Here is a 42,058-nt window from a genome sequence, read left to right as displayed (position 1 = left end):
AGGGTGGGCTTTAGCCCACCATAGATTGATGACAAACCTCAATTTGTTGTATTCAATAAACGGACGCCAGCGTGGCGTCCCTACACAACAAAAATAAAATATGTTATTTTTCAATTGGTTATAACTTTCCTTGTAGGGACGCCACGCTGGCGTCCGAATGAAAAAAGACTTTGTCAATAATCTGAGACGCTAAATGCGTCTTTTTATAAATTTATAAAGATTTTGCTAATTTTTTTAGATAATCTTTAAATGCTTGTCCAAATTTATCGTGATTTAAACTATATTCTACGAAAGCTTCCATATAGCCCAGTTTATCACCACAATCAAATGTTTTACCTGTCATATGGAATGCTTCCACATCTTGTTGTTCAATTAACATATCAATTGCATCTGTTAATTGAATTTCATCACCCACACCAATCGGGGTTTTAGCAAGAAGATCCCAAATTTCTGCAGAAAATACATAACGTCCTACAACAGCGAAATTAGACGGAGCATCTTCTACCGCAGGCTTTTCGATAATATTGACAATTTTAGCCGTACCCGCTGGCTGTAGTTCTGCACCTTGACAATCCACTACACCATAGCTACTAACATCTTCTTTCGCCACTGGAGCAACCATAATTTGGCTATTTCCAGTCTCTTTAAATCGAGCAATCATTGCAGATAAGTTTTCAGATTTCTGATCTGCTGTAAAATCTGCTAATAACACATCAGGTAAAACAACTGCAAATGGCTCATTTCCTACTAATGCTCGTCCACATAACACTGCGTGTCCTAAGCCTTTTGCTTGCCCTTGGCGAACGTGCATAATAGTAACATCTTTAGGTACAATAGAACGAACTTCATCTAATAACTGACGTTTAACACGTTTCTCAAGCATTGTTTCTAATTCAAAAGAGGTATCAAAATGGTTTTCGATAGCATTTTTAGATGAATGAGTAACAAGGACAATCTCTTTAATTCCTGCAGCAACACATTCATTAACGATATATTGAATCAATGGTTTATCTGCAATTGTCAGCATCTCTTTTGGAATTGCTTTAGTTGCCGGAAGCATTCGAGTACCTAACCCTGCAACAGGAATAATTACTTTCATTGGAAACCCTTATAATAAAAAAATAATCAACCGCCTACCAACGTAAGCGGTTTCTTGGTTAAAAAATTTTGCAACTATTGACGAAGTAATGCTAATACTTCATCTGTTTTTTGTTGCATCAATGCTTTATCACCTTTTGTTTCAAGGTTTAGGCGAACAACTGGCTCAGTATTTGAGCTTCTTAAATTAAAACGCCAGTTTTCAAATTCTACACTAATTCCATCTAGTGTTTCGACAGATTTTGCATTTTCTTTATAAGCATTTAATACACGTTCAATTGCGACTTTAGCATCAGCTAATTTACTGTTGATTTCACCTGGTGATGGGTATTTATCTAAGCGTTCGCCGACTAATTCACTTAAAGTTTTTCCTGTGGTACAAAGTAATTCTAAGGTTAATAACCAAGGAATCATACCACTATCGCAATAGAAGAAATCGCGGAAATAGTGATGAGCACTCATCTCTCCACCGTAAATAGCATCAACTTCACGCATTTTCTCTTTAATGAATGAGTGGCCTGATTTAGACATTACTGCTTCACCACCACTTTCTTTTACAAGCTCTTCTGTATTCCAAATTAGGCGAGGATCATAAATAATCTTAGCCCCTGGATTTTTTTGTAAGAACGCTTGAGAAAGTAACCCTACCACATAATAACCTTCAATAAAGCCTGCTTTTTCATCAAATAAGAAACAGCGGTCAAAATCACCATCAAAAGCAACACCCATATCTGCTTTATTCTCTAAGACTGCATCAATAGAGTCTTGTCGATTTTCGTGTAAAATCGGATTAGGAATTCCATTTGGGAAGTTACCATCTGGATTATTGTGTACTTTGATAAATTTAACAGGAACATTATTTGCCTTGAATTGTGATTCAATTGCATCAATAACCTTACCTGCAGCACCATTACCTGAATTGATAACTAATGTTTTCGGTGTAAGTTTTTTAATATCAATATAAGAGAGCAAATGTTCTACATATTCACCTAAAACGCTTTTTTGTGTATAAGTACCACGTTGAGTCACTGGTGGAAAATTATTTTCTTCAGCAAGACGTTGGATATCCGCTAAGCCACTTTCGGCACTAATAGGGCGAGAACCAGCACGAACCAATTTCATTCCATTATAATCCATTGGGTTGTGACTTGCGGTGACTTCAATCCCACCATCTGCTTTTAAAAATGATGTAGCAAAATAAACTTCTTCTGTACCTGTTTGTCCTAAATCAATGACATCAACACCTGAGTCTAATAGACCATTCGTTACGGCACTTTTGAGCTCATTACTGGTTAAACGAACATCGCCACCTACAACAATATTCTTTGGTTTTAAAAATTGACCAAATGCACGACCAATACGATAAGCAATATCAACATTGAGTTCACTACCTAATTGTCCTCGAATGTCATAGGCTTTAAAGCAAGTTAATTTTTCCATAATGATTTCCTTATATGAAAATATGAGTTTTATATAATACGTTATTTCGTATCTTCGGCAGTTTCTTCTGCTAATGCTTTGATCCGCTGATAGATTTCTTCACGGTGAACAGAAATTTCTTTAGGTGCTTTAACTCCTAATTTAACTTGACTACCGCGAACACTTAATACAGTGATTTCAACATCATCACCAATTAATAAACTTTCTCCTATTTTACGCGTTAAGATCAGCATAACTATCTCCTTTTAATTTGTATCAGCAAGGTAATTTCATTTACCTTGCATTTTTATTATTAAAGTTTTGCTTGAATCCAGTTTGTAGCAAGAGTTAAGGCATTATTGATATGTTCAGGTTGGCTACCACCAGCCATAGCCATATCGGCTCTACCGCCCCCTTTACCACCAACTTCTTTTGCCATTAAACCAACCAATTCCCCAGCATTAATTTTTGAGGTTAAATTGTTAGTTACTCCGACAATTAAATTCACCTTGCCTTCAGAATGTGTTACAAACGCAATGACAGCTGAACCTAATTGATTTTTTAAATCATCAACCATTGTTCTTAATGCTTTTGCATCTACATTGTCGAGTTGTTGAACTAAAACATTTACGCCATTGATTTGTTGAGCTTGTTTGGCTAATTCACCACCTGCTTGAGACGCAAGTTTTTCTTTCAGTTGTTGTAGTTCTTTTTCAACTTTCTTACTCTTCTCTTGTAATTGCTGGATTTTTTCTACTAAAGTATGGCTATCTGCTTTTAACAATTCGCTACTTTGGTTCAAAATCTGTTGCTGTTGGTGTAATAAATCGATCGCATTTTCACCTGTAACCGCTTCCACACGGCGAACCCCTGCCGCCACAGCACCTTCAGAGATAAATTTGAATAAACCTATATCGCCTGTTTGTTTAACGTGTGTACCACCACAGAGTTCAATAGAAAATTCGCCCATATCAACAACACGAACTTGATCACCATATTTCTCGCCAAATAATGCCATTGCACCTTTTTGTTTAGCTGCTTCCAAGTCCATTACTTGAGTAGTTACAGTATTATTTTCACGAATTTTGCGGTTAATGATACGTTCAATCTCTTCTAAATCTGTTTTAGCAATTGCTTCTGGCTGAGAAAAGTCAAAACGTAAAGTATTTTCTGACACCAAAGAGCCTTTTTGAGCAACATGGTCACCCAAGACTTGACGTAATGCTGAATGAAGTAAGTGAGTTGCACTATGGTTGAGTGTAATTGCGTGACGACGTGTCGTCTCTACTTGAGCAGAAACCTTATCACCAATTGATAATGAACCTGACGTTAATTGACCAATATGTCCAAATACCTGTCCATATTTCTGCGTATCTTTAACATCAAAATTGCAAGTTTCTGATGAAATCTGACCGCTATCGCCAACTTGCCCACCCGATTCACCATAAAATGCGGTTTGATCTAAAATAATCACTGCATTTTCGCCAGAATCAATACGCTCTACGGCTTTACCATTACTGAATAAGCCAACAACTGTTGCATCTGTTTCTGTGACGTCATAACCTTTAAAAATAGTCGAGCCATCAACCTTAATTACATTATTATAGTCTGTACCAAAATTACTACTTGCTTGTGCCCTTGCACGCTGAGCCTGCATTTCTTTTTCAAATCCAGCTTCATCAATAGTAATATCACGTTCACGACAAACATCAGCGGTTAAATCCAATGGGAAACCGTAGGTATCATAAAGTTTGAAAGCAACCTCGCCTGACAGTTGGTTATTTTGTACTTTCGCTAAAGCATCTTCTAGCAACGTTAAACCACGTTCTAAAGTACGAGCAAACTGTTCTTCTTCTGCTTTTAAGGCTTTCTCAATATGTGCTTGTTTTTGCGTAATGATTTCACCTGCTTGCCCCATCGCTTTTGCTAAAGTAGGTACTAGTTTATAAAAGAAAGCGGATTTTGCACCTAGAATATTACCGTGTCGCACTGCTCGACGAATAATACGGCGAAGCACATAGCCACGACCTTCATTTGATGGAACAACACCATCAGCGATTAAATAAGCACAAGAACGGATATGATCTGCGATAACACGTAATGATTTATTATCAAGATCTTGAACATTTAATAAAGTTGCAATCTCTTTAATCAGCGTTTGGAAAATATCAATTTCGTAGTTAGAGTTTACGTGTTGTAACACAGCACTAATACGCTCTAACCCCATTCCTGTATCAACCGATGGTTTTGGTAATTTTTCCATTGTGCCGTCAGCCTGACGGTTAAATTGCATAAATACTACGTTCCAAATTTCGATATAGCGATCGCCATCTTCTTCAGCTGAACCTGGTGGACCTCCCCAAATATGATCGCCGTGGTCATAGAAAATTTCAGTACAAGGTCCACAAGGACCAGTATCACCCATTTGCCAGAAATTATCCGATGCATAAGGTGCACCCTTGTTATCGCCAATACGAACAATACGTTCTGCTGGCACACCGATTTCTTTGTTCCAAATATCGTAGGCTTCATCATCGGTTTCATATACGGTTACCCATAACTTTTCTTTTGGTAAGCCAAGCCATTGTGGTGATGTTAAATATTCCCAAGCAAATGCAATCGCATCCTGTTTAAAATAATCACCAAAGCTAAAGTTACCTAGCATTTCAAAAAAAGTATGATGACGAGCGGTATAGCCTACGTTCTCTAAATCATTATGTTTACCACCTGCACGCACACAACGTTGCGAGCTAGTCGCTCGACTATAACTACGTTTATCTAAACCTAGGAATACATCTTTGAACTGGTTCATTCCAGCATTAGTAAATAATAATGTTGGATCGTTTTCGGGAACAAGCGAACTGCTTGGTACAATAGTATGTCCTTTACTTTGGAAAAATTCTAAGAAGGATTGTCTAATCTCTGAAGTCGTTTTCATTTCAATACTCTAATATATAAAAAATTGTATAAAATTCTGTTTCTAACAGTAACCTGCCTATTCTACACATTTTTTTAGATACTGTGCTAGGTTATCGACACAGAAGTAAAAAATTTATCAAAACTAACCGCTTGTCTTTATCACAAGCGGTTAAATTTTATTACTCACTTGCCAATGGCACAACTAACATATCTACGGATACATTATTCATCACCTGACGAGTTGAAGACATAAATTTACTCCAAAAGTCTTGATGGTGTCCCGTAACAAGGAGATCAACATTATATTTTTCTACGGCATCTTCCAATACCTGACTGAAATCTCCGCTACCATTTAAACGCTCTGTTACAGGATATTCGACTTTGTGTGCTAATTCTTCTAAGGCTTTGAGTGTTTCTTCTGATACAGAGTCTTGCACTGATGACATATTGATATCAATTAAGCCTGTGTAAAGGTCTGAGAAATTCACGTCCACGTGAATTAACGACAGTTTAGCACCACATTTTTCTGCGAGTTTTGCACCTTTACGAAGTAATACAAGACTTTCTTCAGAAAGATCAACGGCAACCAAAATATGTTTGTACATAATAAGCTCCTTGCTGTATGACATTTAACTGTGTTGAATACTATCATACTCTTACAGTTTAAAATTTGAAGCAGATCGCAAATTTGAAAAATCATTTAGAAAAAATTGAGAAGTCAAAATTATTAAGTGGGCTTAAAACCCACCTAATATTCTAAAATAAGAGAAAAGCAGAACTATGCAATAACGCTGACTTTCTCAAATTCCTCAAAGAAAGTAGGGAAAGTTTTAGCGGTACATTTCGGATCTAAAATAGTAACTGGTGTATTGGATAATGCAATCAATGCAAAGCACATTGCCATTCTATGATCATTATAAGTTTCAATTTCTGCGTGTTTAAAATCCGCTAATGCAAGAGGTTGAATGCGAATAAAATCTTCGCCTTCTTCCACTTCTGCACCCACTTTGCGTAGTTCTGTTGCCATTGCGGTTAGTCTATCTGTTTCTTTAACACGCCAGTTATAAATATTACGAATAACCGTTTCGCCTTGAGCAAATAATGCTGTAGTTGCGATTGTCATTGCCGCATCGGGAATATGGTTCATATCCATATCAATGCCTTTTAGATCACCTTGTTCAGCTTGGATAAAATCATCACCCCAAGTAATTTTCGCCCCCATTTTTTCAAGCACATCAGCAAACAAGCGGTCACCTTGAATAGAATTTTTACCAATTCCTGTTACTTTTACCTTACCCTTAATCGCTCCAGTAGCTAAAAAATAAGATGCCGAAGACGCATCGCCCTCCACTAAATATTGCTGTGGGGAATGATATTTTTGCTGACCTTTGACTGAAAATAATTGATAGTTTTGATGAGACACTGTCACGCCAAAATCACGCATCATCGCTAAAGTAATATCAATATAAGGTTTTGAAACCAGATCACCAATAATCTCAATCGTCATATCATTTTCGGCTAAAGGTGCTGCCATTAGCAATGCAGTTAAAAATTGTGATGAAATTGAACCATCTATTTTAACGTAATTGCCTTTTAATCCTGTATTACGAATAGCGATTGGCGGATATCCTTCATTTTCTAAATAAGTGATATTCGCCCCAAGCTGACGTAACGCATCAACTAGGTGCAAAATTGGACGTTCTTTCATTCTTGGTTCGCCCGTTAAAATCACTTCACTTTCATTTTTGCCTTTTAAACAAAGTGCTGCGGTTAATGGACGCATTGCAGTGCCTGCATTGCCTAAAAATAAAGCTAACCCATTTTGCCACTCAAATGCACCACCAACACCTGTCACTTCACAAATAGTTTTATCATCTGAAAGTTGGTAATTTACACCAAGTTGTTTTAACGCATTGAGCATATGACGAATATCATCACTATCTAATAAATTAGTGACTTTTGTTGTGCCTTCAGCAAGAGCTGCTAATAATAAGGCTCGATTAGATAAACTTTTTGAACCAGGCAAATTGATTTCGCCTTCCACCCGACTGATTGGGTTTAATGTTAATGTTTGCATAGAAATTCCGAGTGATAAATTGATTTGGTAAGCGGTAAGATTCGTACAAAAATTTGCAAAAAAGAGTGGCAATCTTACCGCTTGTTAATTAGTTTAATACCTTGAGAAGTGCATCAAAGAAACGATCATTCTCTTCAGGTAAACCAATGCTAATACGTAAATGATTTGGCATTCCGTACCCAGCAATAGGGCGTACGATGACACCTTGATGAAGTAATTTCTCATAAATAGGGGCTGCTGGTTGTTTCAGATCAACCGTAATAAAATTACCTTTAGAACGAATATATTCCAAACCATTTTGTTGGAAAAATTGTTCATAGCGAGCCATTTCAATACGGTTATTTTCCGCTACTTGTGCCACAAACGCATCATCTTGCATTACCGCAATCGCTGCTGCCAACGCTAAACTATTACAGTTAAACGGTTGGCGAACACGATTAAATAAGTCTGCAATTTCATTATTTGAGACTGCATAACCAATGCGTAACCCAGCTAAACCATAAGCCTTGGATAAAGTACGACAAATTACTAAATTTGAATGTTGTTGTAAAAGTTTGAATGAATCTACCCGCTCATCTGGGTGTGTAAATTCTGTGTAGGCTTCATCAAGGACAACAATCACATTTTCGGGTACTTTTGCTAAAAATTCTGCAATTTGTTGATGTGTTAAAAATGTCCCCGTAGGATTATTAGGATTTGCCACATAAATCAATTTTGTTTTAGGCGTAATAGCCGCAACAAAGGCATCTAAATCGTGTCCATAATCTTTAGCAGGGATCACAACTGATCTTGCGTTGATCGCTTGAGCAACTAACGGATAAACAATAAACGCATATTGTGAAAAGATAATTTCATCTTGCTCTGTCGCAAAAGTATGTGCGATTAACTCTAACAAGTCATTTGAGCCATTCCCTAAGGTAATTTGATTTAGTTCAACACCAAATTTTTTTGCAATGACGTCTTTAAGGTAATAGCCATTTGCATCAGGATAGCGAGTTAAATCTGCTAATTGTGCTTGAATTGCCTGCTTGGCACTTTCTGGGAAGCCGAATGGGTTTTCGTTTGACGCTAATTTAATAATATTAGAAATACCAAGCTCACGTTCTAGTTCTTCAATCGGTTTTCCAGCTTGGTACGGAGATAAATTTTTAACGCCTTCATTGGCGATGTTGATAAATTGCATATAGGTCCTTATTATAAGAATTATTGATTTAACTATTATATAACAAAATATTGCTATATTAAGCAATGAATCTTAGATATATTATTACACGAACATTCTAAAGTCTTATCAACCCATTAAAATTTATGCAAAAATTCATAAAAAACTCACCGCTTGTAAATTTACAAATTACGCTAACCTCTGTATAATCCGCCCGCAATTTTTCCAGTTTAATTTTAAAATCTCTATTTAAGGAACTATTGCAATGCTACGAATCAAACAAGAAGCACTAACATTTGATGATGTTTTACTTGTCCCAGCACACTCTACTGTGTTACCTAATACCGCAAACCTTTCAACTCAACTTACCAAAGAAATTCGTTTAAATATTCCGATGCTTTCTGCGGCAATGGATACTGTAACTGAAACTAAATTAGCTATCTCTCTTGCTCAAGAAGGGGGTATTGGTTTTATTCATAAGAATATGACGATTGAACGCCAAGCAGATCGCGTACGCAAAGTGAAAAAATTTGAAAGTGGAATTGTATCTGAGCCTGTTACTGTTTCTCCTGATGTTACCCTTGCAGAATTAGCTGAAATTGTGAAGAAAAATGGCTTTGCAGGCTATCCAGTGGTTGATGCTAATGGCAATTTAGTGGGTATTATTACAGGACGTGATACTCGTTTTGTTTCTGACTTAAATAAAACCGTTGCTGATTTTATGACGCCTAAAGATCGTTTAGTTACCGTTAAAGAAAATGCAACGCGTGAAGAAATTTTCCATTTAATGCACGAGCATCGTGTTGAGAAAGTACTCGTTGTTGATGATAATTTTAAACTAAAAGGAATGATCACCTTAAAAGATTATCAAAAAGCGGAAAGCAAACCGAATGCGTGTAAAGATGAATTTGGTCGCTTGCGTGTTGGGGCGGCTGTTGGTGCAGGCCCAGGCAATGAAGAACGTATTGAAGCCCTTGTTAAAGCTGGCGTAGATGTGCTGTTAATCGACTCTTCTCACGGTCATTCAGAAGGTGTGCTACAACGTGTGCGTGAAACTCGTGCGAAATATCCAAACCTACCCATCGTAGCAGGTAACGTAGCAACAGCCGAAGGTGCTATTGCACTTGCTGACGCTGGTGCAAGTGCGGTGAAAGTGGGTATTGGGCCTGGCTCAATCTGTACAACGCGTATTGTTACAGGGGTCGGTGTTCCACAAATTACCGCTATTGCAGATGCGGCAGCTGCATTAAAAGATCGTGGTATTCCTGTGATTGCTGATGGTGGTATTCGTTACTCTGGCGATATTGCGAAAGCGATTGCAGCAGGTGCAAGTTGTGTAATGGTAGGTTCAATGTTTGCAGGCACAGAAGAAGCACCGGGTGAAATCGAACTTTATCAAGGTCGTGCATTCAAATCTTATCGTGGAATGGGGTCACTCGGTGCAATGTCAAAAGGCTCATCAGACCGTTATTTCCAATCTGATAACGCAGCAGATAAATTAGTACCTGAAGGTATTGAAGGTCGTATTCCATACAAAGGTTTCTTAAAAGAAATTATTCATCAACAAATGGGTGGTTTACGCTCTTGTATGGGTTTAACAGGCTGTCCAACGATTGATGATTTACGCACAAAAGCACAATTTGTCCGCATTAGTGGTGCTGGTATTAAAGAAAGTCACGTTCACGATGTGACTATTACCAAAGAAGCACCAAACTACCGAATGAGCTAATTACTCTTAACAAATACTTCCCCTATTTTATGTAGGGGAAGTTTTTTTATATCTATACAAGAGATAGAAATGTTCTCAGGCTTTTAATATATGCAAAAAAATTAGCAAATCTTACCGCTTATATTGGAAATAAAATGCGACAAATAAAACGAGTTACAGATAAATTAAATAGTTATATCAGAAAGATTGTGAATTATCGCAACCAAAAACGCCTATTAAACCGCGACTTTACTGTCATATCCAGTAATTGCACAGGAGCGTTTATATTGCACGATCTAAACCTGCGTTTTAATTCGCCTTTTGTGAATTTATTTCTTACCCCAACGGACTTTATTCGCTATCTCAAAAATATTGAATATTATCAACAGCAATCTTTAATCTTTATTGAAACAGAAAAGCGTTACCCTGTTGCGAAATTAGATGATCTCACTATCCATTTTATGCATTATAGTTCTGCTGATGAAGCAAAAAATAAATGGCAACAACGCACGCAACGAATGAATTTAGCACAATTATTCATTATAATGACCGAGCGTGATGGTTGTACTTATCAAGACTTAGTCGAATTTGATAATTTACCTTTTAAACACAAAATCGTTTTTACTCACAAACCTTACCCAGAGTTACAAAGTGCCTTTTATATCAAAGGCTTTGAGCAACAAACACAGGTGGGAGATTTATTTGAATACACAGGTTTAAACGGCAAACGTTATTACGATCAGTTTGATTATGTTGAATGGTTTAACAAGCGGTAGGATAACTAAAATTTTTTGCAGTTCTCTTTATATGTATTATAGGAGTACACATCAATGAAAAACCATAACCAATCAGCCGTCTTATTGATTATTGGTTGTATATTATTTGGGCTTGGAAGCCTTATTGTTAAATTTGTGCCTGTTGGTGCTTATGCCATTGCCTTTTGGCGATTACTTATTGCAACGGGGATTTTCTGGGTACTGATGAAGATTTATCGTAAGCATTTACCTAAAAACCCCAAAGCAATTATGTGGGCTGTATTTTCGGGTATATTGCTTGCGTTTGATTTAGCATTTTGGCACGAAAGCATTTATGCTGTTGGCCCTGGTATTTCAACATTATTAAATAGCTTGCAGGTATTTTTCCTAGCAGGAATTGCTTGGATTTTCTTCAATGAAAAACAAACAAAATTACAATTATTGAGCTTATTTATTGCAGTTGTTGGCGTAATACTTATAGCAAGCCCTGAATTAACCCATAATATTGATGGTGCTTACGGTATTTTTATTGGCTTATTATCAGGGGCTTGCCTAGCAGGCTCAATGGCAACCATTAGACAAGCTCATAAAGAAGAAACTATCTCGATTTTCCCAATGATGTGGTTAATCAGTTTAAGTGGTGCATTTGTGCTAATACTTCCATCACTCTATTTTAATAGTGATACCTTATATCCCAAAACCGTATCTGACATTGGGCTGGTCTTAATATACGGAGTAGTAATGCAATGTATTGCTTGGGGGCTAATTGCCTACTCAATCCCTAAACTTAGCTTAAGTTTAACAGGTTTATTATTACTCAGCGAACCTGTTGCAGCGTTAGTGATTGATAGTACGCTGTTAGAAAAACAAATTAGTTCATTGCAATGGTGTGGGGCTATACTCACCCTTTTTGCAATTTATTTAGGCTCACTCAAGAGTAAAGCCGATTAGTTAATTATTTTATTTCAATCTATTTACATCACAGAGAAAAAACAATGACAAACATTCATAAACACAAAATCTTAATTTTGGACTTCGGTTCACAATATACTCAACTTATCGCACGTCGTATTCGTGATATTGGCGTATATTCTGAACTTTGGGCTTGGGACGTGACGGAAGAACAAATCCGTGAATTTAGCCCAACAGGGATTATTCTTTCAGGTGGCCCTGAAAGTACCACAGAAGAAAATAGCCCGCGAGCACCTGAATATGTGTTCAACGCTGGCGTTCCTGTGCTTGGTATCTGCTACGGAATGCAAACAATGGCAATGCAATTAGGCGGTTTAACTGAAACATCTGATCATCGTGAATTTGGTTATGCTTCAGTGGAATTAAAAGCAACAGACAGCTTATTTGCAAAATTAAATGATGATCTGACCGCTTCTACACCAAAACTTGACGTATGGATGAGCCACGGTGATAAAGTTACCCGTTTGCCTGAAAACTTCCAAATCACAGGTGTTACCCCAACCTGCCCTATTGCTGCAATGTCGGACGAAAGCCGCCGTTTCTATGGCGTACAATTCCACCCAGAAGTAACCCATACCAAAAGTGGTTTAGAGCTAATCAAAAACTTCGTTGTTGGTATCTGTGGTTGCGAAACACGCTGGACAGCAGAAAATATCATTGAAGATGCTGTTGCTCGTATTAAAGCACAAGTAGGCGATGATGAAGTTATTTTAGGCTTATCTGGTGGTGTGGATTCTTCTGTTACGGCTCTGCTCCTACATCGTGCTGTTGGTAAAAACTTACACTGCGTATTCGTAGATAATGGTTTACTTCGTTTAAACGAAGCTGATCAAGTAATGGATATGTTTGGCGATAAATTCGGTTTAAATATTATTCGTGTTGATGCGGAAGATCGTTTCTTAGATGCGCTAAAAGGTGTAAGTGATCCTGAAGCAAAACGTAAAATTATCGGTAAAGTATTCGTTGATGTCTTTGATGATGAATCGAAAAAACTCACCAATGTAAAATGGTTAGCTCAAGGTACAATTTATCCAGATGTTATTGAATCTGCGGCAAGTAAAACAGGTAAAGCACACGTTATTAAATCACATCATAATGTAGGTGGATTACCTGATTATATGAAACTTGGCTTAGTTGAACCGCTACGCGAACTATTTAAAGATGAAGTACGCAAAATTGGTATCGCCCTCGGTTTACCTGCTGATATGTTAAATCGCCACCCATTCCCAGGCCCAGGTTTAGGCGTACGTGTATTAGGCGAAGTGAAAAAAGAGTATTGCGATTTATTACGCAAAGCTGATGCAATTTTTATTGAAGAACTATATAAATCCGATTGGTACTATAAAGTTAGCCAAGCCTTCACCGTATTCCTACCAGTGAAATCAGTAGGCGTAATGGGTGATGGTAGAAAATATGATTGGGTTGTCTCACTGCGTGCCGTAGAAACCATCGACTTTATGACTGCACATTGGGCTCATTTACCATACGATTTACTTGGTAAAATCTCAAACCGCATCATCAACGAAGTAAACGGTATTTCCCGTGTAGTATATGACGTTTCAGGAAAACCACCTGCAACAATCGAATGGGAATAAAAAAATCCGCTATTCAGTTGATTTCAGTCCATTTCAAAAATAGCTTAAAGCCCTGTTGTTGCAGGGCTTTATATTACATCGAACTTAGGTGGTGGTGTAATAGGTAAATCAGCAACTATTTTGTCCATTACACCTTTTTGTTTTAATTAGCCTTTACTATGCTTGCCCAAAACCTTTTAGTCCAACAACGTGAACGTATTCTTGGTTATTCGCAATCTTACGCACTAGTTTATAGGTTGTCCCTCTTTCTGGGCTGATATTTTCAGGTGCAGCAATCAATAATTGCATATCTAAACGTTCGCATAGCTCAAATAACGTATTGATAGACATTGCATCAAGTCGAGCAGCTTCATCTAAGAAAAGTAAACGGCAAGGGAGAATATCTTTCGCTCTTAAACGGCGAGATTCTTCTTCCCAACTTTGTACAACCATTAGCAAGATTGACATACCAGTACCAATCGCTTCCCCTGTTGATAATGCACTACTTTCTGCACGCATCCAACCATCTGCACCACGGAAGGTTTCCACCTCTAAATCAAGGTAATTGCGGTAATCTAGTAGCTCTTCGCCTATCGTTTGTGGAGTACGCTGTCCCATTTCTAAATGTGGATTTACTCGTTTATAAAGCATCGCTAAGGCTTCTGAGAAACTTAATTTCTGATTTTCAAATAGATCGCTATGCTGTTCTCGTTCACTTGAAAGTGCATTCAGTAAAATAGCGTGAGTATCACGAATATTCACCACTAAACGCACGCCTTTCACTTGACCGAAGGCAATATTTTGTAGCCCTTGGTTAAGCTGTAAAATACGATTTTGTTCACGTTGAATGGTTTTGCGTAGAATGTTAGCCACACTTTCTGCACTGATTGCTAATTTTTTCTCACGACTGGTCAATTCATTAGTCAAGCGAGAAAGCTCAATTTCCATTTGTTCGATGGCATCAATCGGATCATCGGTTTTAATAATATCCTGACGAATACGCTCACGTAGATGTTGATAGACTGAAATAAAGAACGCCACTTTATTTTCTGGTTTACGGTTATCTTCCGATGCACGCAGACTATCACGCAGGTATTCATTATCAGCAACAGCTTGGCGTAATGCCCCCAATGCTTTATCTGAAATAGAACGTAATTCTTCAGCTGATTGATAAGCCAGCTCACGACGATTTAGGCGTTTTTCTACATCACTATTGCGTGACATTTGTAATACTAGACACCAACTTGCTTTCGCTTGTACCACAATTTCACGTTGGCTATGGTAATCTCGCTCTGCTTTACGCATCGCTTTAGTCAGATTATCCATCTCTGCACCAATTACGGCGACTTGCTTGTCAAGGTAACTCTTACGCATACGTTGTTGGCTTAAACGTTGTTGTAATTCATCACGACGTAACGTTGCACGTTCAACTGCTTCTAAATCATTACGAATACCGTACTCGTCCATTTCACGCAGAAGTTCTTGTAACATTTGATTTTTCGCATCATAAGAACTGCGTAATGATGTCAGAACTTGGTTATACTGCGTGAATTGAGTTTGTGCTTGGCGTAGTTGATCACGCACTAATTCACGCTCTCTTTGAGCCACTTCTAAACGTTGGCGAAGTTGTTCATTTAATGCTGAACCTTCCGCCCCCACACTTTCTTGGTAGCTGAAATGTAAACGACGTTGAATGACATCAGATAAACTAAATACTTTTTGTTTAAGCAATTTTTGTTGCTCAACCGACCGCTTGTAACGTTCTTGAAGTTGTTCAAATTGTGTTGGATCGCTCTTTAATGCTGATGCAATCGGCTCTAATTGAGCTAGATACTGCCCAAATTGGCGAATATATTGTTCATCGTCTTGTGCCGACAATAACTGTTCTTTGCACTCTTCTACTCTATCTTCTAAAGTCTCGTCCGCCAACACATTGAGCTGTGGCAACACTTTGTTTAATAGTTGTAGTTGAGCTTTGCTATTATCAAGTTGGTGGCGAATTTGTTGTTCTTGCCCATTGGCTTGATTAAGCTCACGTTCAATTTCAGCCCGTTTTTGAGCAATTTGTTGCATTGCCACTTCAGGATCAGGCTGAAATGCTAATGCTAAATGCGTACCGACAAATTGCGTTAAATGTTGATGTAAACGTTGGCATTTTTGTACATCAAAAGCGCGCTCTGCGTGTTTTTCTGCGGTTTCATCTCGTTCTACTTTGAGCTTTTCTAGTTGCTTTTCACGAGATGCTCGTCCAAATAATGGCACTTCAGGGAATTTAGAGTAACGCCATTGACGATTAGAGACTTGAACAACCACACCATCTGCTAATTCTTCCGCATTAAATACGTTGTCATCAAAGGCGTTTGGATCGCCTTCAATCAGGTAAAGATCATCAGGGCAATCGTCTAACTGGGCTAATTGGGCTTTAGTTGCGTCTAAATCACGCACAACGATAGCGTGGCGAGCTTCGCCGTATAACGCAGAGAAATAGGGTGCATCTTCTAATGACACATCATCATAAAGTTCTGAAAGTAATACCCCTCCGAATTTTTCGGCAAGATGATTTAAACGAATATCTTCTGCCCCATCAGGTTGGCTTAAACGTGAAATTTGTGTTTCTAACTGCTGTTCATAACGAGCTAGGTCATCACGTTCAAGGGTGGCTTCACGCTCACGACTTAGGGTGTTTTGCATAAACTGCATTACCGATTGGCTTGCTTCAAAAGTTTCACCACATTGTTCTTGTAAACGTAATAAGGCAGATTGTGCAGTATGCCAAGCAGGTGCGTTTTGAGCCAGCTGTTGATATTGTTGGTTAAGCTGCTCACGCTGTTGGCGTTGAGTAGAACGGACTTCAACAAATTCCGCTAACTCTGCTTCTAAATCTTCAACTTTGGCTTGTTGTTCTTCATAGTAAATTTCTAGCTCTTCAGCATTTTCTAGCTGTAATTGTGCTTTCTGATTAAATTCTGCAAGCAGACGTTGTGCATTTTGTTGCTGATGTAAACGCTGCTCAAGATCAGTTAATTTCTGACGTAATGCCACCGCTTGTTGTGCGTGAGTTTTTTGGGTTGGGTAGTGAGCTAAGAGCGTTCTCGCCTCTTCCCACGCTTGTAAGCGGTCTGTTTCACCCGAAATTTTGCAAACAAGTTCATAGGCTTTATCGAATTGTGTTTTTGCCATATCAGAAACAGATAGGCGTTGTTCTAAATCGAATACTTGATCGGTAATTTCCGTTTCTTGAGCCGAAAACTCCGCAAGGTAATCTTCCGCATTATGTAAATCTAAATGCGGTAAACCACAAAGTTGTTTTGCTTTTTCAAGGGCGTTAATCGCTTGTTGATATTGCAATGCTCGGGTTTGTTGAGCATCTAACGCTTGTTGATAATCAGCCATTTGCGAACGTAGTCCTTCTACTATCTCTTCGCTCTCTTCTGCTCGAGCTTGGATCTGTTCGGTACGTTCTGCCACTTCTTCAACAGCAATTTGTTGTTCTTCTAACTTTTCGTTAAGTTCATCAACTTCACTTTGGTAGCGTTCTACTTTTTCTTGATGGCGAACAGCATTCATCACTAAATTAAGATGATCGGACGCACTATTATATTCCGCTTCCAGTACGCCTTCATTTTCTGCCAATTCATTCGCCTCTCGACTAAATTCAACGAAACGTTGCTGTTCAAGCAAAATTTGTGATTTAGCTTGATACCACTCTTGGCGTTTTTCAACAGCTAATTGGACGTTACCTCGGCGTTCGTTAGCGTGTCGCATAAAATCTGCTGAAACATAGTTAGTTGATTCGGTAATCAACTTTTTAAACATATCACGATCAGACTGGGTAACTTTAATCGCCTCAAGAGTCATTCGGTTTTCACGCAATGCCGATTCCATATCTTGGAAGGCTTGGCGAACCCCTAAATTTTCAGGGAGTAAGTAATCACGCAGAGATTTCGTAATTACACTGGAAATCCCCCCGTAAAGTGATGCCTCAATCAATTTATAGAATTTACTGCGATCACCCGATGAACGTAAACGTTTAGGAATAACCCCAAGATCAAATAAGAAACTATGATAATCTGTAATTGAGCTGTATTGTTTAAACTGAATTTCTGAACCATCAAAACGATCTTTTAACTCATTGAGTGCCAAAACACGTGCATTTTTATCGCCAACTTGCTCAGTAAAAATAGAGATCACTGATTGTTCGGTAGGGATATTTTGAATAGAGAAAGAGCGAATATCGACTTTTTTATCTCGTCCTGCAATTTGCTGTAAACGCACACCTGTAATCACACGTTGTTGGCGTGAATTTTCACTTTCTAAAACCGCATAACACACACCAGCTTTGAGCTTACCATATAAGCCTTTATCACGAGAACTTGATGTGGAACCCGCCTCGGTGGTATTACGGAAGTTAATTAACGTTAAATCGGGGATCAATGCTGTGACAAAACCTGCCATCGTGGTAGATTTACCCGCACCATTTCCGCCTGATAAGGTCGTTACTAGCTCATCTAAATCAAAGGTACGAGCAAAAAAACCGTTCCAGTTAATCAATGTTAGGGAGCGGAATTTGCCACGAGCAATCCCTTCAGGGCGTGCAAGCGGTGCGATTGGTTGATTATTTTGCAATTCGATATTTTCCATTACTCTTCCCCACCTTGTTCTACATCATTTTCTGTTTCCGCATCCTCTGCAATTTCTTCATCTAATCCCACCGCTTGTTGAGCGAGCAATTCAGGCGTTGTTGCTTCCCCATCACGAATTAAACGAAGTTGGGCTTCTCTTGGATCGTCACCTGTTCTGACATCCGCACCAAAACGGAATACCGATTCAGAAATCACAAATTTTTTACTATTTTGATCACCAACACGCACAATCATTCCTAAACGTTGTAAACGGCGTAATGCTCCACCCACTTTTTCGGCTAGTTTAGCTTTATCTAAATCTGACCCTGTTGAACGAGGGTTAATTGCTTTAAGTAATTTGCTTTCATCAGCTAAATTCAGTAACTCATCGTAAACTTCATCGTAACTAAAAATGCCTTGCTGTGCCAAACGCTCTGGGCTGAGATAGAGATAACAAAGCACTTTACCGACTAACATTTCCATTTCACTCATCGCACTACGGGCAATTAAGGTTGATGCTTTCGGGCGAAGATAGAAAAAACCTTCAGGTGCACGAATTAACTCAACGTGATAACGGCGATAAAAGAGTTCTAATTCTGCTTGGTAATCCATTAGGAAAGCGTGTTCATCAAGGGATTCTAAACTGATATGTCGCCCTGAGCGTAACTGGCTATCCAACGCAGGAAAAATAGGATTAGCAATCGCTTGTGCTAATTTAGTAGGGATAAGTTCTTGAGTGTCTGTCATTTCTTATATCTCAATTTAGGGTGAATAATTATCACCTTTTGCAAAATTTATGCGGAATCTTACCGCTTATCACTTTGGAAATTTATTACGGATTATATTGATCAATCACATTCGCTTGTACTTCTGCACCATTATGGTTAATGGATTGCCACTGTGGGTAAATCGCTTGGCTATCTTGGCTTGCCATACCCAGTTTAACCGCTTGATCCACAATAATGCGAGCTACATCAAAATGGCGTGAAAGTGGATATTTTGCGAGTTGCTCACGCAAAATCTCACTTAAATCAATTGGTTTGCCTTGCTCTCGATATGGAGCAAGATGTGCTTGCATAATAGCAACGATTTGTTCTTGGACTTCTGAAAGCGATTCATACTCTAATTCGGTCGGTAATTCACCTACTGCTTCCGCTTCATTAAATTCGGTTTCATCATCACGCAGATCCAGTAGAGAATCCGCTTTAGTAAAGTAGAGTTGCCAAGGTTGTTCAAAGTAATCTTGGATTGATTGGCGTAATCTCTGACCAAAGACACGATTTTTATCCATATCAATGGCAGTACGAATAAATTTATGAACGTGGCGATCATAGCCGATCCATAAATCAATCGACTGTTGCCCCCAACTAATGATACGGTCAAGTTTATTTTGTAAATTAACCACTAAAATATCGACAAATTCAAGATCATTACGTCCAATTAAGCAGCTTTGAATACGCAATAATTGAGCTTGTAATTTATCTCCTGCGGCATTGAGTGTATCTTGTAATTCTCGTAAATTTAGTGATGTTTCATCAAGTAATTGCTGACAAGTAGCGATTGCTTGGTGCCAATTTTGACTTAATAATGCAGCAATTCGCTCTCGGATTTGCTGTTGATTTTCGTCCATCATTCGTTGTGAAAGATCAATACTGTCAAAAATTTCTGCAACAGAATATTTTAGTGGGGCGAAAACTTGCTGACGCCAAAAACGTTCATCCCCCCCTTCTTCGGCAGATGCTGATGCTCTTTGAATTTCATCGGCAACGATAGAAAGTTGGATTGAAAGACGTAATGTAGAAAATTCACGTTGGCGGACATAGTAGTCAGCAATACCAACGCCAAGTGGTGTTAGGCGATAAATCGCTAACCCTTCGGTAAATTCGCTACTAAAACGATTAAGAAAACGTTGCTTAACAAGGTCGTTGATAGCATTGTTTGCACGCTGTGTTAAGGTGCTGTCTGACTGTTCAAAAGCAGTAGAAACGTGGCGAAAAAGATCTTGTAAGTCTGATTCGAGTAATTCGCCATCGGTTCTTTCATTGTTATAAAGGGAGATTGCCAATAGAAAGGCTAAGCGTTCGGTTGAAAGCGAGAGTGAAAATTCACGATCTTTTGTCCACGAAATCAATTCTGGAAGTGTTTGTGCCAATTCATTATACATAGGCGACTACATTTACCCTTTAATTATCAAAAATAGTCGCTATTCTAACCTAATCCTATAAAAATAGGAAAGATAAGCGGTTAGTTTCTGTGATTTTTTTGCAATCAAGCTATCTTTTGCAATAAATGCTCGATCATCTGTGTTGCAAGATCTTGCTGACTTACTTTCTCAATCATTTCTAACCCTGGGCTTGCATTCACTTCTAACACCAATGTTTTAGTTTGTGATCGAATAAGATCCACTCCTGCCACGTCTAACCCAAGTGCTTTGGTCGCCTCAATTGCAATTTGTTGTTCTTGTGTCGAAAGCGAAATTGGTTCTGCTCGCCCACCTTGGTGAATATTGGCACGAAAGTCACCGCTTGCACTATAACGCACCATTGATGCCACAACCTTATCGCCTATCACAAATGCCCGAATATCTTCCCCTGTTGATTCAGCAATAAAGTGTTGTAGCAAACAATTTACCTTTGCCATTTTTAAGGTTTCTAATAGACTTACAGCACTAGTTGGCTTTTCCGCAAGCATTACACCAACACCTTGAGAGCCTGATAAGGTTTTTATTACAAGGGGGAATCGAAACTGCTTAACAGTTTGATTAAGTGAATATAACTCCCCCGTCATTGCACTATCAGGAACAGCAATGCCTGCACCGACCAAAGCCTGTAAACTTTGCCATTTATCTCTTGCTAAACGGAATGACTCTGCGGAATTTAATACATTGATACCTTGTTGCTGAAAATGATGTAATACGTTGCTCCCCATTTCTGTACTTGTTGTACCAAAACGGGGGATAACGCCATCATATTGATCTAACTTAATCGGCTCTGGTCGATGCTTATCATAGCCCTCGCCCTGTTGGTAATAATATTCAAATTGACCCTGTGAGAGTTTCAGTAGAAAGCGATTAGGATCAAGGATATCCATTGAATGCCCAAGTTGATTAGCGGCAGACAATAGACGTTGGCAACTATATAAACGGGGTTCACGACACAGCATTAAAAATCGCATTTGACTACCTATAAATTGGTTAAATAAGCCCTGCCACCTAGATTATGTATTTGTTGAATAATCCATTGCTGACGCTTTCGCATTGTCTGTGTTGGGCTTTTCACTCGATAAATGAACGGATTTGGCAAAGATGCCGCCAATAAAGCTGATTCTTGCATTGTTAATTGCTTTGCCGATTTATTGAAATAATATTTTGCGGCCGCTTCAACACCAAAAATACCTTTGCCAAATTCGGCAATATTTAAATAAACTTCTAATACTCGTTTTTTTGACCATAAGGTTTCAACCAGTAACGTTAATGGAATTTCTATCCCTTTACGAATCCAGCTCGTACCGTGCCATAAATAGAGATTTTTTACTGTTTGTTGAGAGATGGTTGATGCACCAATAGGCTTTTTGTGAGTTTGATTATTCCGCTTTAAGGCAAGTAAAATCGCATCAAGGTCAATCCCAAAATGGTTATCAAAACGTTGATCTTCCCCGGCAATCACTGCCATTTGCATTTGCCACGCGATGTCGTCAATACTGACCCAGTCATAGTGAATACGATAATCTGATTGCAACAGATTTTCTGCTTTCTTTTGTAGCATATAAGCAGAAAATGGGACGGGTACAGCAGAAAAAATTAAAGTTAAACAGAGATAAAAATTTGCAATTGCAAACCCAACACGACTAAATAAAAACCAAGCCCATTCTCTAATGGAGGCATTTTTCTTTACTGAAAAGAAAGGTTTGAGCCATTTCGCCCACAGTGATTTCTTTTTTCTACGCTTTGCCATTGAGTTTTTCACTTACCCAATCACGAATGCTCGGTTCAACGGTTTTCAGCATATTAGACCCTCTTGTGATCGTAGCTGCACTGGTATTAAGTTGTTGTTGAATTTCACGTTGTGAGGCTTGATTATCAAGTAATGCACTGACTATTTGCACGCGTAATCCTAACGCATTTCGCTCATCTGCAGTTAATAGCATTGAAAGCAAATCTTCGGTTTTATCTTCATTTACTGCCTGTTTAAGTAAATCAATAAACTGTTGCCATTCTAAAGGATCGCGTTGTTGATAAAGTGATTTCATTACAGTTACCAAATAAGAAAAAAAGAGATTTTATAACCTTATAGGGCGTTTATAAAACGCCCTGAAATTCAATTATTTTTTCGATTTTTTATTACGTTGGTCGTCTAATTCTGCCCCTTTCGGCACATTAAACTTGAACAAATCTGCAGATAATGGTGCAGTTGTAATATTTCGCAATACATACAAGTTACTTTGCCCATCACGTTCAATAGTACTAAAGCCCTTTAATAACCCGTTTGCATCAATACGCACATCAAATTGTTTAATACTGCTTTTCTTAGATTTTGGCTTTAACACAAATGCGTCCATATTTTGTTGAACGTCATATTGATCCCAATGGCTTTTATCATTACTGGTTAATAACACAAATGGTGTATTATTAACCGCATCTTTTACCCAATTTGCTGTGACTTGAGAAACAAATGGATCGTAAAACCATAATGTTTGCCCATCAGATACAATTAAATTCTCTTGTGGACTTTTGGTATCCATTCTAAATAAGTTTGGGCGTTTTACTTGAAATTTCCCGCTACCTTTTTGAACTTCCTTACCTTTACTTGAACGGACAGTCTGTTCAAAATCAGCACTATATTGGCTAACAAGATCTAAACGTTTTTGTAGCTCTGACACAGCTTGTGCATCTGCAAAAGTAAAAGAACTAGCTGAAAATAACGCTAAAGTGATAAATGATTTCTTAATAAGTTGTTTCATTGTTTATCCTTTTCTCATCAAAGTGCCTTTTTGACAGGTTTCTAGCAAAAAGTTCATTCCAAGTAAAATCTTAAAAGTTAAAAACGAATACCAGTGCCAATGCCTAATCCCACGCCCATTCCATTCGAACCACCACCTGCACTTACGCTGCCACCAAGACTACAAGCAGAAATGAATAATGCGAATGCAATAATAAAAATTTTTTTCATTTTTTATTCCTTTTCTTATAAAACTATTATACCGTTTACACAATAATTCAAACATTCTACTTGGTTTATTTCTTATAAACCAATTTTTTAAAGGAGTTTTTATGAAAAAATTATGTAAATCTGCCCTATTGTTGCTTTCTTTAACAGCAACTGTCGCAAATGCTGGTTTATTAAGCATTACTCAACAAGAGATCAATCAATATTTAGATACACGTTTAGCCGAAAAAATTCCTTTAAAAGACAGTATCGGTATTCCTAATTTATTTGAGTTAGACTACCACTTACATAATCTTGCAACTCAAATTGGACAAACACCTGAAAAACGCGTTGAAATTGGGGGAATTGTTGATGGTTTACTGCGTTTAAAAGGCAAATCTTATAATATTAAAGCACACTTAAATTTAGATACTGTGCCTTTCTACGATCAAACAAAGGGAGCTATATTCCTTAAAGATGTACGTTTAAAGAATTGGTATATTACTCCTGAAAAATATCAAAATGAACTACAAACATTTTTACCTGCACTTGAAAGTGGTTTAGCTGATGTTTTAGAACATTATCCTGTTTACACCTTAGATGAAAATAAAACAAAAGAGGCAATCTTTAAAAAAATAGGTAAATCCATTGTTATTGAAAAAGGTGTTTTACAATTAGAAACGTCAATTTTTTAAAGAAATGATTAAAATTTTGTGATCTATGTCGATATTTTAAAAATTGTTAATTTAATAATCGCCTATTTTCAATTAAGATTGAGCCACTTAGATAACAAAGGAGATTTTCTAATGGAAATTGGCATCGTAAAATGGTTCAACAATGCAAAAGGGTTTGGTTTTATTACATCTGACGTATTTGAAGGTGATATCTTCGCCCATTTTTCTGTCATTGAAGGGGAAGGTTATCGATCATTAAAAATGGGACAAAAAGTCCAATTTGAATTTACTAATAGTGATAAAGGTGCTTCAGCTTCACGCATTATTCCTATTGTTGAATAGTGTGAATGAATAGAATATATCATTTCAATAAGCGATGGGATACGTAAAAAACTTTATAAATCCCACCGCTTTTTGTTGGTGTAGTGAACAAAATGATTGCTGATTTACCCTTTATATACCCCAAAATTCTTTAAATATGTTGAAATAGGCTCAATATATCATTGGATAATTTTGACTAAACATTTTGTAGAACATCTTACTTGTCTTGTAAGAATAATTGATAATACTTCGTCGTAATTAAATCATTTACATCTACTCTAGTATTAATCAGTTTATTTTCAATAAGAAAATCCACTAAGTGATTAAGTTTATCAATTGATGCAGATGTAATTTCTGGTTCAAAATTTTTAAATTCAAGATCAGCAGAGTATGCTTTCTCATAAACCGCAGCAGGGATATTATTTTTTGCGAAAATATTGTATGCCGCACTTGGATTCTGAGCTGCAAACTCTTTTGCACGTTTCAATCCTCTTATCATTGCAACAGCCGCTCGTTCATTTTGAACAAGATATTCATTACGTCCTACTGCAAGACTTTGTGAACTAATCTCAGGTTTATCTAAGGTAGATTCAATGACCCGCCCCATTCCTTTTGACTCCATAAATAATACCGTGTAATAGAATGCAAATATGGCATCTGCTTGTCTACCACTAAATACAGAATTAGCATCTGCACCAACAGAATTGACCATTTCAAAGTTTTTTGGGTCCAATTGATAAGATTTGGTAATGGCATTGAAATAGCGTTGCTGTACTGTTCCTTTACCGTAGATCACTTTTTTCCCTTGTAAATCAGCAATCGTCTTAGCTTGGCTCTCATTTTGAACGATAGTGCCAAATTGTAAATTTGAATTGTCTATCGCAAACACTTTTACATCAGCACCTTTACTTTTAAGAATAGCGATCGGTAAGTCACCATAAAGTGCAACATCTATTTTGTTAGATGCTAATGCTTCATTCAGTGCAGGACCTGCCTGTTGAAAGAAAACTATTTCTAATTTATAGCCTTCTTTAGCCAGTTCTTCTTCAAAGTACTTATTGTGAACAGCAATACCACCAGCCTCTAAGGTACTATTAGATATACCCGGCAGCCCTAAACGTAATGTTTTGAGTGTATGTTCAGGTGATATTTTTGTACCCTCAGTAAATTTAATTCCACCTAAAGATAAGATAAATAATAAACTAATGTACAAAAATAGAGTAAAGACTTTTCGTTTAGATTTTGTCATATTTTATCCCCTAAATTTGATATTCAATATCGTAGTGCTTACTTTCAAAGAAATATTGATGAATCTTATTTTTATAGTAAAGAAACTCATCTTTAGTGCGATCCTTTATGCCTTCCATTTTTACTGAAACAATATCTTTAATTTGTCCAGGGCGTGAAGACAATACAACAACACGATCTCCTAAATACACCGCTTCTTCAATATCGTGGGTTACTAGAATCATCGTCTTCTGTTCTTCTTGACGAATACGCAATACTTCTTCTTGCATTTGGATTTTAGTCATTGCATCTAATGCACCGAATGGCTCATCAAACAGTAAAATATCTGTATTCATCACTAGTCCACGAGCAATAGCTGCACGCTGAGCCATACCACCCGATAATTCTTTCGGATAAGCATTTTCAAAACCAGATAATCCGACTAATTTCAGATAATCGTAAGCTTTATATTCTCTCTCCGATTTAGGTAGATTCTTTAACCCTACACCGACATTTTCATATATTTTCAACCAAGGAAATAAACGGGACTCTTGAAATACCATTGCACAATTTCCTTGACTTTCCGTTATTGATCTCCCATTGATCTTAATATCCCCTGAATCAGCAGGGAGCATCCCTGCAATCATTTTTAATAATGTACTTTTACCACAGCCACTATGCCCTACAATAGTAACGAACTCACCTTTTTTAATAGTTAGATTGATATTATTTAATACAGGGACATCACCACTTTCTTTCTGGTAAATTTTAGAAATATTTTTTATTTCAATTAAATTCTCTGACATAAATCCTCCATTATTTTATACAAATTATTGGTACCTAATTATTTTTCCAAGGTGTTGCAAGCTCTGCTGCAATACAAATAATCTTATCCATCAATAACCCCACAGATCCAATAACGAACATACAAACAATCACAACATCAGAACGCATTAAACTACGAGCATCATTAAGTCTAAAACCTATTCCTGAAGAAGATGCTATTAGTTCGGAGGCAACAACAGCCATCCAAGAGATCCCCAACGATAAACGTAACCCAGTAAATAATGCTGGTAACGCAGACGGTAAGTAAATTTTTCTAAATGTATCCCATTTACTCATACGATAAACTTCAGCAACTTCTAAGAAACTTTTGGAAGTTGAATCAATACCGTTGATTGTATTAACAATAATAGGGAATGTTGCAGCAAATAAAATGACTACTATTTTAGATAACTCATCTATCCCAGCCCACAGAATAATTAACGGTATCCAAGCAACCATTGGAATTTGTCGCATCGCAGTTAATGTCAGCTGAAAAAATTCACTTATCTTTTTTGAAATACCCATTAATATTCCTAAAGTAATACCGATTGTTGATGCAAGAAAAAAACCAACAAGAACTCGGCGTAAACTAATTCCTAAATCGGCATATAATTCACCAGATCTAATCATCTCAACCGCAGTAGTACCTACTGAACTTATCTTAGGCAATGCAGTTTCTGGTAATCCACCAATCGTAGTAGAACAGTACCACCCCAGTAAAATGCTTAAAGGTAAAATAAATTTAAGATTCCTATTTAAAGAAACATTTAATAATCCATTTTTCATATATTCCCTCCGCTTAAATGAATACTTTTAACCAATCATACAGTTGCTGGTATGTCTGTACTCCCGATTGTCTAGCAAGCTCTTTATTTTGTTTTACAAGAATTACAGTTGGAATTCCTCGAATATCATAGGTATCCACTAAATTCGGATTTTTATCTACATTGATATATTTAGCATCAATAAATTGGGCTAAATCCGAATGTAATAGCTTCTCTAATGCTGAATATAAAGTCTTACAATGAACACATCTTTCTGCCCCAAACAATATAAGTTCAATTTTGGATTGGGATAAGGATTCTGTTTCATTGATTTCGGTGAATAAACTGCTATTTATCTTAAACAACGATGTTTTTTCTAACTTTTCATCACTTTTGGCTACACATAATGCAGCACTTTCAGTATAAGGTAATGTCCCTTCAACTTTTATTATTGATTTAGCACCAAATTTACCTGCATTAGGTAACCGATAATGAGTAACATCAATAGGTTCAATTGCTACTTCTTTCGGAAGTGGTTCTTGTTTTACCCAATCATAAGGATAGCGGTAGGCTCGATAAATCATATTATTTATCGGTTTATCTCCATCCTGATGGCTGTAATAAGGAGAAATCCATTCCCATACAATCTCTTTTTCAGCAGTTACCTCAAGCAATCTTCCATTTGATCCTTCATCTATCAATGTATTTCCATTAGGTAAACGCTGTGCACTACTTACATAAGGGCTATAAAATTTGCTGGCATCAGTTGGAATAGCCGCTTTAATATCTTCTGGTGTAAATTGCCAAATAATATCTAAGCTGATTGGATCAATTTCTAAAACTCGCGAATAATCACGACGAGCATTTTTAGTACCATCTGGACTTTCTGGATTAGGAGCACCATATCCACCCCAACCACCATTATCAAAAACCAAAATATTCCCTGCTCCAGGTAAGCCTTTAGGAATCAAGTGAGCGTGGTGAGGGCCAATAATATTACCGATATGCTTCACATCATCCTCTTCCCAATTCGGACCTATTTCCCAGACAATCTCGCCGCTTTTCTTAGATATAATTGCTAAGAAATTCGCTTCTCGGCTGTCAAAAATAATGTTTTCAGGGTGAAATCTCTCATCACCTGCATCGTACCATTTGTTCTCACCGAGATAGCTCATACAGTTAATATGTAACCAATCTCCAACCCCACCATCAGCCGCTCGTATATTAGGGTTCTTATAAATGGTTTTCTTAGCTTCCTCGCTAAAACCAATTTCGTCAAAATGATCCGAAGCTAACCATTGCCATAAAATATTTCCTTCCCAGTCCACTTCATAGAAGACATCATCTAATAGCTTAGTTGCACTTATCTTTTCATTTAAAACCGTTTTATGACCTAGTATTAGTGTTTTCCCTGATCGAGATTGCGGTTCTTGATCTGGTACATAGTATCCAACTGGATTGCCTTCTCGTTGATAGTCGTGATGGCTACGAGCCATATAACGTGGAATTTCACCTTCATCTGCAACAAATTCAAATTTATCGAATTTCCACACCACATTACCGTCGTAATCAATTTGTACTAAATCAACGCCATCTTGCATTCCATACTTAGGATTACGATCTCCCGAATAACCAATCAAATCACCATTCGGCAACAATTTATTTGGAAAGCCATGAAATTCGTCCCAGCGACGAATCTCATTCCCATTCATATCAAATAATAAAGCACCCGAACGGATAGTTTGAACAAGGTTATAACCGTTCCAGCATTTCTCAGGTTTATAAATTGTTACGCCTGTTGGAAAAATAGTTGGATGACCCATAAACACTCCTTTTAATTGATTGAAATAATGCTCTTTGAGTGTATTAAATAGTTTTCTAATAAATTTGTGAAAGACCATTTATATATTTGTTATAATTAAAAATAAATATATCCCAATAATAAAAATAATATAAAACACATAATAAAAAGCGTAACCCATTGTAAATAAATACAAAAATACAAAACATAGTTTTTAGTTATAGAGACCTTTTATTTAGCAATAAATATTATGATATATATCTTGAGATATAGATTAATAGAAAAAACATTAAAACTAAAAGAAATGAATAATATAAAAATATAATAAAAAAACCATAAACCCATATTTCATTACTAAAATATGGGTTTATGGCTAAAAAACAGAATAGCGTTTTAACTTATGAAATGCTAAAAATAACAAGATTTTTAGTTAATCTTATATTTAGGAAAAAAGTCTCTTATCGCTTATTCAGTAACATTTTCTGGTTTAAGCTGAGCTTTTACCCTTGCAACTTCTTCATCTCGTAATACTCGGCGTAGAATTTTACCGACATTACTTTTTGGTAGATCATCTCGGAACTCAATATCTCTTGGGATCTTATAACCTGTGAGATGTTGTCGGCAGTGGCTACGCAGTTCTTCACGAGTTAGGCTTTCATCTTTTTTGGTCACATATACTTTAATGCTCTCACCAGAGGCTTCACTTGGAATACCGACCGCAACCACTTCATTCACTTTAGGGTGCAGTGCAACAACATCTTCAATTTCATTTGGATAAACATTAAAACCCGATACGATAATCATATCTTTTTTACGATCCACTATGCGTAAATTAAGATCTTGCCCCATTTCAACAATATCCCCTGTTGCCATCCAGCCATCTTTTAACACATCAGCGGTATCTTCAGGACGTTGCCAATAACCACGCATAACTTGTGGACCTTTTACCCATAACTCGCCACGTTCACCCATTGCAACATCATTTCCTGCATCATCAACAATACGAATATCTGTATTCGGAACAGGTACACCAATTGAGCCAGAATACTCGGTTGAGTCATTACGAGTTGCCGCAATCAATGGTGAACATTCCGTCATACCATAACCTTCAATAATATGATTTCCAGTGGTTTGATGCCAACGCTCCGCCACTGCACGTTGAATAGCCGCACCGCCACCAACAGAAAGACGTAACTTAGAAAAATCAACTTCTTTCAACTGGCTATTATTCAATAAAGCATTAAATAGAGTATTTACCCCTGTAATTGCCATCACTCGATATTTTTTCAGCTCTTTGATAAAACCTGGAATATCTCTTGGATTAGTAATCAATAGCCCTGTAATCCCTAATTCAATAAAGAGCAAACAGTTTACCGTTAAAGCAAAAACGTGGTAAAGCGGTAAGGCAATGACGGCAATTCGCTCATCACCTTTACTCACTAGCGGATAAGCCACCCATTTTGCCTGCATTACATTAGCAATAATGTTGCGATGAGTTAGCATTGCCCCTTTCGCTACACCTGTTGTACCACCTGTATATTGTAAGAAAGCAAGATCATCACTATGAATAACAGGTTTGACATATTGACGTTGCTTACCAATACTCAAGGCTTCACGAAAACTTACTGCGTGAGGTAATTTATATTTTGGCACGAGTTTTTTGACATACTTAACCACAAAATTAACTAAGGTACGTTTACCGAAAGAGAGCTGATCGCCCATTCGGGTTAAGATAACGTGTTTAACCTGCGTATCAAAAACTACTTTTTCTAAAGTTGCTGCAAAGTTAGAGACCACAACAATCGCTTTCGCTCCACTATCATTGAGCTGATGTTCCAATTCTCGTGGTGTATAAAGAGGATTTACATTTACCACCACAAGTCCCGCACGCAATGCCCCAAATAATGCGATAGGATATTGCAATAAATTTGGCATCATCAAGGCAATTCGCTCGCCTTTTTCTAAACGTAATTCATTTTGTAAATATGCGGCAAATGCTCGACTACGCTCTTCCAATTTACGAAATGTCAGTACTTTTCCCATATTGATATACGCAGGAATATCAGGGTGGCGTTGTACTGCTTTTTCAAACATTTCCAGCAAAGAACTATATTCATCGGGGTTTATCGTACGCTCTGCCCCTACTGGATAATTTTCAAACCAAATCTGCTCCATTTAACTCTCCTTAAATCTTTCGCAAAAATATAGGGGTAAATTCCCCTTGCTGTTTTTGAGCTATTATTTTTTTTACAATAACAAAAGTGATTGCAGTGGCAGTAAAAATACCGAATGCCAATCCTAATTCATTACTAATCCATTGTGAAAGTAGCAATGTACTTCCCACTAAAGCGATAAGTGGTATTAAGTACAACCAAAATACGCTTACCAATAAACTGTTTTCTGCCAAGCCAATTTCAATACGATCGCCCACGCTCAAAACTTGATTTACACTCAACTCAAATTGTGGTGCTACTTTTTCTCCAGCCAATGCCGAAAGAGATTTAGTTCCACAACCTGATGTAGCCGAGCAAGCACCACAGCCACTTTTAGCAAAGCATTGTACCTTTGCTACCCCATTTTGATAATCTAAAACGGTAGCTTGTTCAATCATCATTATGATTTTCTCCGTAAGCGGTTAGTTTGGCTTAATTTCTTGCAATTTGATTTCTTGCACAATATGACGAGCGGATACCAGTGGAATTTCGCCTACAATAACGACATCTTTATCACCCAAAGTTTGGCTATAAATACTCATTTTCCCTTGTCGCCAAAACTGTTCATCAAAAATGATGCCTTTATTCTGTACAACATAGATAGTAAAGGAGAATAATCCATCGCTATATAATTGGCTTTCTACTTGTTCATTATCCATTAAAAACTCAGATAAAGTTTGTCGCCCCGAAGAAATAGCTTTAAACCCTTGTGGAATCCAACTTGGCTTCCAATTTAATGTATTTTGTGGCGAGTTTTCTTTCGGTTGAATTAGTGCAGGCAAAATTAGGGTACTAATCGGCTCAACAATATACAAAAACTCTTCATTAACAGTATTTTGTATCACCTTAAATTGCTCTAACACATTTCTTTCACGATCTAACAGATCACTGCGTAGCAATAGATGATTTTCTTCATCAATCCAAACTTCATATTGATAGCGGAAATCATCTCTAGGCACAATGCGGATCACTCGAGCAAGACGGTCAGCCACTCTCATTCTGCCCGAATCGACAAAATGATAGCCTTGCAGCTGATTAAAGTCTGTATAAAGCACAGATGGCAGATCATCTAAGATATGCGAACTTGGCAAACTAAAAGGCTGAAATTCGCCAAAATAACTCACCATATCATCACGCAAAATCATCTCTTCTCGATTATTATCTAGGCGTAATAATTGAGCATATTCTTTCTCATTCCAATAGGCGTGGCGATAACGCAAAGATTGAACATCTTCCCCTTGTTGCAAAATATAAAGCTGTTCATAATTTAACGTTTTATGTGCTTTTGTCATTGCATTGAGATATTCTAAAGGCGAAGAAAATTGTGCCGTTTTGGCATATAACGGCGAACTTAAAACAAACAATAAAGCAAATAATAGCGTTAATAAGGTATTTCTTTTCATTATTTTGACTTGTTATATATAAGGGCAAAGATTGTAACAAAAAAGCGTAATGATTATAAGCTAAAACATACTTCGCTATTTACAGAAGGAATGAAAGATTGAATTGGTTTATGGTTAAGTATGAAAATCTGCACCTTAATTCATTGGTTGTTTAGTCCAACTTTTGGGGTGCAGATCAATCATCTCATCTTTTTAATTTAAAGATCGTCAATCACTAAATAAATTTTTGAAACAGGGCCGTGTACCCCCACCACTTTGATCAATTCAATATCTGCCGTAGCACTTGGGCCTGAGATAATATTGACACAAGATGGCATTCTTTCGCCTTGTTGAGCTTTCTCGTGTAAGATTTTGGCTAATTGAGCCACTCGTGGCAACACCTTACTTTTGCGTAATACCACCACAGATTTTTCAGGTAATAAACTCACAGAACGTCCAAAATCTTTATCCGAAAACAGCACAATACCGCCAGATTCGGCTAATCCATATTCGCCATAAACAACACCAATATTAGCTTGTTCCGCTTGAGTAATATTCTGCTGTGGTTGGTTAAGATCCCAAATATAACTCTCATATTTAGCTTGTAATGTTGGCGTAACGCCTAACTCAACCAATCTTTCATCATTGTTAATGATGATCTTCCCACCACCATATTTTTCACAAATATCCAATATAGCGGTAGGTAATTCATTTTCTTTTGCAATGACGACATCTGCCATCATTACACGAGCAAAATTAATAAATTCATCACAAAGCTCTGTTTGGGTACGATCGGTTAAACGTGTCATAGGGTGATTATTTACCAACTCTGGCATTGGTGCTGGAACAGTTTGGCGAGGTCTGCCCATTCGCTCCGCTAATTTATTTAAGAAATTTTCACGATTTTGCATATCCATTGATCCCCCTATTTTCTGTTATTAAACCATTCACGGAAACTTTCGCCTTCCGCAGAAGGTAAATCACGAGCTTTTGTCCACTCCGCTAACGCCCCCACTTCAATTGGTGCTTTACCATTTTTAATCAATTTACCCGCAATTTTTGCCCCTAAATTCACTCCGACTTTCCAAAGCGTTGGGTGTGAGTTAGCAAGGTTAAAACCAAAAATAGATAAACGTTCTACGGCTGGAGTCATTCCATTTTGGGCAATATGCTCACGATGTTTTAGAATAAGCTGTGCAAGTGGAATTTTCACAGGGCAAACAGAATTACAAGCAGTACATAATGAACAAGCGTAAGGTAATTCTTTAAATTCTTCATAACCACCCAGTAATGGCGAAATCACAGAACCGATTGGGCCTGGATAGATAGAGCCGTAGCCGTGTCCGCCAATTTGACGATAAGCAGGGCAAGTATTTAAACAAGCACCACAGCGGATACAACGTAGCACTTCTTTAAATTCACTCTCTAGAATTTTTGAGCGACCATTATCAACAATCACTAAATGGAAATCTTCAGGCCCGTCCGTTTCACCTTCAAGGCGTGGGCCAGTCAGCCAAGTGTTATAAGCGGTTAATTTAGCCCCAACTGCACTGCGTGCCAACATCGTGATCAATACATCAACTTCTTGGAATGTTGGTGCTAAACGCTCCATTCCCATTACCGCAATGTGCGTTTTAGGGAGCGTTGTGGCTAAACGTAAGTTACCTTCATTGGTTACTAAACAAACTGAACCTGTTTCGGCAACAGCAAAGTTACAACCACTGATCCCAATATCCGCGTCTAAGAAATCTTGACGCAATACTTTACGGACAAAAGCGTTCATTTCTTCTGGTTGTTCGCTACCTTGATAACCGACTGCATCGTGTAATTCTTGGCGAATTTTATAACGATCTTTATGGATCGCAGGTACTACAATATGTGAAGGTTTATCTCCTACGATTTGTAGCAAATACTCCCCTAAATCAGTTTCAACAACTTTCATCCCTTCTTTTTCAAGCACTTCGTTTAAACCAATTTCTTCTGTTACCATTGATTTTGATTTAACAATTTTTTTGGCATTCTTTTCCAACGCCACTTGACGAATATAAGCGGTAGCTTCTTCGGCTGTTTCTGCAAAAAAGACGTGTCCGCCATTTTGTTGAACTTTTTCGCTAAGCTGATATAAATAAGCATCTAAATTTGCTAAAACGTGGTTACGAATTTGTTTGGAAAGATCACGCCATTCTTCCCAATTACCTAATTCATCAACCATTTTTTGACGATTTGCACCGATTGTTTCCTGTGCTTTAACGATAGCTTTACGCATCATATCATTGTGGATTTGGTTATCCACTCGTACTTTAAAAGCAAGGTTACTGGTTTTTAGTGACATTTTATTTCCCTCCCTGCATTAACACTTCAGCAATGTGCATTACTTTCACATTCTTACCTTCGCGACTTAAACGACCACCAATGTTTAATAAGCAACTCACATCCGCACCAATTAAATATTCTGGCTCAGCTTCGGTAATATGTTCTACCTTTTCTGTAACCATTTCGCCTGAAATTTCAGCCATTTTGACCGAGAATGTGCCACCAAAACCACAGCAAGTTTGCTGATTATGAATAGGTAATAACTCTAATCCTTTTACATTTTGTAATAATGTTAAAGGCTCATTCACAATACCTAATTTGCGAGAAAGGCTACAAGATGGGTGATAAACCGCTTTACCTGTTAATTGTGCACCAACATTAGTTACACCAAGCACATTAACAATAAAATCGGTTAAATCGTGAAAACGGTTTGCTACTTTCTTTGCACGCTCTGCCCACTCCATTTCCCCAAAACGCTCAAAATATTCGGGGTAATTTTTGATGGCGTAAACACAAGATCCTGCTGGTGCAACAATTGGATAATCATTTACTTCAAAGGTTTCCACCAACACTTTCATTCCTGAGAGTGCTTGTTTGGTATAACCGCTATTGATAGCAGGTTGTCCACAACAACCTTGTTTTTCTAAAAAGGTAATATTACACCCAAGTTTCTCCAATAAGAGAACCGTATTTTTGGCTACCCCTGCTTTCACAATGTCAGCAATACAGGTAACGTAAAAATTTACGTTCATAATAAACTCCAACTCAATTTACAAAAAAATAAAAACAAAAATGAAAATAATTAATAAATAGATAATCTAAAATGAAAACAAGCGGGTAGATTTTGCAAAAAATTTACAAAATATAACCGCTTGTTTCCCCAAACTTCTATGCTATATCAGTATTAAACCGCATAGAAGATAGGGATAATAAAGAGCGCAACCAATGCAGCGATAACGCCATAAACAGTCATAGGCACAACCGTTTTCTTAATGATTTCACCTTCTTTATTATTGATATTTAATACTGAACTTACTGCTACAATATTGTTGATACACACCATATTACCCATTGCTCCACCAACAGATTGAAGTGCTAATACCAAGCTAACAGAAAGACCAGTTAATTCTGCTGTTGATAACTGTACGCTACCAAAAGTTAGGTTAGATACCGTATTTGAGCCCGAGAAGAATGCACCCACTGCACCTAAATAAGATGCGAATAATGTCCAATATTCACCTGTTGCTTCAGCAAAGCTCTTACCGATAATTTTTACCATTGAGCCATCGCCACCAACTAACATTAAATTCACCATAATCAATGCACCAACAAGGGCAAAGAATGGATTTTTGGTTTGTTTTAAGCTAGTTACAAATACATCTTTAGTTTTGCTTGCTGATACTGCAAATACAGGAATAGTAATCAATACAGTAACGACAAACGGAATTAACGCTGGAACATATAGCAATTTATAGCTTGAACTAATTGTCGTACCGAAGATATTTTTTAAACTAAAAATTAAGCCGTTACTAATATCAAACAACCCTAATGAACCCAATTGCACGCTTACCCAAGATGTTGCATCGTTCATCATTGCTTTAAATGGTAATTGTTTGATACGAGTAATGATCAAAATAGCAATCAATAAACCTGTTGGGAATAATGCTTTAATCACTTCACCTTTAGTCACATTGCCATTTTCTAAAGTATTTTCAACTTTCGCTAAACCAATCCCTTTATTTGCAACAAATACTGAAATTAATAAACCAATAGCACCACCCACTAATGATGGGAATTCATAGTTTACTTGTGCTAATAACAAATACGGTACAACACAAGCAAAAACACTGATATAAATAAATACTAAGTTTTTACGAATATCTTGCCAAGAAACAATTAAACGTAAAGCCATTACAGGAATAACCAGTGCAGCAAATGCGTGAATTAACGCTGTCATTGAGCCGATCTCAAGAATTTGATTTTCAGGTAATTGTAATGGACCAAAACCGAACCACGTTGGCGTACCTACCGCACCAAATGAAACAGGAACGGAGTTCATTACCAATGCAACCATTGCCACTTTTAATGGGTGGAAACCTAAGCCAACTAAAATCGGTGCAGCAATCGCAGCTGGCGTACCAAAACCACTCGCCCCTTCAATCATAAAGGCAAATGCCCAACCGATAATCATAATTTGAGCAACTGGATTTGGGTTAATAGCCCCTAACCACTTACGCAACGTATTTGTTACCCCTGAAACTTCTGAAAAACGGTTAAATAATACCGCTCCAAAAATAACAGTAATTGGTGTTTGTACCGCAATAAGTGCAGATGCAATGTTAGCACTTACTGTGGTAATGTCTGTACCAAAATAGATAAGTTGAATAATTAACACAACTACCGCAATCCACGGTAATGCAATGTAAGAAGGAAGTGCATTACGTTTAACCATTAGGTAAATAAGTAACACAATTGGAAAAACACTTAGAAAAAGAGCCATACAGCCACCCTTAAATAGTATGAAATAGAACAAAACCGTCCCGTTAATAAGTAGGAGCGTATTCTATTAAGAAAATGTGAATAAAAAAGCAAAATGTTAGCTTTTTGTGAGTTAAATCACGATTTATTGTATCATACGTTTAAAATTTATCCTTTCTGTTCCTTTGCTACTTATTTTTCACTTCAACATATTTTACCAACACGCATAACAAAATCGACTAAATCCGAATCCAAAGCGGAAATCTTCATCATAATGCATTCGCATATAACGTAATTCTTCTTGAGCTTTATAATTTTCTAACGCAAGTTTATAACAAGCTTGAAAAACAGGGTTATTTACTTTTTCAGTATAGCGTTTTTCAAATAATTTCTGTTCTTTTTCTGTACGATCTAATGGAGGATTAAATTGTTCGTGTATCAATTCCGCTGCTTCTATATCACATTGTTTAGCCAATTTAACTTGTAATGCTTGTTCTGCTCGTACTCGTTTGGCTTCTCTTTCTGCACGCTGTTCAGGGCTAACTGCACAAGCGGTTAAAGCAATCACACTCAATAACATCATCGTCATTTTCAATTTATTCATTTTTAACTCCCTATTTGCTGTAAAATCGCATTAAGTTTCTGTGGGTCTAAGACATCTATTTATTAACATTAGTTTGCAATAACTCCCGCCAAATTGCTTGTACCTGCTGACGTTCTATAACAAATTCACCGCTATCTACTACTGCCTCTTGATTCAGTAGATTTAAATGATGAATTTGATTGCGTAATGTAATATAACAATGTTTTAAGGTTTCTCCTTGTGTGTCGGTCAAAATACCACATTCCACACTACGCTCAAAAATACGCACATTGTCCGACCAATCCGTCATTGTTGGATAATGATGAGCATAATTTAGCACGAGATATTGAGCGATAAACTCAATATCGGTAATGCCACCGTGATCGGTTTTTAAATGAAATTTTCCTTGCGTTGTATGGCTTAAATGTTCATACATTTTTGCACGCATTTTGCAAATTTCTGAACGTAACTCACCGCTTGTACGAGCCATTGATAAAGTTTCTTGGCGAATTTGAGTAAATTTCTCTCGCAAGTTTTTGCTACCATATACTGCCCTTGCTCGAACCAGAGCCTGACTTTCCCACGTCCACGCTTCATTTTGCTGATAATCTTGATAGGCTTTAAAGGTACTGACTAACAGCCCTGCTTCTCCAGACGGGCGTAAACGCATATCTACTTCATAAAGCACGCCTGCACTGGTATTTAAATTAAAAATACCATTGATTTTTTGAGCTAATTTTAAATAGAACTGATGACTTGAAATAGATTTCTTACCGCCTTGAGTTTCACTCTGCTCAGGAGCGTTATGCAAGAACACCAGATCTAAATCTGAATTATACCCGAGTTCAATGCCGCCCAATTTACCGTAACCGATCACCACAAAATCTTGCTGTTGCTCACCGCTATGTTCATCAAAAGTTAAATGTTCTGGCTTGCCAAAACGTTGAACCACCTGCCGCCACGCTATATTAACTACCGCCCCAATAATTGCTTCTGCTAAATAAGTGAGATGATCACTAATTTTCATCACAGGCAGAACGCCTAAAATATCCGCAGCCGCAATCCGCAAAATATGGCTCTGTTTAAATTGACGTAGTGCATCAATCAACGCTTCTTCATCATCTTCAGGCACTCGCATTAGATACTCTTGTAATGCCATAGGGTAATGATCTAACTCGATCATTGTCACCAAACTCTTTGGCAAAATAAGTTCATCAAGCAACATTGGATAGCGTGCGATCTGCTCGGAAATCATTATTGATTGCCCACATAATTGCATTAACTGTGGCAAAATCTGCTCTTTTTCGAGCAATAATTCTAAATAAGTTGTACGCGTATTGATTTTGTCGAGAATATTTAAAATTCGGGGCAATAGCACCAAATAATTCGCTTGATTAAAAAGCTGATCGGCCACTTTCGGCATCAATTTGCGAAGGACTTCACGCCCACGCACGCCAATAGAACGTTTTACCCAATCTTGAAAAGTAGTCGATAATTGCTGAAAAATAATCGGATAATCGCAAGGTTCAACAGGGTAATCTTTTAACTGACTTGCAAGTTCATCTTCTGTCATCTGATAATGTAAAATATCTCGCCACGTTGCAAGTAAAGGATTTTCAGCATCATCACTCTCTTGCTCATCTTCGCCAATCAACTCATTAAAAATCGCCCGTACATTCTGCTGATGTTGTTGCAATTGATTGAGAAAAATTTGCCAAGTATCACATTGACAAACAAAGGCAATTCGAGCCTGATCGATAGGATCTGTCGGCAATGTTTGGGTTTGTTGGTCGTTGATCGCTTGCAAGATATTTTCCACATTGCGTAAAAAGAGATAGGCTTGCTGTAACTGTTCTACTTGCTGTTGGCTTAACAGATTAAGCGGAACGAAATGTGGTAAAACTTGCAAAAGGCTACGTTGCTGTAAAATTTTATCTCGTCCACCACGCATCATCTGAAACGTTTGCACGATAAACTCCACTTCACGAATACCACCAGCCCCTAATTTTATGTTATCAACTAACCCCCGTCTTAACACTTCTCGGCTAATTTTCTGTTTCATTTCACGCAGTGATTGAATGGCACTGAAATCTAAATAACGGCGATAAACAAAAGGACGTAATAGCTGTTTTAGGTATTTATGGTTAATGTTATTCAGATCTTCGCCCAAGATTTTGGCTTTAATCATCGCATAACGTTCCCAATCTCGCCCTTGTTCTTGATAATAGTCTTCCATCGCACTAAAACTTAGCACTAAAGCACCACTATCCCCGAAAGGTCGCAAACGCATATCGGTTCGATACACAAAACCTTCAACCGTAACTTCATCTAATGCACGAATTAAACGTTGCCCTAAACGAGTGAAAAATTTACTATTTTCTATTGGTTTTCTTGCCCCGATTGTTTCGCCCATATCTGGGTAAGTAAAAATCAAATCAATATCAGACGAGAAATTAAGCTCTCTTCCCCCTAATTTTCCCATACCTAAAATCAGTAATTCCTGTTTCTCGCCTAACTCATTCATTGGCGTGCCATATTCTTGACACAAACGTTCAAACAACCAATCTCTCGCCTCTAAAATTAAGGCTTCGGCTAAATCTGATAATCGCTCAAAAATCTGTTGTACTGTTGCTAAACGGTTAGATTGCACAAAACTGAGTGTTGCCATTTCACGATGACGAAATCGGCGTAATGCAGAATGTAGCTGTTCTTCGCTTTCTACTGCTGACAATACTGCTTGTAAGCGTTGTGAATAGTGGTCGCAATCAGCAATACTTGGAGATTTCACTAACCATTGAGCCAATAATTCAGGCTGTTTTTGTAGCTGTGTCGCCACAAAATCCGACATTGCCATTGCAGTAATAAGCGGTGAGATCTGCGGATTATTTTGCAAATCCAATGTAATACCCTGAGTTTCACAGAGCTGAGAAAGGTGCTGTTGAGCGGTTTGAAAGAGATCGTTAGGCATAGGATTCACACATAAATAGAAAGCTATTAAATGGTGCTATGATACTTTAATTTAAGGAAGAATGGGAATTTATGCTTTAAAACAATACAAAGTATTACTATAATACAAAGCATTAAGGAGATAACTAATGTACACCATTATTGAAACTATCCGATTTGAACAGGAATCTAAAAAGATTTGGAGTGAAGAAGAACGTTTAGCGTTTTTTTCACATATTTCACAGAATCCTCTTTTAGGTGATGTCATTCCACAAGGAAAAGGTCTCAGAAAAATACGTTGGCAATCATCAGGACGAGGTAAGCGTGGTGGGGCTAGAGTTATTTATTTTAATGTATTACATTCAGGCTTTATCTTAATGCTAGATATTTATACAAAAAATGACAAGGAAAACCTATCTAATAACGAATTAAAACAACTTACGGAGCAAAAATAATGAGTATTGATAAACAACTAAAAGAAGCAACCAAAGATTGGGATATTGATGCAATGATAGAAGCTATTATTGCTGACGATCCCGAAATGGCTGAACATCAAGAAAGTTTATACCTATCGCTCAGCCAAGCTAAGTATGGAGAAATTAGTAAAACAGCCTATCAAATATCACCTATTGTCGAAACACGCAATAAAGTAAAACTTTCACAACCTAAATTTGCCGAAAAATTAGGTATTTCAGTCAATACGCTACGTTCTTGGGAACAAGGGCTAAGAAAGCCAAGCGGTGCAGCAAAAACATTATTAGATTTACTTCATCGTAAACCTGAACTAATCAATGAACTTAGAACTTAACGTGGGTTATAAATTAAAGACCTTTCCGCTCAAACTTAAACGGAAAGGTCTTACTCAAAAAACTGGCGTAATGGACAAAAATGTGGGATTTTTGTCCATTTTCTTTTCAAGTGGACAAAAGTGTGGGATCTCCATTATATTTTTGATCGTTAATTGCTTTTCTTATTCAAAAAATCCTTTATAAACATAACCTTACGTTTTTTGCTTAATCCATTGTGATTATTTAATTTTCGTTTTAGTTCACTAAATAATCCTTCAAGCCTATTTGTCGTT

The 42,058-nt window shown here is 37.4% G+C and carries 36 protein-coding genes; 8 read left to right on the top strand and 28 right to left on the bottom strand.

What is annotated here, in order from left to right:
- Nucleotides 1-211: 211 nt before the first annotated feature.
- The 7 genes from galU to hisC all read right to left on the bottom strand — a co-directional run bounded on the left by galU (nt 212) and on the right by hisC (nt 8,696).
- Nucleotides 212-1,099 (bottom strand): UTP--glucose-1-phosphate uridylyltransferase GalU, encoded by an 888-nt coding sequence (gene galU / locus A1D25_RS06110; protein ID WP_157394811.1) that lies wholly within the window; start codon nt 1,097-1,099, stop codon nt 212-214.
- A gap of 74 nt (nt 1,100-1,173) precedes the next feature.
- Nucleotides 1,174-2,538 carry a phosphohexomutase domain-containing protein gene (locus A1D25_RS06105; RefSeq protein ID WP_157394810.1) on the bottom strand — a complete coding sequence of 455 codons (1,365 nt, stop codon included), beginning with the start codon at nt 2,536-2,538 and terminating at the stop codon, nt 1,174-1,176.
- 41 nt (nt 2,539-2,579) lie between these two features.
- Nucleotides 2,580-2,771 (bottom strand): carbon storage regulator CsrA, encoded by a 192-nt coding sequence (gene csrA, locus A1D25_RS06100; protein WP_157394809.1) that lies wholly within the window; start codon nt 2,769-2,771, stop codon nt 2,580-2,582.
- Nucleotides 2,772-2,830: 59 nt separating this feature from the next.
- Nucleotides 2,831-5,455 carry an alanine--tRNA ligase gene (gene alaS / locus A1D25_RS06095; protein ID WP_157394808.1) on the bottom strand — a complete coding sequence of 875 codons (2,625 nt, stop codon included), beginning with the start codon at nt 5,453-5,455 and terminating at the stop codon, nt 2,831-2,833.
- Between the two features lie 160 nt (nt 5,456-5,615).
- Nucleotides 5,616-6,041 carry a universal stress protein UspA gene (gene uspA / locus A1D25_RS06090; RefSeq protein ID WP_157394807.1) on the bottom strand — a complete coding sequence of 142 codons (426 nt, stop codon included), beginning with the start codon at nt 6,039-6,041 and terminating at the stop codon, nt 5,616-5,618.
- Nucleotides 6,042-6,214: 173 nt separating this feature from the next.
- A complete protein-coding gene (aroA, locus tag A1D25_RS06085; protein ID WP_157394806.1) occupies nt 6,215-7,513 on the bottom strand; it encodes a 3-phosphoshikimate 1-carboxyvinyltransferase in 1,299 nt (432 codons plus the stop codon).
- Nucleotides 7,514-7,601: 88 nt separating this feature from the next.
- The gene (hisC, locus tag A1D25_RS06080; protein WP_157394805.1) at nt 7,602-8,696 is read right to left on the bottom strand and encodes a histidinol-phosphate transaminase; all 1,095 of its coding nucleotides are present in this window, start codon (nt 8,694-8,696) and stop codon (nt 7,602-7,604) included.
- Nucleotides 8,697-8,940: 244 nt separating this feature from the next.
- On the opposite strand from hisC, the gene guaB reads away from it, so the two are divergent.
- The 4 genes from guaB to guaA all read left to right on the top strand — a co-directional run bounded on the left by guaB (nt 8,941) and on the right by guaA (nt 13,705).
- Nucleotides 8,941-10,404 (top strand): IMP dehydrogenase, encoded by a 1,464-nt coding sequence (gene guaB / locus A1D25_RS06075; RefSeq protein ID WP_157394804.1) that lies wholly within the window; start codon nt 8,941-8,943, stop codon nt 10,402-10,404.
- 134 nt (nt 10,405-10,538) lie between these two features.
- On the top strand, nt 10,539-11,159 hold the full coding sequence (locus A1D25_RS06070; RefSeq protein WP_157394803.1) for a DUF1919 domain-containing protein: 621 nt from the start codon (nt 10,539-10,541) through the stop codon (nt 11,157-11,159).
- Nucleotides 11,160-11,213: 54 nt separating this feature from the next.
- Nucleotides 11,214-12,089, top strand: a complete 876-nt coding sequence (locus A1D25_RS06065) for a DMT family transporter (protein WP_157394802.1) — start codon at nt 11,214-11,216, stop codon at nt 12,087-12,089.
- Nucleotides 12,090-12,133: 44 nt separating this feature from the next.
- Nucleotides 12,134-13,705 (top strand): glutamine-hydrolyzing GMP synthase, encoded by a 1,572-nt coding sequence (gene guaA, locus A1D25_RS06060; protein WP_157394801.1) that lies wholly within the window; start codon nt 12,134-12,136, stop codon nt 13,703-13,705.
- Between the two features lie 156 nt (nt 13,706-13,861).
- On the opposite strand, the gene mukB is transcribed toward guaA, so the two are convergent.
- The 8 genes from mukB to A1D25_RS11175 all read right to left on the bottom strand — a co-directional run bounded on the left by mukB (nt 13,862) and on the right by A1D25_RS11175 (nt 23,474).
- A complete protein-coding gene (gene mukB / locus A1D25_RS06055) occupies nt 13,862-18,325 on the bottom strand; it encodes a chromosome partition protein MukB (protein ID WP_157394800.1) in 4,464 nt (1,487 codons plus the stop codon).
- Nucleotides 18,325-19,053 (bottom strand): chromosome partition protein MukE, encoded by a 729-nt coding sequence (gene mukE / locus A1D25_RS06050; protein WP_157394799.1) that lies wholly within the window; start codon nt 19,051-19,053, stop codon nt 18,325-18,327. Before mukE ends, mukB begins: the two co-directional genes overlap by 1 nt.
- Before the next feature lie 85 nt (nt 19,054-19,138).
- Entirely contained in the window at nt 19,139-20,470 is a 1,332-nt protein-coding gene (mukF, locus tag A1D25_RS06045) for a chromosome partition protein MukF (protein ID WP_157394798.1), read from the bottom strand.
- Between the two features lie 104 nt (nt 20,471-20,574).
- Nucleotides 20,575-21,480 carry an ATP-grasp domain-containing protein gene (locus tag A1D25_RS06040; protein WP_157394797.1) on the bottom strand — a complete coding sequence of 302 codons (906 nt, stop codon included), beginning with the start codon at nt 21,478-21,480 and terminating at the stop codon, nt 20,575-20,577.
- A gap of 8 nt (nt 21,481-21,488) precedes the next feature.
- On the bottom strand, nt 21,489-22,259 hold the full coding sequence (mtgA, locus tag A1D25_RS06035; protein ID WP_157394796.1) for a monofunctional biosynthetic peptidoglycan transglycosylase: 771 nt from the start codon (nt 22,257-22,259) through the stop codon (nt 21,489-21,491).
- Complete coding sequence (gene trpR, locus A1D25_RS06030) at nt 22,246-22,554, bottom strand: trp operon repressor (RefSeq protein ID WP_157394795.1); 309 nt, start codon at nt 22,552-22,554, stop codon at nt 22,246-22,248. The genes mtgA and trpR overlap by 14 nt, the downstream gene beginning before the upstream one ends.
- 72 nt (nt 22,555-22,626) lie before the next feature.
- Nucleotides 22,627-23,265: an outer membrane lipoprotein periplasmic chaperone LolA gene (gene lolA, locus A1D25_RS06025; RefSeq protein WP_157394794.1), complete on the bottom strand. Its 639-nt coding sequence runs from the start codon at nt 23,263-23,265 to the stop codon at nt 22,627-22,629.
- A 77-nt stretch (nt 23,266-23,342) separates the two neighbouring features.
- On the bottom strand, nt 23,343-23,474 hold the full coding sequence (locus tag A1D25_RS11175) for a hypothetical protein (protein WP_275895808.1): 132 nt from the start codon (nt 23,472-23,474) through the stop codon (nt 23,343-23,345).
- A 101-nt stretch (nt 23,475-23,575) separates the two neighbouring features.
- On the opposite strand from A1D25_RS11175, the gene A1D25_RS06020 reads away from it, so the two are divergent.
- Both A1D25_RS06020 and cspD read left to right on the top strand, forming a co-directional pair.
- On the top strand, nt 23,576-24,145 hold the full coding sequence (locus A1D25_RS06020; protein WP_157394793.1) for a YceB family lipoprotein: 570 nt from the start codon (nt 23,576-23,578) through the stop codon (nt 24,143-24,145).
- A 111-nt stretch (nt 24,146-24,256) separates the two neighbouring features.
- Nucleotides 24,257-24,466 carry a cold shock domain-containing protein CspD gene (cspD, locus tag A1D25_RS06015; protein ID WP_157394792.1) on the top strand — a complete coding sequence of 70 codons (210 nt, stop codon included), beginning with the start codon at nt 24,257-24,259 and terminating at the stop codon, nt 24,464-24,466.
- 196 nt (nt 24,467-24,662) lie between these two features.
- On the opposite strand, the gene A1D25_RS06010 is transcribed toward cspD, so the two are convergent.
- The 13 genes from A1D25_RS06010 to glnE form a co-directional block, all read right to left on the bottom strand.
- Nucleotides 24,663-25,694: an ABC transporter substrate-binding protein gene (locus A1D25_RS06010; protein ID WP_157394791.1), complete on the bottom strand. Its 1,032-nt coding sequence runs from the start codon at nt 25,692-25,694 to the stop codon at nt 24,663-24,665.
- 10 nt (nt 25,695-25,704) lie between these two features.
- Entirely contained in the window at nt 25,705-26,478 is a 774-nt protein-coding gene (locus A1D25_RS06005) for an ABC transporter ATP-binding protein (RefSeq protein WP_157394790.1), read from the bottom strand.
- Between the two features lie 34 nt (nt 26,479-26,512).
- Entirely contained in the window at nt 26,513-27,283 is a 771-nt protein-coding gene (locus tag A1D25_RS06000; protein ID WP_157394789.1) for an ABC transporter permease, read from the bottom strand.
- A gap of 13 nt (nt 27,284-27,296) precedes the next feature.
- On the bottom strand, nt 27,297-29,084 hold the full coding sequence (locus tag A1D25_RS05995) for an aryl-sulfate sulfotransferase (RefSeq protein ID WP_157394788.1): 1,788 nt from the start codon (nt 29,082-29,084) through the stop codon (nt 27,297-27,299).
- Between the two features lie 443 nt (nt 29,085-29,527).
- Nucleotides 29,528-31,237 (bottom strand): long-chain-fatty-acid--CoA ligase FadD, encoded by a 1,710-nt coding sequence (gene fadD / locus A1D25_RS05990; protein ID WP_157394787.1) that lies wholly within the window; start codon nt 31,235-31,237, stop codon nt 29,528-29,530.
- A 10-nt stretch (nt 31,238-31,247) separates the two neighbouring features.
- A complete protein-coding gene (locus A1D25_RS05985; RefSeq protein WP_157394786.1) occupies nt 31,248-31,676 on the bottom strand; it encodes a SoxR reducing system RseC family protein in 429 nt (142 codons plus the stop codon).
- A gap of 21 nt (nt 31,677-31,697) precedes the next feature.
- Complete coding sequence (locus A1D25_RS05980; protein ID WP_157394785.1) at nt 31,698-32,678, bottom strand: MucB/RseB C-terminal domain-containing protein; 981 nt, start codon at nt 32,676-32,678, stop codon at nt 31,698-31,700.
- Between the two features lie 197 nt (nt 32,679-32,875).
- Complete coding sequence (locus tag A1D25_RS05975; RefSeq protein ID WP_157394784.1) at nt 32,876-33,574, bottom strand: LutC/YkgG family protein; 699 nt, start codon at nt 33,572-33,574, stop codon at nt 32,876-32,878.
- An 8-nt stretch (nt 33,575-33,582) separates the two neighbouring features.
- Entirely contained in the window at nt 33,583-34,989 is a 1,407-nt protein-coding gene (locus A1D25_RS05970) for a LutB/LldF family L-lactate oxidation iron-sulfur protein (protein WP_157394783.1), read from the bottom strand.
- 1 nt (nt 34,990) lies between these two features.
- Nucleotides 34,991-35,722, bottom strand: a complete 732-nt coding sequence (locus A1D25_RS05965) for a (Fe-S)-binding protein (RefSeq protein ID WP_157394782.1) — start codon at nt 35,720-35,722, stop codon at nt 34,991-34,993.
- A gap of 152 nt (nt 35,723-35,874) precedes the next feature.
- A complete protein-coding gene (locus A1D25_RS05960; RefSeq protein WP_157394781.1) occupies nt 35,875-37,470 on the bottom strand; it encodes a lactate permease LctP family transporter in 1,596 nt (531 codons plus the stop codon).
- Between the two features lie 192 nt (nt 37,471-37,662).
- Nucleotides 37,663-38,052, bottom strand: a complete 390-nt coding sequence (locus A1D25_RS05955) for a hypothetical protein (RefSeq protein WP_157394780.1) — start codon at nt 38,050-38,052, stop codon at nt 37,663-37,665.
- A 55-nt stretch (nt 38,053-38,107) separates the two neighbouring features.
- Nucleotides 38,108-40,999: a bifunctional [glutamate--ammonia ligase]-adenylyl-L-tyrosine phosphorylase/[glutamate--ammonia-ligase] adenylyltransferase gene (glnE, locus tag A1D25_RS05950; protein ID WP_157394779.1), complete on the bottom strand. Its 2,892-nt coding sequence runs from the start codon at nt 40,997-40,999 to the stop codon at nt 38,108-38,110.
- A gap of 127 nt (nt 41,000-41,126) precedes the next feature.
- Here glnE and A1D25_RS05945 point away from each other — a divergent pair, with 127 nt between their 5' ends.
- Nucleotides 41,127-41,432, top strand: a complete 306-nt coding sequence (locus A1D25_RS05945; protein WP_157394778.1) for a type II toxin-antitoxin system RelE/ParE family toxin — start codon at nt 41,127-41,129, stop codon at nt 41,430-41,432.
- Complete coding sequence (locus A1D25_RS05940) at nt 41,432-41,785, top strand: helix-turn-helix domain-containing protein (RefSeq protein ID WP_157394777.1); 354 nt, start codon at nt 41,432-41,434, stop codon at nt 41,783-41,785. The genes A1D25_RS05945 and A1D25_RS05940 overlap by 1 nt, the downstream gene beginning before the upstream one ends.
- Nucleotides 41,786-42,058: the final 273 nt, after the last annotated feature.

Origin of the sequence: Ursidibacter arcticus (assembly GCF_009761375.1) — a bacterium.
Taxonomy (GTDB): Bacteria; Pseudomonadota; Gammaproteobacteria; order Enterobacterales; family Pasteurellaceae; genus Ursidibacter; species Ursidibacter arcticus.
This window is presented reverse-complemented; position numbering and strand designations above follow the sequence as displayed.

Excerpts from the sequence above, each read along its gene's own strand:
- mukE (WP_157394799.1), bottom strand. The coding sequence starts at position 19,053 with ATGACAGACACTCAAGAACTTATCCCTACTAAATTAGCACAAGCGATT.
- fadD (WP_157394787.1), bottom strand. The coding sequence starts at position 31,237 with ATGGAGCAGATTTGGTTTGAAAATTATCCAGTAGGGGCAGAGCGTACG.
- A1D25_RS06040 (WP_157394797.1), bottom strand. The coding sequence starts at position 21,480 with ATGCGATTTTTAATGCTGTGTCGTGAACCCCGTTTATATAGTTGCCAA.
- A1D25_RS06000 (WP_157394789.1), bottom strand. The coding sequence starts at position 27,283 with ATGAAAAATGGATTATTAAATGTTTCTTTAAATAGGAATCTTAAATTT.
- mtgA (WP_157394796.1), bottom strand. The coding sequence starts at position 22,259 with ATGGCAAAGCGTAGAAAAAAGAAATCACTGTGGGCGAAATGGCTCAAA.
- mukF (WP_157394798.1), bottom strand. The coding sequence starts at position 20,470 with ATGTATAATGAATTGGCACAAACACTTCCAGAATTGATTTCGTGGACA.
- A1D25_RS05975 (WP_157394784.1), bottom strand. The coding sequence starts at position 33,574 with ATGGATATGCAAAATCGTGAAAATTTCTTAAATAAATTAGCGGAGCGA.
- cspD (WP_157394792.1), top strand. The coding sequence starts at position 24,257 with ATGGAAATTGGCATCGTAAAATGGTTCAACAATGCAAAAGGGTTTGGT.
- A1D25_RS05960 (WP_157394781.1), bottom strand. The coding sequence starts at position 37,470 with ATGGCTCTTTTTCTAAGTGTTTTTCCAATTGTGTTACTTATTTACCTA.
- A1D25_RS05965 (WP_157394782.1), bottom strand. The coding sequence starts at position 35,722 with ATGAACGTAAATTTTTACGTTACCTGTATTGCTGACATTGTGAAAGCA.
- A1D25_RS05940 (WP_157394777.1), top strand. The coding sequence starts at position 41,432 with ATGAGTATTGATAAACAACTAAAAGAAGCAACCAAAGATTGGGATATT.
- A1D25_RS05945 (WP_157394778.1), top strand. The coding sequence starts at position 41,127 with ATGTACACCATTATTGAAACTATCCGATTTGAACAGGAATCTAAAAAG.
- hisC (WP_157394805.1), bottom strand. The coding sequence starts at position 8,696 with ATGCAATTTATCAACATCGCCAATGAAGGCGTTAAAAATTTATCTCCG.
- guaB (WP_157394804.1), top strand. The coding sequence starts at position 8,941 with ATGCTACGAATCAAACAAGAAGCACTAACATTTGATGATGTTTTACTT.
- lolA (WP_157394794.1), bottom strand. The coding sequence starts at position 23,265 with ATGAAACAACTTATTAAGAAATCATTTATCACTTTAGCGTTATTTTCA.
- csrA (WP_157394809.1), bottom strand. The coding sequence starts at position 2,771 with ATGCTGATCTTAACGCGTAAAATAGGAGAAAGTTTATTAATTGGTGAT.
- A1D25_RS05985 (WP_157394786.1), bottom strand. The coding sequence starts at position 31,676 with ATGATGATTGAACAAGCTACCGTTTTAGATTATCAAAATGGGGTAGCA.
- glnE (WP_157394779.1), bottom strand. The coding sequence starts at position 40,999 with ATGCCTAACGATCTCTTTCAAACCGCTCAACAGCACCTTTCTCAGCTC.
- A1D25_RS06105 (WP_157394810.1), bottom strand. The coding sequence starts at position 2,538 with ATGGAAAAATTAACTTGCTTTAAAGCCTATGACATTCGAGGACAATTA.
- A1D25_RS06070 (WP_157394803.1), top strand. The coding sequence starts at position 10,539 with ATGCGACAAATAAAACGAGTTACAGATAAATTAAATAGTTATATCAGA.
- uspA (WP_157394807.1), bottom strand. The coding sequence starts at position 6,041 with ATGTACAAACATATTTTGGTTGCCGTTGATCTTTCTGAAGAAAGTCTT.
- alaS (WP_157394808.1), bottom strand. The coding sequence starts at position 5,455 with ATGAAAACGACTTCAGAGATTAGACAATCCTTCTTAGAATTTTTCCAA.
- trpR (WP_157394795.1), bottom strand. The coding sequence starts at position 22,554 with ATGAAATCACTTTATCAACAACGCGATCCTTTAGAATGGCAACAGTTT.
- aroA (WP_157394806.1), bottom strand. The coding sequence starts at position 7,513 with ATGCAAACATTAACATTAAACCCAATCAGTCGGGTGGAAGGCGAAATC.
- A1D25_RS06010 (WP_157394791.1), bottom strand. The coding sequence starts at position 25,694 with ATGACAAAATCTAAACGAAAAGTCTTTACTCTATTTTTGTACATTAGT.
- A1D25_RS06065 (WP_157394802.1), top strand. The coding sequence starts at position 11,214 with ATGAAAAACCATAACCAATCAGCCGTCTTATTGATTATTGGTTGTATA.
- A1D25_RS05995 (WP_157394788.1), bottom strand. The coding sequence starts at position 29,084 with ATGGGTCATCCAACTATTTTTCCAACAGGCGTAACAATTTATAAACCT.
- A1D25_RS06020 (WP_157394793.1), top strand. The coding sequence starts at position 23,576 with ATGAAAAAATTATGTAAATCTGCCCTATTGTTGCTTTCTTTAACAGCA.
- A1D25_RS06005 (WP_157394790.1), bottom strand. The coding sequence starts at position 26,478 with ATGTCAGAGAATTTAATTGAAATAAAAAATATTTCTAAAATTTACCAG.
- A1D25_RS05970 (WP_157394783.1), bottom strand. The coding sequence starts at position 34,989 with ATGTCACTAAAAACCAGTAACCTTGCTTTTAAAGTACGAGTGGATAAC.
- A1D25_RS11175 (WP_275895808.1), bottom strand. The coding sequence starts at position 23,474 with ATGAAAAAAATTTTTATTATTGCATTCGCATTATTCATTTCTGCTTGT.
- guaA (WP_157394801.1), top strand. The coding sequence starts at position 12,134 with ATGACAAACATTCATAAACACAAAATCTTAATTTTGGACTTCGGTTCA.
- galU (WP_157394811.1), bottom strand. The coding sequence starts at position 1,099 with ATGAAAGTAATTATTCCTGTTGCAGGGTTAGGTACTCGAATGCTTCCG.
- A1D25_RS05955 (WP_157394780.1), bottom strand. The coding sequence starts at position 38,052 with ATGAATAAATTGAAAATGACGATGATGTTATTGAGTGTGATTGCTTTA.
- mukB (WP_157394800.1), bottom strand. The coding sequence starts at position 18,325 with ATGGAAAATATCGAATTGCAAAATAATCAACCAATCGCACCGCTTGCA.
- A1D25_RS05980 (WP_157394785.1), bottom strand. The coding sequence starts at position 32,678 with ATGAAAAGAAATACCTTATTAACGCTATTATTTGCTTTATTGTTTGTT.